At 32.4% G+C, this 52,405-nt stretch carries 44 protein-coding genes, 1 pseudogene and 1 other annotated feature (1 of these 46 running past the window's edge); of the genes and pseudogenes, 7 read left to right on the plus strand and 38 right to left on the minus strand.

The window, feature by feature from the left end:
• From B7R67_RS09050 to ilvE, 10 genes and pseudogenes are all read right to left on the minus strand, one after another.
• A protein-coding gene (locus B7R67_RS09050; protein ID WP_088069638.1) for a type 1 glutamine amidotransferase domain-containing protein crosses the window boundary here: on the minus strand, positions 1 to 453 show its 5' portion. Its footprint begins 213 nt before the window's first position; 453 of the gene's 666 nt are visible here — the first part of the coding sequence; it begins with the start codon at positions 451 to 453; its stop codon lies beyond the left edge, outside the window.
• A gap of 448 nt (positions 454 to 901) precedes the next feature.
• Positions 902 to 1,477, minus strand: coding sequence for a 3-isopropylmalate dehydratase small subunit (leuD, locus tag B7R67_RS09055; protein ID WP_088069640.1), 576 nt, complete (start codon positions 1,475 to 1,477; stop codon positions 902 to 904).
• The gene (gene leuC / locus B7R67_RS09060; RefSeq protein WP_088069642.1) at positions 1,455 to 2,849 is read right to left on the minus strand and encodes a 3-isopropylmalate dehydratase large subunit; all 1,395 of its coding nucleotides are present in this window, start codon (positions 2,847 to 2,849) and stop codon (positions 1,455 to 1,457) included. The genes leuD and leuC overlap by 23 nt, the downstream gene beginning before the upstream one ends.
• A complete protein-coding gene (gene leuB, locus B7R67_RS09065; RefSeq protein WP_088069644.1) occupies positions 2,846 to 3,913 on the minus strand; it encodes a 3-isopropylmalate dehydrogenase in 1,068 nt (355 codons plus the stop codon). Before leuB ends, leuC begins: the two co-directional genes overlap by 4 nt.
• A gap of 29 nt (positions 3,914 to 3,942) precedes the next feature.
• A pseudogene (locus tag B7R67_RS09070) lies at positions 3,943 to 5,076 on the minus strand (2-isopropylmalate synthase); the annotation flags it as partial.
• 5 nt (positions 5,077 to 5,081) lie between these two features.
• Positions 5,082 to 6,092, minus strand: coding sequence for a ketol-acid reductoisomerase (gene ilvC / locus B7R67_RS09075; protein WP_088069648.1), 1,011 nt, complete (start codon positions 6,090 to 6,092; stop codon positions 5,082 to 5,084).
• 45 nt (positions 6,093 to 6,137) lie between these two features.
• On the minus strand, positions 6,138 to 6,653 hold the full coding sequence (gene ilvN, locus B7R67_RS09080; protein ID WP_088069650.1) for an acetolactate synthase small subunit: 516 nt from the start codon (positions 6,651 to 6,653) through the stop codon (positions 6,138 to 6,140).
• A complete protein-coding gene (gene ilvB, locus B7R67_RS09085) occupies positions 6,653 to 8,356 on the minus strand; it encodes an acetolactate synthase large subunit (RefSeq protein ID WP_088069734.1) in 1,704 nt (567 codons plus the stop codon). The genes ilvN and ilvB overlap by 1 nt, the downstream gene beginning before the upstream one ends.
• A gap of 83 nt (positions 8,357 to 8,439) precedes the next feature.
• Positions 8,440 to 8,674 (minus strand) — a binding site (T-box leader).
• Positions 8,673 to 10,340: a dihydroxy-acid dehydratase gene (ilvD, locus tag B7R67_RS09090; protein WP_088069652.1), complete on the minus strand. Its 1,668-nt coding sequence runs from the start codon at positions 10,338 to 10,340 to the stop codon at positions 8,673 to 8,675. It overlaps the preceding feature by 2 nt.
• Positions 10,341 to 10,346: 6 nt before the next feature.
• Positions 10,347 to 11,237, minus strand: a complete 891-nt coding sequence (ilvE, locus tag B7R67_RS09095; protein ID WP_088069653.1) for a branched-chain-amino-acid transaminase — start codon at positions 11,235 to 11,237, stop codon at positions 10,347 to 10,349.
• Between the two features lie 261 nt (positions 11,238 to 11,498).
• On the opposite strand from ilvE, the gene B7R67_RS09100 reads away from it, so the two are divergent.
• The gene (locus tag B7R67_RS09100; protein ID WP_088069655.1) at positions 11,499 to 11,687 is read left to right on the plus strand and encodes a hypothetical protein; all 189 of its coding nucleotides are present in this window, start codon (positions 11,499 to 11,501) and stop codon (positions 11,685 to 11,687) included.
• 477 nt (positions 11,688 to 12,164) lie between these two features.
• Here B7R67_RS09100 and B7R67_RS09105 read toward each other — a convergent pair whose 3' ends face one another.
• Together B7R67_RS09105 and B7R67_RS09110 are read right to left on the minus strand one after the other, a co-directional pair.
• Positions 12,165 to 13,691, minus strand: a complete 1,527-nt coding sequence (locus B7R67_RS09105) for an ABC transporter permease/substrate-binding protein (RefSeq protein WP_088069657.1) — start codon at positions 13,689 to 13,691, stop codon at positions 12,165 to 12,167.
• A 1-nt stretch (position 13,692) separates the two neighbouring features.
• Complete coding sequence (locus tag B7R67_RS09110) at positions 13,693 to 14,445, minus strand: ABC transporter ATP-binding protein (protein WP_088069659.1); 753 nt, start codon at positions 14,443 to 14,445, stop codon at positions 13,693 to 13,695.
• A gap of 216 nt (positions 14,446 to 14,661) precedes the next feature.
• Here B7R67_RS09110 and brnQ point away from each other — a divergent pair, with 216 nt between their 5' ends.
• Positions 14,662 to 15,996, plus strand: coding sequence for a branched-chain amino acid transport system II carrier protein (gene brnQ / locus B7R67_RS09115; protein WP_088069661.1), 1,335 nt, complete (start codon positions 14,662 to 14,664; stop codon positions 15,994 to 15,996).
• A 114-nt stretch (positions 15,997 to 16,110) separates the two neighbouring features.
• Here the strand turns inward: brnQ and B7R67_RS09120 are convergent, their stop codons facing one another.
• The gene (locus tag B7R67_RS09120) at positions 16,111 to 17,283 is read right to left on the minus strand and encodes an alpha-hydroxy-acid oxidizing protein (protein ID WP_088069663.1); all 1,173 of its coding nucleotides are present in this window, start codon (positions 17,281 to 17,283) and stop codon (positions 16,111 to 16,113) included.
• A gap of 172 nt (positions 17,284 to 17,455) precedes the next feature.
• Between B7R67_RS09120 and B7R67_RS09125 the strand changes: the two genes are divergently transcribed.
• The gene (locus B7R67_RS09125; protein WP_088069665.1) at positions 17,456 to 17,932 is read left to right on the plus strand and encodes a nucleoside deaminase; all 477 of its coding nucleotides are present in this window, start codon (positions 17,456 to 17,458) and stop codon (positions 17,930 to 17,932) included.
• Between the two features lie 69 nt (positions 17,933 to 18,001).
• On the opposite strand, the gene B7R67_RS09130 is transcribed toward B7R67_RS09125, so the two are convergent.
• The 5 genes from B7R67_RS09130 to B7R67_RS09150 all read right to left on the minus strand — a co-directional run bounded on the left by B7R67_RS09130 (position 18,002) and on the right by B7R67_RS09150 (position 21,988).
• Positions 18,002 to 18,664, minus strand: a complete 663-nt coding sequence (locus tag B7R67_RS09130; RefSeq protein ID WP_158095057.1) for a flagellar brake protein — start codon at positions 18,662 to 18,664, stop codon at positions 18,002 to 18,004.
• 76 nt (positions 18,665 to 18,740) lie between these two features.
• On the minus strand, positions 18,741 to 19,193 hold the full coding sequence (locus B7R67_RS09135) for a YkvA family protein (protein ID WP_088069669.1): 453 nt from the start codon (positions 19,191 to 19,193) through the stop codon (positions 18,741 to 18,743).
• A gap of 150 nt (positions 19,194 to 19,343) precedes the next feature.
• Positions 19,344 to 20,966 carry an ABC-F family ATP-binding cassette domain-containing protein gene (locus B7R67_RS09140; RefSeq protein ID WP_088069671.1) on the minus strand — a complete coding sequence of 541 codons (1,623 nt, stop codon included), beginning with the start codon at positions 20,964 to 20,966 and terminating at the stop codon, positions 19,344 to 19,346.
• 109 nt (positions 20,967 to 21,075) lie between these two features.
• Positions 21,076 to 21,714 (minus strand): SdpI family protein, encoded by a 639-nt coding sequence (locus B7R67_RS09145; protein ID WP_088069673.1) that lies wholly within the window; start codon positions 21,712 to 21,714, stop codon positions 21,076 to 21,078.
• 16 nt (positions 21,715 to 21,730) lie between these two features.
• Entirely contained in the window at positions 21,731 to 21,988 is a 258-nt protein-coding gene (locus tag B7R67_RS09150; protein WP_088069674.1) for an autorepressor SdpR family transcription factor, read from the minus strand.
• A gap of 432 nt (positions 21,989 to 22,420) precedes the next feature.
• Between B7R67_RS09150 and B7R67_RS09160 the strand changes: the two genes are divergently transcribed.
• Together B7R67_RS09160 and B7R67_RS09165 are read left to right on the plus strand one after the other, a co-directional pair.
• Positions 22,421 to 23,605, plus strand: a complete 1,185-nt coding sequence (locus tag B7R67_RS09160) for an alanyl-tRNA editing protein (protein WP_088069679.1) — start codon at positions 22,421 to 22,423, stop codon at positions 23,603 to 23,605.
• 151 nt (positions 23,606 to 23,756) lie between these two features.
• Positions 23,757 to 24,977 carry an MFS transporter gene (locus B7R67_RS09165; RefSeq protein WP_088069681.1) on the plus strand — a complete coding sequence of 407 codons (1,221 nt, stop codon included), beginning with the start codon at positions 23,757 to 23,759 and terminating at the stop codon, positions 24,975 to 24,977.
• Between the two features lie 451 nt (positions 24,978 to 25,428).
• On the opposite strand, the gene B7R67_RS09170 is transcribed toward B7R67_RS09165, so the two are convergent.
• From B7R67_RS09170 to B7R67_RS09225, 12 genes are all read right to left on the minus strand, one after another.
• Positions 25,429 to 25,728 (minus strand): SMI1/KNR4 family protein, encoded by a 300-nt coding sequence (locus B7R67_RS09170; RefSeq protein WP_088069683.1) that lies wholly within the window; start codon positions 25,726 to 25,728, stop codon positions 25,429 to 25,431.
• A gap of 231 nt (positions 25,729 to 25,959) precedes the next feature.
• A complete protein-coding gene (locus B7R67_RS09175; RefSeq protein WP_088069685.1) occupies positions 25,960 to 26,220 on the minus strand; it encodes a DUF1294 domain-containing protein in 261 nt (86 codons plus the stop codon).
• 20 nt (positions 26,221 to 26,240) lie between these two features.
• Complete coding sequence (gene ybaK, locus B7R67_RS09180) at positions 26,241 to 26,717, minus strand: Cys-tRNA(Pro) deacylase (protein WP_088069687.1); 477 nt, start codon at positions 26,715 to 26,717, stop codon at positions 26,241 to 26,243.
• A gap of 32 nt (positions 26,718 to 26,749) precedes the next feature.
• Entirely contained in the window at positions 26,750 to 27,685 is a 936-nt protein-coding gene (gene rarD, locus B7R67_RS09185) for an EamA family transporter RarD (RefSeq protein WP_088069689.1), read from the minus strand.
• Positions 27,686 to 27,709: 24 nt separating this feature from the next.
• Entirely contained in the window at positions 27,710 to 29,149 is a 1,440-nt protein-coding gene (locus B7R67_RS09190) for an MDR family MFS transporter (RefSeq protein WP_088069691.1), read from the minus strand.
• Positions 29,150 to 29,285: 136 nt separating this feature from the next.
• Complete coding sequence (gene msrA, locus B7R67_RS09195; protein WP_088069736.1) at positions 29,286 to 29,804, minus strand: peptide-methionine (S)-S-oxide reductase MsrA; 519 nt, start codon at positions 29,802 to 29,804, stop codon at positions 29,286 to 29,288.
• A gap of 255 nt (positions 29,805 to 30,059) precedes the next feature.
• Complete coding sequence (locus B7R67_RS09200; protein WP_088069693.1) at positions 30,060 to 31,772, minus strand: FTR1 family iron permease; 1,713 nt, start codon at positions 31,770 to 31,772, stop codon at positions 30,060 to 30,062.
• A gap of 9 nt (positions 31,773 to 31,781) precedes the next feature.
• On the minus strand, positions 31,782 to 33,032 hold the full coding sequence (gene efeB / locus B7R67_RS09205; protein WP_088069695.1) for an iron uptake transporter deferrochelatase/peroxidase subunit: 1,251 nt from the start codon (positions 33,030 to 33,032) through the stop codon (positions 31,782 to 31,784).
• Between the two features lies 1 nt (position 33,033).
• On the minus strand, positions 33,034 to 33,882 hold the full coding sequence (gene efeO, locus B7R67_RS09210; protein ID WP_088069697.1) for an iron uptake system protein EfeO: 849 nt from the start codon (positions 33,880 to 33,882) through the stop codon (positions 33,034 to 33,036).
• A 583-nt stretch (positions 33,883 to 34,465) separates the two neighbouring features.
• Positions 34,466 to 35,776, minus strand: coding sequence for a D-arabinono-1,4-lactone oxidase (locus tag B7R67_RS09215; RefSeq protein WP_407920387.1), 1,311 nt, complete (start codon positions 35,774 to 35,776; stop codon positions 34,466 to 34,468).
• The gene (locus tag B7R67_RS09220) at positions 35,764 to 36,939 is read right to left on the minus strand and encodes an amino acid deaminase/aldolase (RefSeq protein ID WP_088069701.1); all 1,176 of its coding nucleotides are present in this window, start codon (positions 36,937 to 36,939) and stop codon (positions 35,764 to 35,766) included. Before B7R67_RS09220 ends, B7R67_RS09215 begins: the two co-directional genes overlap by 13 nt.
• A gap of 96 nt (positions 36,940 to 37,035) precedes the next feature.
• The gene (locus tag B7R67_RS09225; protein ID WP_088069703.1) at positions 37,036 to 39,309 is read right to left on the minus strand and encodes an AAA domain-containing protein; all 2,274 of its coding nucleotides are present in this window, start codon (positions 39,307 to 39,309) and stop codon (positions 37,036 to 37,038) included.
• Between the two features lie 185 nt (positions 39,310 to 39,494).
• On the opposite strand from B7R67_RS09225, the gene B7R67_RS09230 reads away from it, so the two are divergent.
• The gene (locus B7R67_RS09230) at positions 39,495 to 40,469 is read left to right on the plus strand and encodes an NAD(P)H-quinone oxidoreductase (protein ID WP_088069704.1); all 975 of its coding nucleotides are present in this window, start codon (positions 39,495 to 39,497) and stop codon (positions 40,467 to 40,469) included.
• A gap of 26 nt (positions 40,470 to 40,495) precedes the next feature.
• Positions 40,496 to 41,200 (plus strand): DUF554 domain-containing protein, encoded by a 705-nt coding sequence (locus B7R67_RS09235; protein WP_088069706.1) that lies wholly within the window; start codon positions 40,496 to 40,498, stop codon positions 41,198 to 41,200.
• Positions 41,201 to 41,293: 93 nt separating this feature from the next.
• Here the strand turns inward: B7R67_RS09235 and B7R67_RS09240 are convergent, their stop codons facing one another.
• The 8 genes from B7R67_RS09240 to liaF all read right to left on the minus strand — a co-directional run bounded on the left by B7R67_RS09240 (position 41,294) and on the right by liaF (position 51,608).
• On the minus strand, positions 41,294 to 42,010 hold the full coding sequence (locus tag B7R67_RS09240; RefSeq protein ID WP_208615639.1) for a YoaK family protein: 717 nt from the start codon (positions 42,008 to 42,010) through the stop codon (positions 41,294 to 41,296).
• Positions 42,011 to 42,194: 184 nt separating this feature from the next.
• Complete coding sequence (locus tag B7R67_RS09245; protein WP_158095058.1) at positions 42,195 to 42,698, minus strand: GNAT family N-acetyltransferase; 504 nt, start codon at positions 42,696 to 42,698, stop codon at positions 42,195 to 42,197.
• A 138-nt stretch (positions 42,699 to 42,836) separates the two neighbouring features.
• Positions 42,837 to 44,261, minus strand: coding sequence for an aldehyde dehydrogenase family protein (locus B7R67_RS09250; protein ID WP_088069712.1), 1,425 nt, complete (start codon positions 44,259 to 44,261; stop codon positions 42,837 to 42,839).
• Between the two features lies 1 nt (position 44,262).
• A complete protein-coding gene (gene gabT / locus B7R67_RS09255; RefSeq protein WP_088069714.1) occupies positions 44,263 to 45,627 on the minus strand; it encodes a 4-aminobutyrate--2-oxoglutarate transaminase in 1,365 nt (454 codons plus the stop codon).
• Positions 45,628 to 45,842: 215 nt separating this feature from the next.
• Positions 45,843 to 49,055: a DEAD/DEAH box helicase gene (locus tag B7R67_RS09260; protein WP_088069716.1), complete on the minus strand. Its 3,213-nt coding sequence runs from the start codon at positions 49,053 to 49,055 to the stop codon at positions 45,843 to 45,845.
• 152 nt (positions 49,056 to 49,207) lie between these two features.
• Positions 49,208 to 49,846 carry a response regulator transcription factor gene (locus B7R67_RS09265; RefSeq protein ID WP_088069718.1) on the minus strand — a complete coding sequence of 213 codons (639 nt, stop codon included), beginning with the start codon at positions 49,844 to 49,846 and terminating at the stop codon, positions 49,208 to 49,210.
• Positions 49,847 to 49,857: 11 nt separating this feature from the next.
• A complete protein-coding gene (locus tag B7R67_RS09270; RefSeq protein ID WP_088069720.1) occupies positions 49,858 to 50,874 on the minus strand; it encodes a sensor histidine kinase in 1,017 nt (338 codons plus the stop codon).
• The gene (gene liaF / locus B7R67_RS09275; RefSeq protein WP_088069722.1) at positions 50,871 to 51,608 is read right to left on the minus strand and encodes a cell wall-active antibiotics response protein LiaF; all 738 of its coding nucleotides are present in this window, start codon (positions 51,606 to 51,608) and stop codon (positions 50,871 to 50,873) included. Before liaF ends, B7R67_RS09270 begins: the two co-directional genes overlap by 4 nt.
• Between the last annotated feature and the right edge of the window lie 797 nt (positions 51,609 to 52,405).

Genomic DNA, 52,405 nt, shown 5'->3' on the forward strand with positions numbered 1-52,405 from the left:
CGTTTTCCCTTTTACAAGTGGAGTGCCATCAGTAAGTTTCACTCCAACTAGCCCCGCTGGACCATGACAGACCGCTGCTACCAGCTTACCTGCTTCATAGATGTCACGAATGATTTGCTGAAGCTTTTCATTATCTGGAAGGTCAAACATTGTACCGTGACCCCCTGGCAGGAACACTGCATCAAATTCTGATACATTTGTAATGTCATCCAGCTTAACTGTGTTCTCCAAATACTTAGCTGTATCCAAAATTTCCTGTTGCGTTTCCCCATCTACTAAACTGCGTTGATCGATGGGTGACTTCCCACCTTTTGGACTTGCTACTGTCACCTTATAGCCTTTTTTGGCAAACTCAACATAAGCTTCTCCGAACTCTGATAGCCAAAGGCCTGTTTCCAGATTCTCATCTATTTTCCCTGCAGTAGTAACAATCATTAATATATGTTTGCTCATTATAATTACCTCCTGATATTTTTACTTAAATGTGTGATGCATTTCTAATTTTAGAGGTTGATTATGCATAATACAAATTAGTTATTTTCGCATTTTGTATAAATATTTTTATAGTTATTTTTCCCTCCTCTATCTATGATTAACCTACCCTTTATTTCAATTTTCGATAAAAAAAGATGGAATACTTAGCCCAGTCTACTATCCTGATCATTCAAATATGTGTTTTGTAAAAAATCAACAATTAACATTAATTGAACCTATTTTTTAACAAACTCTGTTCTTTAATGAATAATTCTATTTCTATATTTTATGGGACTCACAGATAAGTCCTATTCATTTTCAAGAATATACGAATTTTTATAAATAAAGAAAATCAACAATTTACTCTAAAAAAACCTAACAATAAAAAAGCAAAACATTTTACAAGAAAAATGTTTTGCTCCTAAAGTTATCTATTCAATTTTTCATATTGTTCGATGTTGTTTTCATATTTCATTGTAATTGCGATGTCATCTAATCCATTTAATAGTTTTTCTTTCCATACTGGGTCAATTGAAAATTCGAAGTTGCCAAATGGTGTTTTTACTAATTGGTGCTCCAAATCAATTTCAATTTCCTGATTTCCTGTAAGGGAAGATAATTTTGAACGAGTTTCATCATTTAGTACGATTGGTAGCATACCGTTTTTTATACAATTGTTATAAAATATGTCCGCAAAACTACCTGCAATGATTACTGTGAAGCCGTAATCATTTAATGCCCAAGGAGCATGTTCCCTTGATGAACCGCAACCGAAATTTTTTCCACTTATTAAGATAGAAGCATTTTTTCGTGTATTATCGTTTAGTGCAAAGGATTGATTAGGTGTTCGATCGTCATGATATCGCCATTCATCAAATAGGAACTCTCCAAAGCCGGTACGCTCAATTCGTTTAAGGTATTGCTTAGGAATAATTTGGTCTGTGTCGATATTATCTAACATGATTGATACGGTTGTACCTTTATGCGTACGTAACGGTTTCATTTGCTTGCTCCTTTCGAATATCAATAAAATGACCATGAACTGCTGCTGCCGCTGCCATAACCGGACTCACTAGATGAGTTCTTGCTCCCTTACCTTGTCTTCCTTCAAAATTTCGATTTGAAGTAGAGGCACAGTGCTCGCCTGCTGGTACTTGATCGGGATTCATTGCTAGACACATAGAGCATCCAGCTTCTCTCCACTCAAATCCTGCTTCGATAAAAATCTCATGAAGTCCTTTTGCCATCGCTGCATTTCTGACCTTCTTTGAACCTGGAACTACTAGTGCTCTTACATTTTCTTTAACTTTTTTACCTTTAATATAATTTGCAGCTTCCTCTAAATCTGATAATCTCGAATTTGTACATGATCCAATAAATACATGCTGTACAGGTATTTCTTTCGGAGTAATTTCTGGTTTTAACCCCATATATTCATATGCACGTTCATCGTTCTCATCTTTAATTTTAGGAAGCTCTTCATCAATTCTAACACCCATACCTGGATTTGTTCCCCAAGTTACATATGGCGCAAGTGTTGTTACATCCACTTCGATATTTTTATCAAAAGTAGCTCCTTCGTCAGTTTTTAGTTTCTTCCATTCAACTAATTTTTGATCATATGAATCGATTGAATATTTTCTGCCTTTTAAATAGTCAAATGTCTTTTGATCAGGAGCGACTAACCCTGCTTTTGCTCCACCTTCAATCGCCATATTACATAATGTCATTCGTTCTTCCATGGTCATGTTTGTAATCGTTTCACCATAAAATTCAATGACGTGTCCAGTCCCCATTGAAACACCATAAGTTGCTAGTAAATGAAGAATAATATCTTTAGCATATACACCTTTTGGGAGTTTCCCTTCAAGTTTTATACCCATCGATTTAGGTTTTACTTGCCATAATGTTTGTGTTGCTAAAACATGCTCAACTTCACTTGTTCCAATTCCAAACGCTAATGCACCGAAAGCGCCATGCGTTGATGTATGACTATCTCCACAAACAATTGTTTTCCCTGGTTGTGTTAATCCAAGCTCCGGACCAATTACATGGACGATTCCTTGATCCTCATCAGTAATATCAGCTAATGTGATGTTGAATTCGTGGCAATTGTTTCGTAATGTATCCATTTGTTGCTTTGCAATAAAGTCAGTTATTACTAATTGGTTTTCTGTCGGAACATTATGATCCATCGTTGCAAAAGTTAAATCTGGTCTTCTCACTTTTCGTTTCGATAATCGAAGTCCTTCAAAAGCTTGAGGAGAAGTAACTTCATGCACTAAATGTAAATCAATGTATAAAAGCTGAGGTTTACCAACTTCGCCAGTTACAACATGTTTTTCCCAAAGTTTATCAAATAATGTTTGTTTCATCGATTAGCACCTCCAACTGCTTGAAATTTTAGTTGATTTACTACTTGTTCTGTAAATTGTGTTGTTGTGCTTTTGCCACCTAAATCACTTGTTAAATAGCCATTATGAAATGATTTAACGATCGCATTTTCGATTGCATTCGCTTCATCTACTAATTTAAAATTTCTTAGCATCATAGCAACTGATCTCAACATTGCAATTGGGTTTGCCTTGTTTTGTCCTGCAATATCTGGTGCAGAACCATGGATTGGCTCATATAATGAAGGGCCATTTCCAGATCGACTTGCAGAAGGTAGCATACCAAGTGACCCGGTAATCATTGATGCTTCATCACTTAAAATATCACCAAATAAATTTTCAGTAACAATAACATCAAAACGTCTTGGGTTTCTAATTAATTCCATCGCCGCCGCGTCCACAAGTAGATGCTCGACTTCAACTTCAGGGTAATTCACACTTAACTGATTGACAATCTTCCGCCAAAGTTTACTAGATTCTAATACATTTGCTTTATCTACAGAAGTCAATTTACCTTTTCTAGATTTTGCTAATTCAAATCCATAAGTTACAATTCGCTCTATTTCATCTCTAGTATATGAAAGTGTATCAGTTGCTTCATTTTCATTATGAAATCTTGGTTCGGAGAAATAAATTCCCCCAGTCAATTCCCTGACAACGACAAAGCTGACATTTCTTACTTGTTCGGCCTTTAGTGGCGAATAATTAACTAATTCATCATAAACATCGACTGGTCTAATGTTTGCATATAAATTAAGTGACTTTCTTAATCGTAATAAACCACTCTCTGGTCGTTCAGCACCTTGATCCCATTTTGGGCCACCAACAGCCGCTAATAAAACAGCATCTGCATTTAAGCAATTATTTAATGTGTCATCTGGTAGTGCATTTCCAGTTTCATCAATTGCATGGCCACCAAATAAATTAGTTGAAAAAGTAAAATCATGTTGATAGGTTTGTGCAATTTGTTTTAAAACTTGAACAGCTGAATTCATAATCTCTGGACCTATTCCGTCTCCTGGCAAACATGCAATGTTTAATTTCATCTTAGAACCTCCTTATTGCTCCATTTACTAATAATGTTTAATAGATCCTTGTCGGTAATATCTTTCTTAGAATCGGTCAATGCTTTAAATTGAACAAATGCTTCATTAATGATTTCAGTAGAAAAATTAAATCCTAATTCTCTTAGTCGATCTGTAAATGCATGACGTCCTGAGTGTTTTCCTAAAACTAATGAATTTGTAGATAACCCAACTAATGAAGGTGGAATAATCTCATAAGTAGTTGGTTCTTTCAAGACACCATCCTGGTGAATCCCTGATTCGTGTGCAAATGCATTTGAACCAACAATTGCTTTATTCTTCTGGACAACCATACCTGTAAGACGACTAACAAGTTCACTTGTTTTCGTAATTTCATTTAGTCTTAGATTCGTATTTTTACGATAAATATCTTCTCTAATATGTAATGCAACTGCTATTTCTTCTAATGCTGCATTCCCTGCTCTTTCACCTATTCCGTTCACGGTACATTCTACTTGATTTGCTCCAGCTTGTATTGCTGCCAATGAGTTAGCGACTGCCATGCCTAAATCATCATGACAATGACAAGAGAATATTGCTTTTTGATAAGAAGTTACATTTTCTTGTAAATACTTAAATAAATCATAGTATTCCGAAGGGCTTGTATATCCGACTGTATCTGGGATATTAATCACATCTGCCCCAGCTTTTATGGCTGTTTCTGCAAATTCAGCAAGGAATTTACGATCGCTCCGACATGCATCCTCAGCTGAAATTTGAACTTTTGGAAAAAATGATTTTGCTAATTGCACACAATGCTTAGCAGTTTCCAAAACTTCCGATCTAGTCATATTTAACTTATATTTCATGTGAATATCACTTGTAGCTAGGAAAATATGAAGTCTTGGTTCGGCAGCATTTTTTAATGCATCCCATGCTGCTTTGATATCTGAATCTTTTGCGCGAGAAAGGCTTGAGACGGAGACAGAACGAATCTGTCTCGCAATCTCTTGTACACCTAAAAAGTCGCCTTCCGATGATGCGGCAAAACCAGCTTCAATGATATCAACACCTAAAGCCTCTAGTTGTCTTGCAATTTCGAGCTTTTCAAATCGATTTAAATTAACCCCAGGAGATTGTTCGCCATCACGTAATGTTGTATCAAGAAACTGAATTTTACTCATGATATTTATTTCACCTCGACTTTTTCTTTTCTTTGGATAAATGGCATCATCGCACGAAGTTTTTCGCCAACCTCTTCTAATTGATGATGTTTTTCACTTTCATTAATTTCATTAAATACTGGACGACCATTTTTATTTTCATTAATCCATCCTTTAGCAAATGTACCATCTTGAATTTCAGCTAAAATTTCTTTCATTGCTGCTTTTGATTCATCAGCGACTACTCTTGGACCAGACACGAAATCTCCCCACTGTGCAGTATCTGAGATTGAATATCTCATGTAGCTCATTCCGCCTTCGTACATTAAATCAACAATCAGTTTTAGTTCATGTAAACATTCAAAGTAGGCAACTTCTGGTTGATAACCAGCATCCACTAAAGTTTCAAACCCTGATTTTACTAAAGATGTTACGCCGCCACATAATACAGCTTGCTCTCCGAATAGATCTGTTTCTGTTTCTTCTTTAAATGTTGTTTCAAGTACACCTGCTCTTGTAGACCCGATCCCATCTGCATAAGAAAGTGCAACATTTTTAGCCTCACCTGTTACATCTTGATAGACAGCAAATAATGCTGGTACTGCTGCGCCATCAACGAATGTACGACGAACTAGATGTCCTGGGCCTTTTGGAGCTACTAAAAATACATCCACATTTGAAGGAGGAACAATTTGATCAAAATGAACGTTAAAGCCATGAGCAAAAGCTAATGCATTTCCAGCTTCTAGGTATGGTGCAATTTCATTTTCATATACTTTTGGTTGATGCTCATCTGGTAATAAAATCATAACGACATCTGCTGCTTTACTTGCTTCAGCTACTGTTGTTACATATAATCCGTCATTAACAGCTGCATCCCAAGACTTTCCTGGTCGACAACCAACAACTACTTTATGACCGTTTTCATGTAAATTAAGTGCATGTGCATGTCCTTGAGAGCCGTAACCAATTACCGCGATTGTTTTCCCTACTAATACGTTTTCCTTTACATCTGTTCCATAATAAACTTTAGCCATTTTAAATTCCTCCAATAATGTAGTTTTATATTTTTAAACTTTTATTTAATAAGAGAGTAGCTTTTGAGCGTGCTCCTTATGTTTAGTGGATCTAGTAAATGCTGTAACACCAGTTCGAGCAATTTCTTTTAGTTCAAAAGGTCTTAATAATTCAATCAAAGCCTCGACTTTATCAGAAGTACCTGTTACTTGGACAACGATTTGATCTCGACTTACATCAATTACGGAAGCTCGAAATGGTTCAATTAAACTGTATATTTCATTTCGATTACTAGCATTTGTACTTACTTTTATTAAAGCTAGTTCCCTAGCAATAACTGATTCTTCAGTTATATCAGCTACTTTAATGATGTCGATTTGTTTGTGAAGCTGTTTAATTAATTGTTCTACTTGTTGTAAATCTTCTACATGTACGACAAACGTAATTCTTGAAATATGATCTTGTTCGGTATGACCTACAGAAATACTCTCAATGTTAAACCGTCTTCTAGAAATTACCCCTGTAATTCGGTTTAGTACTCCGCTATTATTTAACACTGTCGAAGTAATAACTCGTTTCATTATTTCACCCCTTCCATTTCATGAATTCCTTTTCCTGGTGGAATCATAGGAGTAACAATCTCACCTTGATGGATTCGACAATCAATTAAGACTGGGCCATCAAATTCAATCGCTTCTCTTAATTGGTTTTCTACTAAATCTGGATTTGATATTGTAATTCCTTTAATGCCATACGCTTCTGCAAGTTTTGTAAAACTAGGTTGGCAGTCTAATAGAGAACTAGAGAATCGTTCATTATAAAAAGCTGATTGCCACTGTCTTACCATCCCAAGTGCTGCATTATTTAAAATTAATATTTTAACTGGTAAGTTATGTTCTTTGATCATGCTCAATTCTTGTAATGTCATTTGGAATCCAGCATCTCCAACGATTGCAACAACTAGTTCTTCAGGTTGGGCAAATTGTGCTCCAATTGCTGCTGGTAACCCAAATCCCATCGTGCCTAGTCCACCGGATGTAATCCATTTATGCGGTCTTTCTAGTTGGTAATATTGTGCGGCCCACATCTGATGTTGACCTACATCAGTAGATATAGTCGCTTTTCCCTCTGTTATCGAATGAAGAATTGATAATACCTCTTGAGGTTTTATTACTGAGTTACTCGATTCAAAATGCAATGGAAATTCTTCTTTACGACATTTCAATAGATTTAACCAGTCACTATGATTTTGACTAACTTCCTTTTGTTTTAATAAAGCTTTTAATACTTCCTTAGCACAACCAACGATTGGAATATTTGTCGGAATAACTTTGTTGATTTCTGCAGGATCAATGTCGATATGAGCTACTACAGCGTGTTTAGCAAAATGATCTAGGTTACCTGTTAAACGATCATCAAATCTTGCTCCAATATTAATTAGTAGATCACATTCGTACATTGCCATATTTGCTGTATAAGTGCCATGCATGCCGCCCATTCCAAGGAATAGATCCTCACTAGCTGGAAAACCGCCTAAACCTAACAAAGTATGAACGACTGGAAGGTTATATTTTTTTATAAATTCAGTAAATTCCTTAGCTGCATCAGCATGTAAAACGCCTGCTCCTGCTAAAACGACTGGTTTCTCAGAAATTTGAATTGCATGCATGAGTTTGGTAATTTGATTGTAATTAGGTTCATAAGTTGGCTGATAGCCTGGCAAATGAACTTCGACGTTTTCCTTTTTATTACCTTTTTCAACCATCATGTTTTTCGGTAAATCAATTACGACAGGTCCTGGACGCCCGGTAGAAGCAATATGAAATGCTTCCTTTATAATTTGAGGGACATCTTCAACATTCCGAACTTGGTAATTATGTTTTGTGACAGGCATTGTAATACCGATCACATCTGCCTCCTGAAAGGCGTCTGTTCCAATTACATTTGTCGCTACCTGACCTGTAAATACAACTAAAGGTATTGAATCCATCATTGCATCAGCTAAACCGGTTACTACATTAGTTGCCCCAGGTCCACTAGTAGCAATTACGACTCCAGGTCTTCCAGTCACTCTTGCATATCCTTCTGCTGCATGAATGGCGCCTTGCTCATGTCTAGCTAAAATGTGAGGAATATCAGCATCATAGAGCGCATCATATAATGGTAATACCGCCCCTCCAGGATACCCAAAAATCATTTCAACATTTTCTTCTTTCAAGGCTTCAATTAACAAATTTGCTCCTGACATTTGTTTTGATAGAGTTCTCATTGAATGATGACTCATTTTCATTTTCCCCTCCAATTTTGGATCAGCTAACCCATTTATTCGCAATAAAAAAAGTCATGACTCCACACTTCAGCAGATGCTGAAGGGGCGAAAGACTTTTCGCGGTACCACCCTTCTTCTTAGGTAAAAACCTAACTTTGGGATTTTGGATAACCAAAATCTGGCTATAACGTAGCCAACGTTCAGACCTACAACATAATTATGTTCAGCCGACACTCAAGAGTGAGTTTCATTAATCAAGGTCATCGGTTCACACCATCCACCGACTCTCTGAAGATCCTTTTCATAACTACTTTTCTCTATCATTGCTTTTTCATATTTTTAAAATTCCACCTGTATTAGCGGAAGTAACTAACTTTGCATATCTTGCTAAATAACCTGTTTTTACTTTTGGTTCTGGTAATTCAAATGATTTTTTACGAGATTCGAATACTTCACTTGAAATAGATAATGTAATACTTCTTGATAAAAGATCGATGATGATTTCATCACCATTTTCTATATATGCGATTGGACCACCTTCAGCTGCTTCTGGAGAAATATGACCTATTGCAATTCCTCTTGTAGCACCTGAAAAACGGCCATCTGTAATTAAAGCGACTTTAGTCCCTAATCCTCTTCCAACGATTGAGGATGTAGGTGCAAGCATTTCAGGCATTCCAGGTCCACCTTTTGGTCCTTCATAGCGGATAACAACAACATGGCCTTCTTTTACTAAACCTTGGTCAATCGCTTCAACTGCTTCATCATGTGAATCAAAACAAATCGCTTCACCTATAAATGTTTGAATCGAAGGATCAACACCACCAACTTTAATGACTCCTCCATCTGGAGCAAGATTTCCGTGTAAAATCGATAATCCACCAGTTTGGCTATAAGGGTTATCTTTCTTACGAATGACTTCACTATTACTGATTGTGGCTTCTTGCACATTCTCAAATAATGTTTTACCTGTAATTGTTATACGATCACTATTTATTGCTCCAGGGATTGTAGTTAATTCCTTAATAATTGCAGGAACCCCACCAGCTAAATGAACATCGTGCATTGAATAATGAGAAGCCGGGCTAATTTTTGATAAATATGGAACCCTTCTTGCCACTTCGTTAATGTCTTTTAAGTCATATTCAATTCCAGCCTCATTCGCGATTGCCATTAAATGCAATACGGTATTTGTAGAACCACCCATTGCCATATCTAATGCAAATGCATCATCAATTGCCTCTTTTGTAATAATATCTCTTGGTTTTATATCATTTTTAATGCAATCCATTAAATGGAATGCTGCATCTTTAATTAAATTATGACGATCCTTACTTGTTGCAAGAATTGTTCCGTTATATGGAAGTGCAACTCCTAGCATTTCCATAATGCAATTCATTGAATTTGCTGTAAACATACCTGAACATGATCCACATGTTGGACATGCTGATTTTTCAATATCTAGTAATTCTTCTACACTCATTTTTCCTGATTTGAAAGCTCCAACACCTTCAAAAACTGAAGCAAGTGATAATGCCTTACCATCTTTAGAAAGTCCTCCAGCCATTGGTCCACCTGATACAAATACTGCTGGTACATTTGTACGAACAGCTGCCATTAACATTCCAGGTGTAATTTTATCGCAGTTCGGCATATAGAATACTCCATCAAACCAATGTGCATTGATAACAGTTTCAGCAGCATCCGCAATAATTTCACGACTAGGAAGTGAATATCTCATTCCAATATGTCCCATTGCAATTCCATCATCTACGCCGATCGTATTAAACTCAAATGGTACTCCACCAGCATCTCGAATTGCTTGTTTTACAACATCAGCCATTTCCCTTAAATGAATATGGCCAGGAACGATATCAATATATGAATTACAGATTGCAATAAATGGTTTATTAAAATCTTCTTCTTTTACCCCAGCTGCTAACAATAAGCTTCGATGAGGGGCTCGATCAATCCCTTTTTTAATCATGTCACTTCGCACAATATATCACCCTTGTTTTACGTAAATTTTTTCTCCATCTTCTACAACTAATTGACGAAATGCGCTTAATAAGCGTTGCGTATGAGGTCCTGGCTTCCCATCACCAATTACTCGGCCATCTACTTTTGAAACACCAATTACTTCAGCTGCTGTTCCAGTTAAGAAAACCTCATCTGCAATATATACATCATGTCTTGTAAATAATTTTTCTTGAACTTCGAATCCTAATGATTCACCTAATTCCATAATGGCATTTCTAGTAATACCTTCTAAGGCACCTGCTGAGCTAGGTGGCGTAATTAATTTATTTCCTTTTACTAAGAAAACATTATCGCCTGAACCCTCAGCTACAAAGCCTTGATCATTTAGCATAAGTGCTTCTTGAACACCTGCTAATTTAGCTTCAATTTTTACTAATATATTATTTAAGTAGTTTAATGATTTAATTTGTGGATTTAATACATCACTACGATTTCTTCTAGTAGCTACTGTAACAATTTCCATTCCATTATCATAAAGTTCCTGAGGGAAAAGTGATAACTGTTCAGCAATGACTACTACATTTGCTCTTTTACATGATGCTGGGTCTAAACCAAGATTTCCTTCGCCTCTTGAAACGACGAGTCGGATATAACCACTATGTAAATTATTTCGATTAACTGTATCAACTGTAATCTGCGTCAATTCTTCTAAAGTATATGGAATAGTAAGTAGAATTGATTTCGCTGATTCATATAATCGAATTAAATGTTCTTTTAAGCGGAATACATTGCCATCATATACGCGAATCCCTTCAAATACTCCATCTCCATATAGATATCCATGATCATATACAGATACTTTAGCATCTTGCTTTTGAACGAATTCACCATTTAAAAAAATCTGTTGGGCTGTCACGGCTAATCCTCCTCGAGAGTTAAAATATTTGTACTTACTTTATTCCAATCTACGTAATTAATCAATAAGTTTTTTGAAAATTTTAAATTCATAATTTATTCAAAATTAGTATAAATATTGATATATCAACAATGAAAACCTTTACATTTTTCCAAAATATTTTTTCGACAAAATTTTACACTTGAAACTTTGTTTTTAATGGATTATCATAGGGTTACTTTATACAGAATTTTCTGTAAATTAAATCGGAGGCGAGAAAAAATGGCTACTTTACAAATCAATGGGACTGTTAATGAAATCAATGAAGTATTAAAGGTAATGAGTAATCATTTTGACATTCAGATCAAAGATGAAAAATATGCAATGGATTATTCAGTGGATTTCGCAAGTGAAGAATGGGAAAATGATTCTTTTGTGAGTGAGATGCTAACTGGAGCATATAATGATTAAATAGCATATTGTTATTGTATAATAATATTAATCTAATAAATGTCTTTTGTGGACTACATTATATTACCTAAAATGTTATTTTACTTTCATCATTACTATCATACAAAATGAAGGGATGTTCTAATCGAACATCCCTTTTCTCTGTTAAAAAATAAACTTGTCAAATAATGACCAAATTTTCGCAAAGGAAGTTGAGTGATGTTCATTTCCACTACAGGATACTCGCTTTCCATGGGGCGAAACCTGAGCCTCCTCGGCAAGCCTGCGGGGTCTCAGCCTTTCCGCATTTCCCATAGGAGTCGAGCATCCTTTCGTTCCAATCAACTTATTCTTCAAAAAAAGTATTCATTAAAAAACAATTGAAATTTCTTTTACTTAGAACAAATTATTATTCAGATTGAAAGACAAATTCATAAAAACATCGTCTTTTAAGATTTAATTCAATTAGCCTAAAAAGTAATAATCAACAAGTTTCAGTTATTTTAATAAGCCTTCTTTTTTCAAAAATTCTTTTGCTACACTTTCTGCAGATTTCCCATCTACATTCACCTTAAAATTCATTTCTCTCATTTCTTCATCGGATATTTTGCCTTCTAATTTGTTTAATACTTTTTCAATTTTTGGATACTTTTCAAGTGTATCTTTTCTCAAAAGTGGTGCACATTGATATGGTGGAAATAATTCTTTATCGTCCTTTAGCACTTTCATATCATAACTTTGAAGTTCACTATCTGTAGAGTATGCGTCGATAATTGTGATGTCCCCTGTTTGAATGGCTTGATATCTTAACTTAGGCTCCATCGTTTTTAAATTTTGAAAATGTAAACCATATAATTTTTGCAGTCCTAAATATCCATCCTCACGATCTGTAAATTCTAATGTGAATCCAGCTTTTAGTTGATTTTCAAATTTAGCTGCATCTGAAATTGATTCAATCCCAAATTGTTTAGCGGTTTTTAAAGGCACAGCTAATGCGTAAGTGTCATTAAATTTCATTGGTTCCAAATAACTTAAATGATATTTTTTTGCTAAACCTTTTTTAGCTTGTTCATATACCTCATTTGCATTATTACTTATTGCTTTTTCTTTTAAAAAGGTCGATACAGCAGTACCTGTGTATTCTGGATAAATATCAATATCACCTTTTTTTAATGCATTAAATACAAATGTTGTTTTACCAAAGTTCGGCTTAACCTCAACTTTTAAATTTGTATCGTTTTCAATCATTAATTTATACATATTCATAATAATTTCTGGTTCCGCTCCTAATTTTCCAGCTATTACAATATCTGTTTTATTCCAGGATTTAATTGTTAATGGAGAAAATAATAAAACTAATATGATAAAACAAGATGTAATAATTCTTAATGAGAAGCTTTTAAAACTAGACCTTTCGATTATTCTTAATATAAAATCAAAAAGTATTGCTAATAATGCAGATGGAATAGCTCCTAAAATAATAAGATTCATATCGTTTCGATCGATTCCAAGTAAGATTAAGCTACCTAAGCCTCCAGCACCAATAAGAGCTGCAATTGTTGCTGTTCCTACAATGATTACCATTGATGTACGAATACCTGCCATTATAACGGGCAATGCCAATGGTAATTCGACCTTAAAAAGTCTTTGTACATTATTCATACCTAACCCGGTTGCAGCTTCAAGTAAAATTGGATCAATTTCCTTTAATCCCGTATATGTATTACGTAGAATTGGTAATAATGCATATACACTTAATGCAATAACAGCTGGTACTTTTCCAATTCCTACTAATGGAATCAAAATACCTAGTAGTGCTAATGATGGAATGGTTTGAATAATCGCTGTTGTACCAATGACATATTCCGATAAAACTCTTTTTCTTGTTAAATAAATCCCAGTAGGAACTGCTAAAAAAATCGCTATGATTAATGCAAAAACTGAAATTTGTATATGTTCTAATAATGCAGTAAGCAATTGTTCCTTTCTATTGACAAGCGTAGTTGTAAAGGATGAGAAAATCATTTCAGATTCCCTCCTTGACTACGTTTTTTTCACGATAATTTTGAAGAAATTGTTCTACAAATTGATTGATTGGATTATTTAAAAGTTCATTTTTAGTACCTATCTGTACTAGTTCCCCTTCATGCATAATACCAATTCGATCCCCTAAAAAAAATGCTTCGTCTAAATCATGTGTAACAAGAAGTATTGTTTTATTGATTTTATTTTTTAATACTTTCAGATCTTTTTGTAATTCTATTCTTGTTACTGGATCTAATGCACTAAAAGGTTCATCCATTAAGATTAAGTTAGGCTCTCCTGCTAAAGCACGTGCGACACCTACTCGTTGTTGTTGTCCACCAGATAATTCTGAAATCGATCTTTTACTAAATTCCAATGGATTTAATTTTACTAATTCTAACAGCTCTGCAACTCGTGCTTTGATTTGAGTTTTATTCCATTTTTTTAATTCAGGAACAATCGAAATATTTTCCTCAACATTTAAATGTGGAAATAAAGCAATTTGTTGAATTACATATCCGATTTCTCTTCTGAATTTGTGCTGATCATAATTTTTAATATTTTTATCATCATACAAAATAACTCCATCTGTTGCTTGGATTAATCGATTTAATAATTTAATCGTCGTCGTTTTCCCACAGCCACTTGGTCCAATCAATACGAAACATTCATTTTTTTGAATTGAAAATGATAAATCTTGAACAGCATATTTCCCATTCTTATATTTAAATGATACATCTTGGAATTGAATCATTTTTGTCCTCCCATTTAAAAATATCTATAAATATATATAGTTAGAGGACAAGTTTTGTTATGCTTTATGCCTAAAATAATTAGGACATTCGAATAATCTTTAATCATTTTTCGAAACTTATTCGAACTTTTTAAGTTTTTGTAGTAAATAGATTTATTTTTTGTTAGAATGAAAAAATCATTTTTAAATTTGCAACTTATGCTTGAGGTGAATTATTTGAATACTTTAACAAAAAAAGAAATTATGTTTATTGGTTTTATGCTTTTTTCAATGTTATTTGGAGCAGGAAACCTAATTTTCCCAGCGTTTTTAGGACAAGCTGCTGGTGAAAACGTTTGGCAAGCAATTATCGGCTTTATTATTTCAGATGCTGGTCTTGCAATTTTAGCTTTTATCGCAATTGCAAAATCCGGTTCATTTGATACGTTGGTAAGAAGAGTTCACCCAATTTTTGCGCTATTATTTCCAATGGCAATTTATTTATCAATTGGACCAGGCCTAGCGATTCCACGTGCTGGTAGTCTAGCGTTTGAAATGGGTGTTAAACCATTTTTATCAGAATCATTAGCATCATCACCAATTGGGCTAATTCTATACACAATTGTATTTTTCAGTATCGTCTATTGGTTTGCTAAGTCACCTTCTAAATTAGTTGACAGATTTGGAAAAATTTTAACTCCAGCATTACTTATTTTAATCTTAATCGTTTTTATTAAAGCTTTATTTACAGATTTATCAAGTTTTAAAGCTGCTTCTTTAACTTACAAATCTAATCCAATTTCACAAGGATTTTTAGATGGTTATCAAACTATGGATGCAATTTGCGCCTTAATTTATGGGATAGTGTTCATTAATATTTTCCAACGATTAAACGTAACAAATCAGAAATTACAAATTAAATACTTAGTAATCTTTGGAATTATTTGTGGCTTATTACTTTCAATGACCTATTTAATAATTGGTTATTTAGGTGCATCGGCATCAATTACCGGTCAAGTTGAAAATGGCGCGATCGTATTAACAACAGTTTTACAGCAATTATTTGGTAATGGTGGAACAATCGTTTTAGGACTTATCTTTACATTAGCTTGTTTAAGTGTTTGCATTGGATTAATTACTTCATGCTCACAGTACTTTAACAGCATTTCCCCAAAATTATCATACAAAAAATGGGCAATTTTACTTTGTATCATCAGCGGTTTCGTTGCTAATTTAGGTCTATCTCAAATTTTAAAAGTATCTGTTCCAATTTTAGGACTTTTATATCCTATGGCAATTGCTTTAATTGCACTCGGACTTTTACACGATAAACTACCGTATAATAACAAACCGGTCTATCTCGTTACAATTATATTTGTAGGGCTTTTTAGTTTAATTGAAATAATCAATTCAACTTTTTTAAATAATAGCCTAAATCATTTATTATCATTTGTGCCAATGCAAACGAAAGGTTTTGGTTGGTTAATCCCTGGTATAATAGGTTTTGTGGTCGGATCTTGTATTGAAAAAATATTCGTAAAACAACATTCTGAAGTTCAAAAAGCTGCTTAAATCATTTAGATTACAGTATGTAAAAAAGCATGTAGATGTGAAGTTAATAAATCTCTTATCATCGTCAAAACAAAAACCTAATTAACATCATGTTAATTAGGTTTTTAATTGTGTTTATCGGTATGTTCGATCGATTTCTTTCACTAACAATGTAGGATTCAATTCACTTATTGATTTTTGTCCGGAAAGTGCCATTGTAAGATCAAAATCCGCAAGTATATTTCTCATTACTTGTAGAACTCCGTTTTTTCCTGCAAGTGCTAATCCGTACATGTAAGGTCTTCCAATTAAAACCGCATCAGCACCAATTGCTAATGCTTTATATACATCTGATCCTCTTCTAATCCCACTATCCATTAAGATCGGAAACTTACCTTTGAATTCACTACAAATACATTCTAATGCATCAAGCGTACTAATTGTTCCATCTACCTGTCTGCCACCATGATTGGAAACAATTATTCCATCCATACCATATTCGAGGGCAAGTTTAGCATCTTCCTTATGTAAAATTCCTTTTAGTAAAATTGGCAATTTCGTTTGTTGTCGTAAATACACTAAATCGTCCCATGTTAGTGAAGGATTCCCAAAAAGTTTTGTCCATAATAGAATAGCAGATTGCGGATCATCTTCAGGAGTTTTATTTAATCTTGAACGAAAAACCGGATCCTCTATATAGTTACCAATACCTTGTCCTTGTAGAAATGGTAGATAGGCGTTTTCGATATCTTTTTCTCTCCACCCCATAATTGAAGTATCGAGTGTAATAACGATCGCTTCATATCCATTTGCTTCTGCCCGCTTCATCATACTTGCAGCAATTTCCATATCACTGCTGCAATACAATTGATACCATTTCGGATTATCACCAATTACATTTGAAACTTTCTCTAAGGAGTATGTTGATGCTGTACTAGTAATATACGGTATTTTTAACTCTGCTGCAGCTTTAGCAGCTTCAAGCTCACCTTCTGGATGTGCAATTGACTGTACCCCGATTGGCGCAAATAGGATTGGTGAGTGATATGTTTTTCCGAATAAATTAACACTCATACCGCGTTCAGATACATTTCTCAGCATCCTAGGAACAATTTTCCATTTATCAAATGCTAATCTATTTTCATTCATCGAGCGCTCGCTACCCGCCCCACCTGCTATATAATAAAATGGACCTTCATCCAATTTTTCTTTGGCTAACATTTCTAATTCCTCGTATCGAACAGGAATTGCACTTTTTTTTCCACTTCCATATACTTGCAATTGAACATTATTTCCGAAATTATTCATTCGAAACACATCCTTAAAAATTTATGTAACCGTTTACTAATTCGAATGAACACATGTTTTATCCTTTAAATTCGTAATGAAAACATTCGACATTTCCTGCAAATCTTTTAGACATATTTTTCCTAATGTGTACATAAATTGTTTTATCTTTTAATTGAACGGTGGTGTTAACTTGAAACACACTGATTATATAAAACTAAGTGTAAGACTAGCTTATGAAAATTTACTAAATAAAAATGGCGGTCCATTTGGAGCAATAATTGTTCAAAATGGGAAAGTAATAGGCGCAGGAGTAAATGGTGTCACAACATTAAATGATCCAACTGCTCATGCAGAAGTACAAGCGATACGAAATGCGTGCCAAAATATAGGAAGCTTTTCACTAAAAGATGCCGTTTTATATACTAGCTGTGAGCCATGTCCAATGTGTTTAAGCGCAGCATATTGGTCAAGAATCTCAAACATTTACTATTTTTTTACAAAGGATGATGCAGCAAAGATTGGATTTGATGATGCACACATCTATAAAGAACTTTCGATTCCTTACGAAGACCGAACCATTCCTAGTAAACAAATAATGATTAATGTCAAAGATGATGAAAATCCTTTCATCGTTTGGACGAAAGATGATACGCATATAAATTATTAAAATAAGGTCAAATCTTTTTACAGGGCCAAAATAAAAAAGGTTGCCCTTTGTTACATGGCAACCTTTTTGTTATTTTCCATAGTTTAACGATTGTATATGAGCACGTTGTTGATCTAACGTGTACTTAATAATTTTTTGTCTAGATTGACTAGTTAAATCAGTAAACATTAATGAAATTAATTTTTTATCATCTATTTCAGACTCTTGAATTCTTACAATTTTTGATTCAGCATTGACTTCCTCTATTGATGTTCCAAATTTTAAAGTAATTTTTAACTGAACAATCTGATCAACTTTTACAGAGATCTTGTTGCTTACATTAATTGCGACTCCTCCAGCACTAATATCCTGTGTTAACGTTTCAAAAGGAGTAAATTCATCCTCCATAGGCATTACCTTAATTTCTGTAGAAGACGCAATTCGGAAAAATTTTCTACGTTGTTCAATCACTAATTGTGATTCATCAGGTTTTTCAAATACTAATACTCGTATATTACTTTTTTGTGAACTGATATAGTTTAGATGGCAAGTATATAGAGTTGATTTTTTTGAAAGAAAATAGACCTTATATTTCGTTTCCCTAATAAAAACTGCGTTTCTTCCTGTATTTTCATTAATAGGAATATCTAAATGAATAGAATGGTCAAGCAGATCAACCAATCTTGATTTGTAATAATTTACTTGATCATCTACAATTTCTTCGATATAGACTGTATCTCCAATTGATAACACACTGTACTTCCTTCCCATGCTTTAATATTCGTTGTATCAAAAGTACCACACATCTTTTATCGACATTCTCATTCAATTATTTATCTTTTAAATCAATTTCTTCTGTGGAAGTTTCAATTTCATCAATAATGATTTGTGCATTATTCTTTTCTTTCCATAATTTATATTTCTCTATATCTTTATTTAATTGTTTAAATGTATAAGCCAGAATTGTTGCATCATCTAAAAAACCTAGACCGATAATAAAATCTGGTATTGCATCAATCGGACTTACAAAATAAATTAAAGCACCAATCACTGTCAAAATTGATTTTGTTGAAATATCTCTATAACTTCCATTTACATATGCTTTAAATAAATCAATAAATAAATTAACTTTTTCCCAAGCTTCACCTAGTACTCCCTTTTTCTTTGGAGCTAAGAGCGCTTCTTTTTTCAATAATTGAGTAGATTTTTCTTTATTACCTAAATAGGACGAAGCTTTCTTTAAATATTTCTGAAAAAATGAGTTTTTATTTAAATCTGACATAAAATCGCCTCCATTTGTTATTAGTTTATCAAATCTGAATTCAAGTTAAAAGTACGAAGAAAAACCACTAATCTAAATGACTAGTGGTTTAAATTTAATAAAAGGAATATGTCTAAGGAATATATTCCTTAGCCCTCTATTCATAAAAGATTACATTTTATATAAAGCTTCAACTTGCTTTTGTAACTCACTATTCTCTAAAAACTCATCGTAAGTACATTCTTTATCAACTAAACCGTTTGGTGTAACTTCAATGATACGGTTCGCAATTGTTTGAATGAACTGATGGTCATGAGATGTGAATAAAGCCGTGCCTTTAAATGCAATGATACCATTATTTAATGCTGTAATTGACTCTAAGTCTAAGTGGTTAGTAGGATCATCTAATACTAATACGTTTGCACCGCTTAGCATCATTTTTGATAACATACAACGAACTTTTTCTCCCCCAGAAAGAACAGAAGCTTTTTTCATTACTTCTTCTCCAGAGAATAACATACGGCCTAAAAATCCACGTAGGAAACTTTCAGACTCATCTTGAGGAGAAAACTGACGTAACCATTCAATTAAGTTCATATCGCTTTTTTCAAAGAACTCAGAGTTGTCTTTTGGGAAAAATGCTTGAGATGTTGTAACACCCCATTTAAATGAACCTGAATCTGGTTCCATTTCACCCATTAAAATTTTAAATAATGCTGTAATTGCAACGTCATTTTTACCAACAAATGCAATTTTATCACCTTTATTTACTGTAAAACGTACATTATCTAATACTTTTTCACCATCAATAGTTTTTGAGATGCCTTCAACTGTTAATAAATCATTTCCAACTTCTCTCTCAGGCGTAAATCCAACGAATGGATAACGGCGAGATGATGGTCTAATATCATCAAGTGTAATTTTATCTAAAAGTTTTTTACGTGAAGTAGCTTGTTTTGCTTTTGAAGCATTTGAGCTAAATCGTGCAATAAACCCTTGCAATTCTTTAATTTTTTCTTCTTTTTTCTTATTTGCATCAGACATTAACTTTTGAGCTAATTGACTTGATTCATACCAGAAATCATAGTTACCAACATAAAGTTGAATTTTACCGAAATCTAAATCAGCCATATGTGTACATACTTGATTTAAGAAGTGACGGTCATGCGATACAACGATAACAGTGTTCTCAAAGTTAATTAAGAAGTTTTCTAACCATTGAACAGCTTTAATATCTAAGTTATTCGTAGGCTCATCTAGTAAAAGAATATCAGGTTGACCAAATAAAGCTTGTGCTAGTAATACTTTTACCTTCTCACCAGCTTGTAACTCAGCCATTTTTTTATAATGTAAATCCTCTGTAATTCCAAGACCTTTTAATAAAATTGCTGCTTCTGATTCTGCTTCCCAACCATTTAATTCAGCAAACTCACCTTCAAGTTCAGCAGCTTTCATACCGTCTTCTTCAGTGAAATCTTCTTTCATGTAGATCGCATCTTTTTCTTTCATTACTTCGAAAAGACGAGTATGACCCATGATAACAGTTTGAAGTACTTCAAACTCTTCATATTCAAATTGGTTTTGTTTTAAAACTGTTAAACGCTCACCTGGAGTTATACTAACATCACCAGTAGAAGGCTCAATCTCACCAGATAAAATTTTTAAAAAGGTAGATTTACCTGCACCATTAGCACCAATTAAACCGTAACAGTTACCTGGTGTAAACTTTATATTAACATCATCAAATAATTTTCTGTCCGCAAAACGCAAACTTACATTGCTTACTGTAATCATTTTATTCCTCCAACTCTTTTGCTCTACTCCTTACAATACCATATTTTTTAAGGAATTTAAAATCTTTCTATCATAAAATCAATAACTTTGAGTAATTTGAAATGATTATTTAGATTTTCATTTCCTTTTTAAAAATAAAATACGAGTAAATGATAGGGAATCCTACTAACAAAATGATTAAAGGAATGAATACGTAAGTTTTATAAGCAATCGGAATAAAGTATAAAAATAGAAAACAGAGCCCAATCAACATAAATAGTCTTCCACTAACACGATGTGTTTTTCTCCAAACTGATTCACTACTTAATGTCCAAGGCGTACGCACACCAATAAAATAATTTGATCGAACGTGAGGCAGATAATTGCCAAGTAGGATAAATAATAGCCCAATAAAGATAAAAACAAGTGATCCAATTTGAATGTTATAACCTAGACCATAATATAAAACACTTAAATTAATTAAAAAGAATAGAAAAAGCATTCCAGTCGTCATCAAATAAAAGCTTCTTTGAAAATATTTATAATTCTCTTTTCTAGGATCAATTTTAGGTGTAATGAAAGGCAACAAATAAACGAATAGCATGATGACATGTAATTCGATAAAAGTTTGTAATTTCGAATCGTAATTATTTACATGTCCTGAAATATCCCAATGAACTGGTAGTTTAGCTGGCAGATCTTGATAATTTATACTCCATAAAACGATTGAAATAATAAATAATAAAACCGCTATAAGATGCTTTTTCATCTTAATTCCCCTCTCCTTACTTTTCTTTAAAACTATAGGCCCAACTAATTATTTCTTGGAAAACAGTCATATTTAAAGAATAAATAATAAATTGACCTTTCTTTTCATCCAGGATGAGCTGTGCTGCCTTTAAGATTTTAAGATGTTGTGAAATGCTGGGTTTTGACATATCGAATTGTTCAGAAATTTCTCCTGCAGTTAAATCTTGTTCTTTTAATAAATCTAAAATTTTCCTCCGAGTTGGATCAGATAATGCTTTAAATAATTCATTCACATTTTACACCTCTGTAAAAAATTAAGTATTTAAGTAATTAACTAAATACTAAATTCCATTGTTTAAATTGTCAAATAGATAAAAACTAAACTATTCAGTTAAATAAGAAAGTTGATTTCCATTTCAGGATGCTCGCTTTTTTAAGAGCAGGAACAAGGAAAAGCAGGGAATAAGGAAAAGATAGTAAAGAATTTAGCGTATTTTAGATTTTCTCCTAATAATTCCCACCCATAATTATTTCCTGCCTTTTCCTGCTCTACCCTACCCTTAATGTTTCCCAGCCTTCCCTGCTTTCCTGCCTTTCCTGCCTTATATCTTTCCGTTTTCATTTAGATTCTATATAATTTAAGAAAATGATTGTTAAGTTATACTGTCGTTTAAAGCCATTATATTTAACAAACTCAATTAAATAAAAAATATAGAGGTATACAGATGAAAAATAAACTTTATTTTGAGGACCCTTCTTTAAAAAATTGGACAACTAGTGTTATTGATATAAGTGAAGTTGATGGAGTTTATCATGTTAAATTGGAGGATTCGGCCTTTTATCCTGAAGGTGGTGGTCAACCGTCTGATTTTGGTACAATTGATGGAATTAAAATTATTGATTTAATTGAAGATCATGATGAAGTTATTCATGTCTTAAAGGAAAAACCAACAAATACGCAAGTAAATTGTGAAATAGATTGGGAACGAAGAATTGATCATATGCAGCACCATAGTGGTCAACATTTACTTTCAGCAACGATTATTGAATTATTTGATATCCCTACAGTTAGTTTCCATTTAGGAAAAGAGACAGTTACGATAGATATAGATACACCCTCTCTTTCGAATGAACAGTTAATTCATATTGAACGATCGGTTTATGAAAAGATTCTTGCTAATATTGAAGTTAAAACCTATTTTGTAAATAAAGCTGAATTACATGCACTTCAGCTTCGTAAATTACCTAAAGTTGAAGATAATATAAGAATTGTTGACATTTTACATACAGATGTATCTGCATGTTGTGGTACACACGTAAAGCAAACTGGTGAAATTGGCTTAATAAAATTAATAAAAACAGAAAAAGTTAGACAAACTACACGTCTTCATTTTAAATGTGGCTATAGAGCATTAGAAGAAATTCAGAAGACTAGTAAAACAGTAACAAGTATTAATCAATTATTTAACTCACATACTGAAATGTTAATAGATAAAGTCGAGCAATCTATTAATGAATTAAAAGAAGCGCAAAAAGAAATCGAGAAAATGAAAGAAACGATTTTTGACTCAATTTCTAACGAGTTACTATTAAATGCATCGAATGATCTTATTATTAAATCCTTTAAAGAAGAATCAGTAAAAGACTTACAATTACTCGCAAAGTCCATTCAGGCTAAAAAGCCATCATTACTTGCTTTTTCAACTGAAAAAGAGAATAAATTGTTATTAATAAATCAACTTAAAAATGATGTACACTGTGGTGAACTGATTAAGAATTTACTAAAACAGGTCGAAGGAAAAGGAGGTGGCGGTGCTCAGCAAGCACAGGCTACATTTGAAACTTCAACCCAATTAAATGAAGCAGTAAATTCGTTAAAAAGTATGTTTCATTCTCAGGTAAATGCTTAATTCATCTTAATATCAAATTATTCTAACTTAAGTAGGAGCATTCGCTTCTACTTTTTTATTTTATCCATCGATTTTACATAGTCTTTTTTTTCTATTGATGAGATAATAGATTTTGTCGAATTATATTATGGGGAGATGGGGAGAAATTTTTATGTTGAAAAACCGAAACGTGTGGATCGTTTTAATCGGTGAATTTGGAGCTGGTATAGGTCTCTGGTTCGGAATAATTGGAAATTTAGAATTTATGCAAAAACATGTTCCTTCTGATTTCTTTAAATCGTTAATTCTTTTTTTCGGTTTATTAGCAGGAGTTATTGTTGGTCCATTGGCTGGGCGTTTGATTGATCAATATTCAAAGAAAAAGATTTTATTAATTAGTGGTTTAGGTCGTACTTTAAGTGTAATCCTTATGTTTTTTGCAATCCAATATGAAAGTATACCGTTCATGGTCTTATTTTTAATTATGTTGCAAATTTCTGCTGCTTTTTACTTTCCAGCCCTTCAATCTGTGATCCCCATGATTGTGAAAAACGAACAGTTATTGACATTAAATGGGATTCATATGAATATTTCTACCATTTCAAGAATAGCTGGTACATCAATAGGTGGAATTTTAGTTGTATCAACTAGTCTAACAAACGTATATGGAATGAGCATGCTAGCATATGCATTTTTATTAATTATGACATTCTTTTTACGAATTGAAGAATCAACGATAAAAACAATTAAAGTAGAAAAAACAAAAAAATCTAAATCTAATAAAGGTTTTGGGGAAATATTCTCTCTTATAAGAAAAAATCCAACAATCTTAAATTTATTTATCTTAAATCTAATCCCAGTACTATTTCTTGGTGGATTTAATTTAATAGTAATCGAAATTAGTGAAATTCAACATGATCCTTCTATTAAAGGACTTATTTATACATTTGAAGGAATCTCATTCATGATAGGGGCATTCGTTATTAAACGTTTAACGATAAAGTTTACTAATACGCAATTATTATACTGTTCGACATTTTTAGTAGCTTTTGCTCAGCTTTCACTATTTTTTGCAAATCATCATTGGACGACACTGATCTCATTTGCCATTTTCGGATTTGCAGTTGGTTGCTTCTTCCCTGTATGTTCTACTGTTTTCCAAACGTCAATTGACAAAGCTTATCATGGTCGACTTTTCTCATTTAGAAGTATGTACGACAGAGTAACTTTTCAAATCGTGCTATTAGGGACAGGATTATTTTTAGATACAATAGGTTTACGCTATATGGTTTTAATTTTTGGTACAATTTCACTCTTAATTCTTGCTAGATTATTGTATATGGACAAAAAATCTAATGCCAAATTAGAGAATAAACAAAATTTATCAATTTAAAATAAAAAGTATGAATTCAAATCGAATTCATACTTTTTAATGTGTTCAAATAGTTAACGGTCAATATGAAAAAAGGTCATTATTGAACATTATTGATTTAAATTTTGTATTTTTGATGTTCTATTAATGAATATAAATATTAATATGTATTGAGCGATATTTGTAACTCCTTCAAACTCATACTAGTTTTTAGAAAAATGAATTGAAATCTTATAAAACGATTTTTTTGAATTTGTCTTTATTAAAGAATATTTTAAATCGTTTTTTAATAATTACTTTTATTTAAAGTATAAGTTGATTGGAACGAAAGGATGATCGACTCCTATGGGAAATGCGGAAAGGCTAAAGACCCCGCAGGCTTGCCGAGGAGGCTCAGGTTTCGCCCCATGGAAAGCGAGCATACTGTAGTGGAAATGAACATCACTCAACTTACTTTACGAAAATTTGCTAATCAATACCCATATGTAGCTAAAAACTCATTCACACTTGGAAAAAGCGTTACAACTTCCCACTTTCGTTCAAATTCATAGGCAGTACAAACTTCTCCTGATTCCTCGTTAATAAAAATGACATCATCCGTTTCATCGTCGAAACCAATGATTAACCAATTGTCATTCCATTGTATTTTTTTACTTAAGTCTTTTTTAGCTTCGTTTAAATCTTCTTCTTTAATAAAATAAATTGTCATATTTTCATTTGAAACTTCATCGATCCCTAAACCTTTAATTCTTGAATACCATTCATTTACCATATATTAGTTCCCCACTTCCAATAAGAAAGCCTGTATCACCAAAGTGATAACAGGCTAACTGATTTACTTTTGTGCTTTTTTTGATTCAGATAAATTTGATTTATCTTCATAATTCGGTTGTCTTTTACCTGAATTATTTGATTTTCCGCCATTACCTCGTCCCATTCTTTTCGCCTCCTTCAATTGTCATAAAAATATTTTATACAATTAAAGAAAGTCTATCCTTCCTATTTATAAGAAGAAAAAATAGAACACAAATTGGATAAATAAGATAATCCAATAACCGAAAACAAATTTTGGATGCTTTGTTTTATGTCTAAAATAATACATTCCCAAAATAGAACCAATCGAACCTCCGATTATAGCCAACAAAAATAAAATGCGTTCTGGAATTCTCCACGCTTTTCTTTTTGCCTTAGATTTATCGACACCCATTATTACAAATGAGAAAATGTTTACAATTACTAAATATAAAATAAAATACCCTGCCATTTGATCCCTCATACACTCGGTTATTTTGAAATTTTTGCTATTTTACTACGAGTTGTTTGTATTAAATCATTTACATTCAATTGAATTTGTATACCTATTTTGCCTCCACTAACAATAATCTCTTCTATATTATTAACAGATTCCTCAATAAAAGTAGGATATTGCTTCTTCATTCCAATCGGTGAACAACCACCTCGAACATAACCAGTATTAGCTAAAAGATCCTTTACTGGTAGTAAATCTACTTTCTTTTCTCCAGCTGCCTTTGCCGCTAATTTTAAATCCAGTTCTTTTTCAACTGGTATGACAAATACATAAACCGCTTTAGATTGACTGATCGACACAAGTGTTTTATAAACGAATTGTGGATCTTTATTAATTTTGTTTGCTACAGAAACACCATCAATCTTACCATCATTTGAATCATAATTTAAAGTTGTATAACTAATTTTTTTTGAATCTAAAATTCTCATTGCATTCGTTTTACTTACAGCCATTGTTACTCCTTCCAAAGCTACAGATTATATTATTAAGCAGATATTGATTGCTTTTTATTTCGCTTTTTAAGTTTTTGTTCAATTGATTTCATAAACGGTGTAGCTGACAAAGCAAATACAATACAAGCTACCCAAATAAATGAAAATGATACAAAATCCTTCTTTGTAAAACTTTCATCGTATAATAAAACCCCTATCATTAAACTAATCGTGGGTGATATGAACTGTAAAAATCCAACATAAGTATACGGAATTAATTGTGCTGCTTTTCCAAAAAATAACAATGGAATGATCGTTACTAAACCTGCACCTACAATTAACATCTGCTCAATCGGAGCACTTTGTATAAGTCCCGCTTGGCCTTTATATGATAGAAAACCAAAATATAACAAAGCAACAGGGAAAATTAATAATGTTTCAATTGTAAGGCTTAAAAAAGCATCGATTTTAAGAATCTTCTTCAATAATCCATAAAAAGCAAATGTTAACGATAAAAGGATTGCGATAATTGGTAATGTACCTGACATGATTGTTAAATACCCTACTCCGATTGCAGCTAAACAAACTGATACAATTTGCCAAATCGATAATGTTTCTTTTAATACTAAAACACCTAAAATAATACTAACTAAAGGATTAATATAATAGCCTAAACTCGCATCAAGAATATGATTTGAATTGACAGCCCAAATATAAATTAACCAATTGGAACTAATTAATAGTGAAATCACAATCATTGAAACTAAAACCTTCTTATTACTTACAATTTGATTCCAAGTCACTTTAAATTGCTTTAATTTTTTTGTAAGAAGAATGAAAAGTAGTAAAGTTACAAAAGACCAGATAATACGATGTGTTAATATTTCAAAAGGTGAAATATCTTGAATTAGTTTCCAATAGATCGGTAATACTCCCCATACCACGTATGCTAGAACACCGTACATAACCCCTTTAAGTGTGTTGTTCATTCTCTCCCAGCTCTCTATATTAATTTAATGTGCTATTTCTACCTTTTTTTCTTCAGATTGTTCGGACGGCAAAAATAATACGAAAATAAACGTAATGATACTAAAGACTGCCATAAATAAAGTAATGATTTCAAAACCAGCTGTTACTGCCTTTACATTAGACATGTGATTCATTTGATTTTGAGCGTTAAGAACTAATTTATGGCCATTCAATACTTCAGATGCCTTAATTGTAAAGATCGTTCCTAACACCGCTACCGAAATTGTCTGAGAAAAAGTATTTAAAAAAGAATTTGCAGCAATAGCTATACCCCTTTGATTCATTTCTACTGCTGAAGAAATTAAAATCATATAAATCGGAAACGATAATCCAAAGCCAAGTCCTAAAAATGCATTAAATGGATATATTAATATTTTCGAACCGTGGAAAAAATTCATTCCTAATGCTCCGATTATACATAAAAAAGTACCGATCATGATTATACTTTTTGCTTTCATTTTCTTTATAAATCGACCAGATAAAAATGAGCCTAATGTCCAAGCGAATGAAAGTGGAATTAACATTAATCCTGACTCTGTCGCACTTAGTCCAAACACACTTTGATTATAAACTGGTAAATAGACTTCGATGGAAATTAGAAGTGCATGTGCAATAAACATTGCTGCATATGTTACGACTAAATTACGAATTTTGAACAGAGAAAGTGGTAATAATGGTTCCTTTGCTCTTGTTTCAAAATAAAGAAATAATCCAAATAAAATGATAGCAAATGCAAATAAAAATAATAAGTTTGGAGAAGTCCAGTTATGTTGCTCTCCCCCTACAACTAAAGCATATAAAGCTGACAAAGTACTTAAGATAAATAGAATGGATCCTAAATAATCAATCGAAATTGTATTTTTACGTTCAATTTTTTGGTGATAATATTTCCAAAATAGAACTGTAGAGATAATCCCGAATGGAAAATTAATAAAAAAGATATAACGCCAAGAAATGAAGTCTACAAAAAATCCTCCAACTAGTGGTCCAATCACACTTGAAACTGCCCATACAGCACTAATATACCCTTGTACTTTAGCCCTTTCTTGGTATGGATATAAATCACTTATAACTGTCATCGTTAAAGGTAATGCAGCTCCTGCACCAAGACCTTGAATTGTACGAAATAAAATTAATTGTCCCATATTTTGCGAAAAACCACATAATACTGAACCTAATATAAATAAAATGATGCCAAACATTAATAGATTTTTGCGACCATATAAGTCAGATAGTTTCCCATAGATCGGTGTTGTAACCGTCATCGCCAACATATAAGCTGCAAAAATCCAACTCATTAACTTAACACCTGATAATTCTGTCGTAATGGTTGGGCTAGCCGTCGTAATAATTGTCCCTTCAATTGCAGACAATGTAACAGCTACCAACAAACCAATCGTCACCAACCTCCGATTTGTTTCCATATTATACCTCCGTTCTAAAGCAAGAGTAAGGATAGACAGTTTATGGTCGTATTCATATCTCTGATGCCTTTGCTGCCCTTCACTTCTTCTGTTTAAAAATAATAGAAGCTCTTATGGAGCTTCTATTCTATCTCGCCTACTTCTTCCAATTCTCTTCTATAAATTCGTCTCTTCCAGACATAGCTCGATCTTCTTTATAGTGTTTTGGATTTTTTTTATGATAGTCTTGGTGATATTCTTCAGCCTCATAAAATGTAGATGCTTGGATAATTTCGGTTACAATTGGTTTCTTGAAAATCTTGCTTTCCATTAACTTTTGTTTTGATTCTATTGCTTCATTAAGCTGGGATTCATTATGAACAAAGATTGCAGCTCGGTATTGTGAACCTCTATCTTGAAATTGTCCATCTGGATCTGTTGGGTCGATTTGAGGCCAAAATAATTCTAATAATTTTTTGTATGAGAATAATTCATCATCAAACGTGATTTGAACAACTTCATAATGACCTGTAGTTCCCTTTTTAACTTCTTCATATGTAGGATTTTCTAACTCCCCACCCATATAACCTGAAACGATACCATGTATACCAGGTAAATCCTCAAACGGTGTTACCATACACCAAAAACAACCGCCTGCAAACGTAGCTTTTTGAATCATATTAAATCCTCCTTACATTGCCTAGTTTACATAATGTTATTATGTAAAACCCTCATAATTCTTTAACCTTATCTTATCTCTTTTAAAAGAATTTTTAAATATTTTAGCTCAAAATTTTCCATTATTTTAACTACCCTAAAATTGGCAACTATATCCTATTTCTACACCTCTTCCAATTAATACTTTCTAATATAAAAAAACAGACACTAATTGTCGATACAAATGACAATTATGTCTGTAATTTCAACCATTTTAAGCTGCAACTGATTTATTATGGTTAATAATTCTCGTTCCAACAAATAACCAAATTACAAATAGTAATAAAATGATTTGTGGAATGATACTCTCTAGGGATGGATAGATTCCTAATTTAGGGACTGTTGGAAAAATCGTACTCATATGATCAGGCAAATAGCCGATTCCTTGTAATGCATGAATACTTTGACCAATGAATTTAAACGTTAAGTAATAAATACATAAACTTGCAATTGTGAAAAATGGTTTTAAAGGAATGATTTTACTACCTTTTAGGATAAAGATTCCAATTATTACAAGCAAAATGATTCCACCTGCAAATCCAGTAACCAATTCTTTCGTTGTTATTGAAGAACTCATACCAATATAAAAAACAACTGTTTCGGCACCTTCTCTAAAAACTGCAAAAAATGAAAGTAAACTTAATGAAAGGATTCCTCCACCTGCAATCGCTGCTTTCGCTTTATCTTTCATCTTATTTCCATATTCTTGTTGACGAGATTGTTTATGCAACCATAAGCCAACAGTTAACATAAAAATAACAGCTATCAGACCCGAGACTCCTTCAATTAATTGATTACTAATGCCAGCTGAGATTTTTGATAATAAGAACTGGAATAATAAACCTGCTACTAAACTAGCTAGTATACCACAGGCACCACCAACGAAAATCCACTTACGCGCTGATTCTTGCTGGCCTTTTGACACTAATGCTAGTAAAGCAGAAATAATAATTAAAGCCTCTAACCCTTCACGAAATACAATTGTCCCTGCATCAAACATCGTATAAGATGTTTTTTTCGTAGCTAAGTTTAAATTATTCTGGATTTGTTTTAAAGTTTTTAGAGTTGTCACTGATTTAGGCTTTTCAGTTAATTGTGTTAATGCAATCGATGTATCATTTTCAATCTTTTTATATAGTTCCATTGAATTTGATTGAACCATTACCTCTACATAAGGCCAATCTTGAATAAATTCATTAAATGTAATTTGTGCTTTCTCTGAATCATTTGATTTTACAAAATTAATTGTTTGATTGACTAGATTAATTGCTTTTTCAATGCTTACCTCTTTCGTTGATTCACTACTTGGATTATTCAAAACAACAATTAATTTACTAAAAGAATCATTTACTTTTGTAATGGAAGGTTTTTCAGTAAACAAAGTTGATCTAGAAGTAATCATATTCGCTTCGATTGAGCCATAAAATCCGCTGTTAGCTCTTCTAATATCATTTTCTACTTTAGACCACTCAGCTTCAAAAAGCTTATACTCTGATTTTGCTTCGGCCCATTTTGATTCATTTGAGAAAGATTTAACATTATTTAAATGAGAGACTAGTTTAGTCAGATTAATCTGTGAAAGATCTTTTTTAATATTTGTATTCTCAATCCACTTTTCAGTTTCAAAAGCAATCGAACGGATATCAGTTTTTACTGTTATAAGATTATTTTGATCAAAATCCTTTATGTCTTGATCGACAAGTTTATTTAATTTTGACGTTTTATTCTCATTTTTAATTAAATCTTTTATCGCGATTAAATCTGTTTTCACTTTATCTTTTTCACCATTTTTAACTTCTGTTAATGAGTTGCCAATATGTGAAAGTACTTGTTCTTGTACATCAGTTTCAGCGAATGTTTTATGGAACGGACTAACGATTAAACTAAAAAATAGTAAGCTTACTATTAAAAGACTAATTTTTTTCATACAATTCACCTAGAGTAATCCTTCACCAATATAGCTTCCGTTCTTAACTCCAGGGAAGCATGCAAAAACGGCACTACCATTATGTTCAATATATTCGTTCAATAAATCCATTTTTGCTAATTTATCTTGCATTGGAATAAATTGTTTTTCTATGTCTCTTTGGAAACTAACAAATAGTAAGCCTGCATCTAGTTTTCCCGTTCTGATATCAAGTCCGTCCGTATATGAATAAGATCTTCTTAAAATTTTTATTTTTCCTTTTCCTCTTGCTAAAGCAACATGTGAATCTGCAGGAATCAATAATTTCCCGTTATCATCTGTTTTCTTTATATCTACTTTTGCAAATTCATCCATTTCACCTATTGGTGCACCAGTTGCTCTGTGACGTCCAAATGTTTGTTCTTGATCTAGCAAAGAACTGCGATCCCATTCCTCAACACGAATTCGAATACGTCTTGCAACTAGATAAGAACCGCCTGATAGCCAAGCGGGACCATCACCATTTTGTACCCAAATATGTTTATTCATTTCTTTTTCATCTTTTGTATCTGGATTTCCAGTTCCGTCTTTGAATCCCATTAAGTTCCTTGGTGTACTACCTGATGGATCTGCACTTGAAGAACGTTGGAATCCATGTTGCATCCACTTTAAACTAACAGTTCCACGGCCAATACGAATCAAGTTTCTTAAGCCATGAAAGGAAACTTGTTGATCGTTTGCACAAACTTGAATCACGATGTCCCCACCGTTCCATTCATCGCTTAAATTATCACCAGAGAAATGGGGTAAATCTTTTAATTGAGATGGTTTAATCGATTGAATCGATAATTTATCAAAAAAAGTTGGACCAACTCCGAATGTAAATGTCAGTTTCATTGCTTGAAGCCCGATTGCTTCTCCTGTATCAATTGGTGGAGAAGAAGGAAAATCTGAATCCCCTAATGATTTTCCTTCGCTCAATAAAGCTGCCGCCTCAGTCCATTTTTTAAATAAATTTTTGACATCTGCTTTTAATGAAGTTTCTAGGTTAAATGACGCCAAATACATGAAATCTTGAGCAGGAGTTAGTATACCTTGTTGATGTTTCCCATAAAATGGAAGTATTTCGCTAGCATCAGCCCTTGAAGGTGAAAAGAAATTGGATACTTTTTCACTTGCAGCTTCAATACCTGTTGCTCCGATAAGAAGTCCTGCTCCACCTACTCCAATTAATTTAAGTGCATCTCTCCTAGAAACTTTATTTGTTTCTAATTTACTCATATTATTTAACTCCTAATGCTGATCCAACTTGAGAAATCGGCTCTGCTAATGCATCTACTTGTTGTGCTAATTTTTTTACTTCATCTTCTTTTAGCTGTTTGTAATCAACGTATTGATCACCTTTTTTATAAGTATTTAAAGATGTCATTAATTCATTGAATCGTTTTTGAATTGTTGAAGCTAAATCAGCATCTTTTTCTTTTAATTTATCATTTAATAATTGAATAATTTTATCTGAACCTTCCACGTTTGCAGCAAAATCGGCTAAATCAGTATGAGAATATCGCTCTTCTTCACCAGTAACTTTTGAAGATGAAACTTCATTTAATAGTTCCACAGGACCCGTTACAAATAATACTGGATCAATTTCGGCTGTCTCTACTTTTGCTCTTAAATAGTTAGCATCCTTCATTAGTTGATCTGTATATTTTTCAAGACCTTTTGTTGTATTTTGAACCCAAAGTACTTGTTCAATTTTATGGAAACCAGTCCATTCATTAGCTGGTACATCGCCTTCACGCGCATCAATTTTTGGATCTAAGTCACCAAAGGATTCTGCAACTGGCTCGATTCTTTCGTAATATGAACGACTAATTGGATATAAGCGTTTTGCTTCATCTATATTACCTGCGTTAATTGCATCAACGAATTTTTGAGTGCTTGATACGAATTCTTCAGTTTGTGATACTACAAAATCTCTATAACTATTAATCTCAGCATCTAAGTTTATTTTTGCTTCAACTTTTGTTTCTTTTTTTACATTGCTAGCTTCTTCGGCTTTTTGTCCGCAACCAGTCATCATTAAGCTTGTTGCAATTGAGAGTGCAATGATTGATGTTTGTTTCTTCATGAAAATACCCCCGCAAATCGTTAATTGAATCTATGTAGTTGATATTGATAACTATTATCATTATCAATGATAATATAATTGATAATTATTTTCAATAAGAAATTTAATAAAGACGTGATTTAAAAAATCTTTTAATATCATTTTGTTGTATGGAACCATGATATTCGTTGATTTCCACTACAGGATTCTCGCTTTCCATGGGGCGTGAGCTGAGCCTCCTCGGCAAGCCTGCGGGGTCTCAGCCTTCCCGCATTTCCCATAGGAGTCGAGCTTCCTTTCGTTCCAATCTTAATCTTCTTAAAAAAGTAGGTTCTTTAAAATTATATAGAATAACTTTACAATTTCATTTATTTTTCAGTTGGCAAGTTTTATTGAAGTATACACAGGTAAAGATTTTAAATTTATTACATAGAATTTGAAAATAAGATATTCACTACTAATTTGTACTATAAAATTATTGAAACAAAAAAGACGTAATTTCATATTTGAAATCACGTCTTTTCAAAATTGCTAATGATTATTCAAACTAGTAATTTCTTTATATAAAGGTATTATCAATAATAACCAACACTTTAATAATTTATTATTCAATTTCAAATAATTTAGTAAGGTAAGCGTTTACAAAGATGTTGTTTTTGTCTATTTCTTTTCTCATGTTTAGGAAATTTGGTAGGAGTGGATATAAATTTAGTAGTTTTTCTCTGTTCATTGTGTGCATTTTACCCCAATGTGGTCTACCGTTATAGCTTTGTAGGATTTCTTCTATTCTTTTAAAATATTCGTGATGAGGCATTCCTTTGTACATGTGTATTGCGATATAGGCTGAATCCCTCATGGAGGCAGGACTTATTAGAAAATTGTCTTTTTTTACAAATCGACATTCTATGGGGAAGTGAACGTTAAATTGTTTTTGGATTATTTCTTCTTGAATTTCCGAAGTAGCATCTTTCATATGTTCAGCTGGTATGCTGTATTCCATTTCATTGAATTTTACAGTTCTAATCGTAGCGAATAATTCATGGCTTGGTCCGATCATACTTGAACTTGGCACACTACTTGCACTAATTTTGCTAATTTGATGACTACTTTTTGGAAAGTTTCTACTAAACTCACTTAATAACCAAAATGCTTTATTTTCAATGGTCGCAACTTTCCATTTCTCATATTTATATGAATGCTTTTTTGATCTAGTTTGGTTCATCATTTTAATTTGAACATTTTCTGAATATGGAAATAAGTAAAACTCAAAATGTTCATACTCATTTTTGTATTTTTCAAGATTACTAGACAATTCCCTAAAATTTACTTTTTTACTTTCGTAACGGTATGTTGTGGCAGGTTTTATCCTAATTTTTAGTTTTACAACAATCCCCATTAAGCCTAGTGATACACCTATTGCTCTATAAAAATCTGTGTTTTTTGTTTTTGAACATTCTAGTACATCGCCTGTTGGTAAAACAATCGTCATCATTTCAATTTGCGTTGCCAAAATTCCATGTGAAATTCCTGTGCCGTGAGTACCGGTTAAAAAAGCTCCTGCAACTGATTGAACATTAATATCTCCTAAATTTTCTTGTGAATATCCAGCTTCATATAATTCATGTCCTAATTGCTCTAATTTAGTGCCAGCCCAAATCTCGGCAATCTGAGCTTCTTTATCAATTGAAATAATCCCATTTAAACGATCTAATGAAATTAAGTAATCGTTTGTCGCAATTAAAGGAGTGAAAGAGTGACTAGACCCTACTACTCTTATTTTCTTTTTTTCACTATTCGCTTTTTTAACAATCGTTACGATTTCATCAATTGTTGAAGGATACATTACTTCTTTAGGATTAAATTTTACACTTCCAGACCAATTTTTCCATAGCATACTACTTTTCATAGGAAGCACCCCCTATCACCCCTATATGTTGAAAACTGGTCAATAATTTTATTTTGACTAACTACAAATAAATGAGAAAATCGTTCGGCAATCTCCCCAGCTTTACTAGGCCTAAAAAGGATGGCATCACCAATCTCCAATTTTTCATTACCCGAGTAGAATACAGGAGTTTGTACCTCGCCAGCCCCTTCTAATGGGAGTAATTTACAATTTTTTGGAGAATACGGAGTTGGTAATTTTTCTTTGCCAACAGCACCCGACGCGATAAACCCTCCACTTGTACAAGTAAATAGTTTATCCGCTGGTTTACGGATAATTGGTAATGCAAATCCAATCGCTGGTTTATATTGAAAATTTCTATATTCATCAAATAACGTTGGTGCATAAAAGCCTGAACCGACTGTCACTTCAGTCACGACCTTTTCTTTTGAAGTCGATTCAAGACTTCCAGTTCCCCCACCATTTACAAACTCAAGATGATATCCATCTTTTTCAATGTATTTAACAATCTCTTTCCGTTTATTAGCTATTTCATTTAAAGATTTCTTTTTTAAGTATTGAATAACTTTATTTTTCAAAAATCGATTTTTTGCATCATCGCCTACTCCGGCAATTTGTGCCTCATATCCCATAATTCCTTCAAGTCTTACATTTAACGACTGTAAGATTTGCGTTAGCAAAGGTACTAAATCCTTCGTTTCTTTTATAGGTGAACGTCTCACGCCAAAATGGAATCCATAAAATGAAGTACTCATATCAATATCGATACATAATGGAAAAACTACATCATTTTTTGCTGCAATCTTTTCAATTAAATTGATTTGCTCCTTTTCATCAACCATACAAATGATCTTTTTACCTTTTTTTATTTGCGAAGCAATTTTAGTTAAACCTTCTAAATCAACAGTTGGATACCCTAATAGTAAATTATCAAAACCAACTTCAGCTAAAAAATCAGCTTCATGAGGGTTGTAACACATTAGACCTTCAAAACATTTATTTCGTTCTAATATGAATTTTAAAACTTGTACACAACGAATTGATTTTGTAGCAATTCTTATTTTCTTCCCATTTGCATGTTTTGCAATATGATCCACATTTTGTACAAAAGCATCCCAATCTAAAAAAGCACATGGCATAGACAATTTAGAAAATACCGATCGATCGACCATTTATTCACCTATCCCGTAGCATTTTATTATTACTTTATGCAATACATAATTTAATAAGAATAAAAAAAATTACATAGAATATGCTCCATGTAATTTTTAAAAATCGATAAAACCTTTTAAGGTATTTATTGTTATTGGACAATTCAATCTAGCTGAAATAATCGATTGATTTAAGCCTACACTCGACAACGGGATACCATACCACATAATTTCATTATCAATCATAATAAATGGTTGGACTTGATCTTTTTTTATAAATTTTCTATTTTTTTGACTTTTATATGAAGATTCACTGATAAAAACAATTGGTGTTTCGATTTCATTTATTATTTTTCGAATTTCTAAAGACATTTCAGATAAATTTGGCATTGAAACGATTATTTTTTGTTGTGCATTTCTTAAATCCTCAAATAATTCATTTTTAAGTTCACTTGAGTAACTTGAAAAAAGTCTTAACCTCTTTGAAATGCTTTTAGAAAAAACTTTTTCAAATTCATCTCTACTTACTTTATGCTCATTCATTGTTTGAAACTGAATTAATTTGTTGATTGTTTTATTCGAGTTTGTTTTATTTTTTATAAATGGAATATCTGCAATATGAATAAACTTTCCTTTTGCTCTCGTTAAAGCGACATTTATTAATCTTTCACTGTTTTGATCCGTCAGCAATAACCCTGGTGAATATTGCGGTTTTGTATCTACTGAATCAAATATGATGACATCGCATTCTGCACCTTGAAAACGGTGAACTGTTGCAATTTGAATAGGAATATCTTTATATTTCGTTTTACCAATTATTTCTTTATGGAGTAAAGAGATCAATTTTGCTTGGGCTCTGTACGGTGTGACAATACCGATTGATTTGATCCCATCTACAATACTTGTCAGCAAGCATTGAATTGCAATGATGGCAGACCCTAAATTGTATCTTGAATTCGAATTCGAATCCTTTAAGGCAAACGTATTTAAAAATTGTGAGTTGATTACACTGTTTGCTTTCATACGAAACGGTCTATGTTTCGAAATTTCCTGTCTTTTTTTAACAGTCGGATGATCATACACTAATGAATGATAGATTTCTTTATTCGTGAAAGCAGAAATTGATGGATGCATTCGCCTTTGATTATTAAGTAAAACTAAATTTGAAATTGGTTCACCTTGATCAATTTTTTGTACAATCCCAATATGATGAAATAAATCTTCTTGAAGCCATTTTTTAACGAATTCATTATGAAAACAAGTAGCAATCGGCGGTAATTGTTTAAAATCGCCACATACAACAATTCGTTTACCTAATGTTGATGCAAACGCTATTTGCGGTGTATATGCCATACTAACTTCATCAACAATAACTAAATCAAATTCTCGTAAATAAATTAATGGATCAATTGAACATTTTGATAAAGTTGTTCCAATCACTTTTGCTTGATCAATCAATTCTTTTTCTTTTTCACGAATTTCACTTCGTATTTTATTTAATTTATTTTGTATTTTACTTAAATCATCTAGTTCTCTCTTTGTTGCTGCACCTCTTCTTGCTTTCCTTAACATCGAATGCTTTCGTTCATCTAAATTTTCAATTTCATATTGATTTGTTCGATCAGTAACTTCAACCAACTTTGATGAAAGAACGTCTTCATGTTGTAGTAATTCTTCGTCTTTTGTATATCCGTAACGTACAATTTCTCCACTTTTCCATTTATTTTTTTGTTCCAATTCATTGATGACATTTTTCATTAATACATCAACCGCTGCATTAGAATGTGCAATAATCAAAACAGATTTATTTTTTTCATAATGTTTTAATATAATATTTGTTAAATTATAGGATTTTCCAGTACCCGGTGGTCCCCAGATATAAGTTGTAGCATTATAAAACGACCGATAAATTAACTCTTTCTGTAACGAATTACTCTGTTTGATTTTTTCTAAATGTTTTGTGCTTGAATCTGCATTCATTAACCTCATTATTTTGGCTTGTTTACTACGGTAATCCTTTATTTCCTCTAATCGATCAATTAATTGATCCAAAAGCTCCCATGGTTCATTAAAAAGTTCGGCAAATGGTATATTCGTTTTAAATACTTCATTTATTTTAATTTCTACTTGAGTACCTTTTAATGACAATAACTCTCCCTGGTATTCTTGATGATCAATTTTTATTCGTACAGGTGTACCTTCAGGGACAAATATTTCTGAATAAATCGTAAATAGTACAACAGTACTTTGTCCAACTTGATATAATGGCGTTCCCTTTATGAGCGTGAAACTTCTACCACCATGAAATTTAAGATAATTGCGTTCTGCTTCAATTGCAGCTTGCCATTCTGTAATTAATTTATTTACATCACTTAGTGTTTTTAGCATCATTTAATTCACCTAAAAGTCTATTCATTCTCGTAATTTCCTAATCATACACTAGTTCGTGTCTTTTATTAAATTATTTATCTTCTTTTTGGTTCCAACATGCTTCTCATCTTCAGTTTTTAAAATATTCATTCTATTATTTATGTAGTATCATTAGTATATTCTCAAATAAAGGTAGGTTTTTAACTATGAAGGCTGTTCAAGTTGATGAATCAAATCAATTATTTATCGATCATTATCCTATGCCAGAAATTGGTGAAAATGATTTACTCGTAAAAGTACACGCAACAGCAATTAATAGAGCAGATTTACTTCAAAAAAATGGTAAATATCCTGTTCCAAAAGGCGCTTCTCCGATTTTAGGATTAGAAATGGCTGGAGTAGTTGAACAAATCGGTTCTAACGTTACAAATTGGAAAATTGGTGATCGAGTTTGCGGTTTACTTCCTGGAGGAGGTTATGCACAATACGTATCAATTCCTTCTGAATTAGCAATTTCGATCCCTACTCATTTATCATTTGAAGAAGCAGCGGCAATCCCTGAAGTATTTTTAACTGCTTATTTGAATTTATTTGAATTAGGAAGATTGAAAGAAAATGAAACGGTTTTAATTCATGCAGGTGCAAGTGGAGTTGGAACTGCTGCAATTCAGCTTGTAAGAGAATTTGGAGCAAAATCGATTATCACTGCTGGAAATGAAATAAAGCTCAATGCTTGCAAAAATCTCGGTGCAAATCATGTGATCAATTATAAAGACCAAAAATTTGAAGCTGAAATCGAAAAGCTAACTGACCATGAAGGTGTAGATGTTATTTTAGATTTTGTAGGGGCATCTTATTTCCACCAAAATCTACAATCTTTAAAAACAAATGGTAGATTAATTCTAATCGGTACGATGGGTGGCGTTAAGGTTAACGATGTAAATTTGTTACCCCTTTTAATGAAAAGAATTTCGATAATTGGTAGTACGTTACGTTCACAAACACTTCATCAAAAAATTCATTTAACGAATCAATTTACGAAACATGTTCTACCACTTTTCATTTCTAATAAAATCAGCCCTGTAATTGATTCAATATGGAGCTGGCAAGATGTCAACGAAGCCTATTCTCGTATGGAAAATAATTTAAATATAGGAAAAATTGTATTAAAAATAGATTAAATAAAGAGAAATTAAAGGGGATTATCATGGTATTACTCGGATCAATTGTGAATGCAATAGCGATAATTATCGGCTCATTACTCGGTTTATTTATTAAAAGAATACCAGAAAGAATGAAAAACTTAGTAACTCAGTCAATTTCACTAGTTATCATTGTCATTGGCTTTACTTTAGCGATGAAAACACATCAAATTCTGATAGTGGTATTCAGCCTAGCATTAGGTGCAGTCGTTGGGGAATGGCTTGATATCGAAAAAAAATTAGATAAATTAGGTATGTTTATCGAGAGTAAGTTTCATTCAAAAAATGAAGGATCAATCTCTAAAGGCTTTGTCACTTCGACCCTTTTATTTTGTGTCGGTGCAATGGCAATCCTTGGTGCACTAGATAGTGGACTTCGTAATAATCATGAAATTTTATATACAAAATCGATGATGGATGGATTTCTTTCAATCATTTTAACTTCAACATTGGGAATTGGCGTAATATTTTCTGCAGTACCTGTATTAATTTATCAAGGATTCATAGCAATTTTCGCTTCATTTTTACCAAATCTTGTTACGCTTCATTTACAAAATGAAATAATTGCTGAAATCTCAGGCACAGGTGGAATTTTATTAATTGCTCTTGGATTAAATACTTTAGGCGTAGTAAAAATCAAAATCGGAAATATGTTACCTTCCATATTATTCGCACTTATTTTTGTTTGTATTATTCAATTTTTTAAATAATTCCTTACATAGACATTAAGGGCAGGAAAAGGCAGGATAGAATAGGACAAGCAGGAAGTTCTTTGAATTCTGTCTTTCCTAATTTCTGTTCCTTTACTTTCCTCTTTCCTGCCTTCCCCTGATCTTACTTTTAAAATACCCTTTATCTTTATGGTATAGGATAATTGCAATGATTAATACCCCTGCAGCTATCCATATTGATCGAACTCCAAACGTTTTGGTTGAGATACTTCCCAATAATGCACCAAGTGAAAAAGATAAAATAATGACTAAAAACTCTTTTAATTTTGTTCTAGCTTCTTTGTTGTGGTTTATAAAAGCTGAGTATGCTGCCTGGGATGCTATTCTTAAATTGCCTGTTGTCATGGTTGAATTGTAAGTCCATTTATCCAAATGAGTAAAGGTAGAAATTTGCATCGATGACACGAATGAAATACACACGGTCACGACTATATTTGGTACACTAGTCGGCAAAATACCAACAATCATTAACACAACGAATTCTAATATAAGGATGGATCGTCGATAACTGTATAATACCTCTCTTAATCGTGGATGTTTTACAGACTCTGCTACCAGCACCCCCATGATAAAAGCTAAAATCGGTAAAATATAGATGATTGAATTTCTCCAGTCACCATTAGAAAGATTAATTGCAAGTAGCACGACATTTCCTGTTTGTGCATTCGCAAATACCCCATCCCTACTTATAAAAGTATAACCATCTAAAAATCCACCTACTAGTGCTAATAATATTCCTAAGTATACAGAATTCGATGATAATGAAGGAATTATGTGTTTAGATTTCAATCGATTATCTCCTACTAAAAAGTATAATTTTATTATGTATCGATAGTAGGACTATATTCGGAAAACAACCATTGAAAAATTTATTGTTCCTAAAGATGAACTTTTAAGCAAATAAAAAAACGATTCAAACAGATTAAATTTGATCGTTTTTTAATGAATAAACAAATATCGTAAGTTAGATTTCCTATTTAATTATTTTAACCATGTGATCTTCATCGTAAAATTCTCCATTTACAAATAGCGCTCTTTTTTCTTTTCCGAAACTTTCAAATCCTGAAGATTCATAAAGTTTTTTTGCTGAAAGATTGGATGAAATAACAGCTAATTCAATTTGTAAAATATCTTCAATACATATAGCTTTTTGAATCGCATAATTTAAAATATCTTTTCCAAGTCCTTTACGTCGATAACTTGGGTCAATATACATCCCCCATATTATTCCCTTATGCTTCATTTTTTCAGATTTTTTTTGGTAAAAACCTACAACACCTACAAGCGTATTTTTATCGAATGCACCGATTACAAAATTATCAGATGAACTAGGAAAATTATTTTTGTGCTGTTCTAAAGTTTTTCTCTCATATTCTTCTAAACTTTCTCCAAATGCTTCTGGTGATTGTTTTAACCCTTCACTTCTTAATCGAATAAATTCTGGTAAATCTTCAATTGTTAAATTTCTAATTTCCATTTCTATTCTCCTTTCATAATGCAAGATAAGTCTTTTCTTCTGGGTCATGGTATACAAACTAATATAACATATAATTCTGAAATTTATGAACAAAAAAAGACATAACTTATAATCAAGTTAAGTCTTTAGTTCAATTCTCTATAGTTTAATCGAGATAAGTTTCATTTCTGTCATTTCTTGAATTGCATATTTAATTCCTTCTCTACCATACCCACTTTCTTTTACTCCACCGTATGGCATTAGATCTACTCTAAAGGTTGGCACATCATTAACAAGCACACCACCGACATGTAACTTTTTAGTAGCATATAATGCTCTTTGTAAATGATCTGTGAAGATACCAGCTTGCAATCCAAATCTACTATTATTTACTTCATTAATGGCATCATCAAATTCATTAAACGAATTTATGACAACAACTGGTCCAAATATTTCCTTACATGAAACCTCACTATTATTCTTAACATTTGATAAGATGGTTGGTTGATAGATTCGTTCTTTTAGAATATTACCACCCGTAACAACTTCCGCACCTTCTTCAATTGATTTTTTTACCCAGTCATCTATTCTTTCGATATCTCTTTTGGAGATAAGAGCACTAATATCTGTTTGCAAATCCATTGGTGAACCGATCTTTAATAATTCTGTAGCATTTTTCATCTTCATCAAAAACTCATGATAGATTGATTGATGAACATAAATTCGCTGTAATGAAATACAAACTTGACCATTATAGACAAATGCTCCCCATACACATCGATTAATTAATTCATCAGTCAGCTTAACATCTTCATCTATAATTAGCGCCGAATTTGAGCCTAGTTCTAATGTTACTTTTTTTAATCCAGATTTGCTTTTTAGAGAGATCCCTACTTCTGGACTACCTGTAAATGTAATTGCTTTGACATCTGGATGTTTTACTAACGCCTCACCAATTTCAGAGCCCTTACCTGTAACTAAATTAAATGCACCCTTTGGTAAATCCGTTTTATCAATCATTTCTGCTAGCGCAAATGCAGAAAGTGGCGTTTGACTTGCTGGTTTTAAAATGATTGTATTTCCTGCAGCAATAGCTGGACCTACTTTGTGTGCAACAAGATTAAATGGAAAATTAAACGGGGTAATTGCACCGACTATACCAACCGGTTCTCTTACAGTATATGTGATTCTTCCTTCCCCACCAGGAACCGCATCAAGTGGTAATGTTTCACCATACATTCTTTTCGCTTCTTCTGCTGCGATTTTATACGTTGCAATCGTTCGATCGATTTCTCCAAACGCTGCTTTTAATGGTTTTGATGCTTCTAAAGCTAAAATCTCGGCTAACTGAGTTCGATTTTCTTTAAATTGTTCAACTAACTGCTCTAATATTACACTTCTTTCATGTGAGCTTAATTTCTCCATTTCGAAACTAGCATTTTTAGCGGCATGTATAGCTTCCTCTAAATTTGACATTGTCGCAAGTGGTATTTCAGCTAATTTTTCATCTGAATGAGGAGCAAGTAATTCTTCATATTTCGATCCTTCTATCCATTTCCCACTTATATAAAATTTTTTTCTCATATTATTTCACCTCAGTTACAAGCTGTCCGACAACTTGCTGTATTGAATATTTTATTATATCTAAACCTTCATCTAATTCTTCGTCTGAAATGATTAAAGGCGTTAAAAAGCGAAGTACATTACTATGAACACCTGCACTAAGGATAATGACGCCATTTTCACAACATTTCTTTGTTAATGCACCAACAAATTCCTTTGCTGGCTGAGAAGTTGTCGGATCATTGAACTCAATTCCAACCATTGCTCCAAGTCCTCTAATGTCTGTGATAATAGGATAATCTTTTTTCAAATTGTTGAAAAATAATTTGATTTTCTCTCCAATTCCCCTTGCTTTAATCCATAATTTTTCACTTTGAATTTTATCAATCACTTCAAGTGCAGCTACACAGCCCAAAGGACTTCCTCCATATGTTCCACCTAGTTCTCCAGGTGACGCAGCATCCATAATATTAGTCCTACCTGTTACGGCACTTATTGGGACACCAGCTGCCAATGATTTTGACATTGTTATTAAATCTGGTTCGATTTCAAAATAAGTTGATGCAAATAATTCTCCAGTTCGACCAAATCCTGTTTGTATTTCATCGGCTATAAATAAGATGCCGTATGATTTACATAAATTAAAAATTTCCTTTACAAATTTCTTTGGTGGTACGATAAATCCACCTTCCCCTTGAACTGGCTCCATAATAACTGCAGCAATTTCTTCGGGCGATACTTCAGTCAATAGAAAATCTTTAAACTGTGAAATACAAAAATTAATATATTCGTCCTCTGTTAACTCCGCTGGACGATTAGATAAATAAGGGAATTGCCCTTTATATGTAGCAGGAGCAAATGGTCCCATCTTATATTTATACGGTTTCACTTTACTTGTTAACGACATTCCTAATAATGTTCGCCCATGAAAACCTCTTGTAAATGATACGATTCCTGCACGACCAGTATACTTTCTTGCAATTTTCACTGCATTTTCGACTGCCTCAGCACCACTATTTAATAGAATCGTTTTTTTCGGAAAATCCCCTGGTGTTATTTCTACAAGTTTTTTAGCTAAATCAATATATGGCTTATACATAACGACATGGAAACAAGAATGAATTAATTGGTCTGCTTGAGACTTAATCGCTTGTACAACATGATCTGGCGTATGCCCTACATTTAAAGAACCAATAGCTCCTGCAAAGTCTAAGTATTTATTACCATCCACATCTTCTACGATTGATCCATTTGCTTTCTCTACAAAAACTGGCGTATTGTTCCCAACCCCATTTGGAACATATTGATTTCGTAAATCGGTCAGTTTTTTTCCTATTGGACCTGGCACTCCCGCTGAGACATTCACAAATTTACGGTTAATGTTCACTTTTAGCTCTCCCTTCAATTATTTTCACTATATTAGGTTCATAAAATGATAATCTTCATTACTAATATACTCTGTTTTAATCATTTCAGAATGAAATAAAATTCGAAAGAAAAAGCCACTCTATGAGTGGCCTATTTGGATAATGATATAGATTGTGATGATATGCATACTGTTGATCTCAATGAAGAAGATGAGCCTTTACTTGAAGTCAAAGTTTAAATCATTAAAATTTCTCGAATGTCATCTTCTGTTAAACTAATAGATTTTTTACCATCGTGTTCAATAACTTCCTGAATTAACGAGCTTTTCTTTTCTTGAAGCTCGTTCATTTTTTCTTCTATTGTACCTCTTGCAATTAGTTTAATAACTTTTACATCATTTATTTGACCAAATCGATAAGCTCGGTCAGCAGCTTGTTTTTCAACAGCAGGATTCCACCAATTATCATAAAGAATAACGGTATCCGCTCCTGTCAAATTAAGACCTACTCCGCCTGCTTTCAATGAAATAAGGAAAAAGTCACGTTCCCCTGAATTAAATTGATTACAAATAGAAACGCGTTCTTCTGAAGCAGTTTGACCATCTAAATAGAAAAATTTCAAACCTCTGATTGCTAGTTCTCTACCAATTAACTCAAGCATTTTAGTAAATTGAGAGAAGATTAACACCCTTCTACCCGATTGTTTCGATTCTTCAATAATGTGAAAAAGTTGTTCAAATTTCGCTGAACTCCCTTTATAACCATCAATAAATAAAGAAGGATGACAACAGATTTGTCTTAATCTTGTTAACCCAGCTAAAATTTTTATGTGATTTTTACCTAGCGTAAATTTATTATTTGTTAGATGCTTGAAAGTGTCATGACGTAATTTAGCTAAATACGCTGCATATAATTTTTTTTGCTCTGGATGTAACTCTACTGATTCCATCGATTCTAGTTTTTCTGGAAGTTCCTTGAGTACCTCTTCTTTTAATCTTCTTAATAAAAAAGGACGTACCCTTCTAGCTATTGTTTTCCTAGTCAGATGATTGAATTCCTTTAAACTTTTGAACAACTCAGGAAAAATAACATAAAATATTGACCAAAGTTCTTCAAGGGAATTTTCGATTGGTGTACCAGTTAATGCGAAACGCTGATCCGCATTGATTTTTTTAACGGACTTTGCTGTTTGAGTAAAAGGATTTTTGAAACTTTGAGCTTCATCAAAAAACACTGTATGAAACTTCTGTTTTTCATACCATTTTATATCATTTCTTAACAATGAATAAGAAGTAATTAAAACATCTAAACTTCTATCATTTTGAATTTTCATTCTCTCAGTTTTATTTCCATCAACAACAACGGCTTGAATATTCGGTGTAAATTTCACAAATTCGTTTAACCAGTTATATGTTAATGATGATGGACAAACGATTAGTATAGGATTTTGTTTCTGTCGAATTTCGTTTAGTACTGATTGAATATAAGTTATACTTTGAAGCGTTTTACCTAATCCCATATCATCTGCTAAGATTCCACCAAATCCAAAACTAGCTAGTGTTTTCATCCACTTGTATCCATTTATTTGGTAGTCTCTTAATATCGGTTGTAATTTACTAGGAACTTCCGTTTCTAATTGTTCAGGATGTCTTATACGATCCATGAATTGATGGAAACTTTCTTCATATTGTATTACGTTATTTTCTTCACTTGAATCCAATAAATGTAAACTATTAATGATTGGTAAGTTTAATACTTGCTCGTAATCAATTTCTTGTTCTGGTACTGCATTTAAAAATCGCTTAATCTCCTGTAATTCTTTTGTTTCAAGTGAAAACAACGTGCCATCACGTAAACGGTAATATTTACGTTTTTCTTTTAATGCTGATAGAACCTCTTTTATTTGATTTTCAGGAATATCTAACTCAAATTTAAATTCTAGCCAATTTGTCCGTTCATGATTCATTTTAACCCGTATTTTTGGTTTTTTACTTTCTCTTAAAATTCTATTTCTAACAGCAGTTGTAGCATGAATTTGCATTAGTTTTTCAAGTTTTGGAACGATATGTCTTAAAAACTCATATTCGAGCTCTTCATTGTGTAAAAAATATCCTCCATCTGTTTTCGAAAAACATCCCTCTTCCATCAGTTCAAGAATTCGTAACTCCTTCTCTTCATCTCTGATCAAGGTTGAATCTAGATTAGTGTCATTATGATCAAGTGGATTAATTACGATATGATCATATTGAAAATCAATTCCTGCAAGTAACCTATTTTTTACGCGATCTAAATAAAGCTTTGCAACTAGTGGAGTCTTTGAAAATTGGTTTAATAGTCGATCCTGTATTTGTACTTTACCAAGTTTTCGTAATCCCGGGATTACACGATTCACGAATTGATCAATCTGGTCTTTCGAAATCGTAATTTTCTCATCACTAGAACTTTCTACTATTTGCTTTAATTCAGCAAGTCGATTTATTTCCTCTGTATTTAAATTATAGAATTTACCTTTTACAATAACAGTTGAGTATTCTTGCAATAAAGTTAAACTCTTAATTCCTTTTACGGATAAATAAAATTGATTGTTGATACTATCGAGTGAAAAATGTAGTGGTAAAAGCGTATTAACAGTCGAAATACCACTGTACATCATCCCATTTTCTTTTATTTTTACGTGTTCGACCTTTATTAATAAATCTCGAATTTGGTCCCAATAAGATGGTGGTAAGAATATATTTTCTTCTGAAATGACTGTTTTCGATTTTAAGTTTAATGAATCCATAATCATTTTTTCATCATCTTGTACTTTTATTAAGTATTGTAAAATAGCGTCAGCCTCATTTGGTATACAATGTACAATTGGGTCAAATACAAATTGATTTGAAATTTCAAATGGCTTATTTTCTTTTAAATGACTCAGTAAATCTCGTAAGTTTTTTACTCTATTTTTATTGACTTGGATTGATATTCCAAGCAAATGAAATCCATTTTTAACTTCAAATGCCTCACAAATAAACTCAATATCGATCATTTCTCTGTATTCAAAATGCTTTAGTTTTCCACTAGTTGGGATGGATCTCTCATTAAAAAGATTTAAAATGCTAGTTGTCAATTCTGAGTTTTGATTATCCTTTAAATTATTCTGTTCTAAAGGAATTGAACTCTTTTGTTGAAGTTCAAAAATTGAGATTAAGACAGCTGCTATATGTTGACAATCTGTTTGTATAGACGCAAGTGAAGGACAGCTACATTTTGAAATAAAATTACTATTTTCATCCTTTACTACTGTTACAGTAAAATTTTCACTACCTAAAACTTTAGCGGTACAAGAATTAAATTTATAACTTTCGATTACTACTTTATTTGTGCGATAAAAAGAGTCACCTCTTTTGAAGGAGACTGTACCGCAACGATCTTTAATTATTTTATGACTTAGTTTTATATCCAAAATGTCTGCTCCTTCCTTGAATTTTTAAAAATCAATATATCTATCTTACCATTAAATCGCTTTATATCTAAAAATTTGCTCAAAAAAAAGAAGTCTATTAATGACTTCTTTTTAGACAAAGTCCTATAAATTCAGGGACTTTTTTAATTTCCTTATTTTTGCTCAACTATCCCATGTCTAAAAGCATAGATCACGGCTTGAGTTCGGTCTACTACTTCCAATTTTGTTAAGATGTTACTTACATGAGTTTTCACAGTTTTTAACGATACAAATAATGCGTCTGCGATTTCTTGATTTGATTTTCCTTCTGTCATTAAATGAAGAACTTCTTGTTCTCTGGCTGTTAAATCATCATGTAATTCTCGCTGTGTAGACTTTCTCATTCTACTCATCATTTTTCCTGTTACAACTGGTTCTAAAACCGATCCGCCAGTGTTTGTCGTACGAATAGCGTTTGCTATATCACTTGCTCTAGATGTTTTTAGCATATAGCTAATTGCTCCTGCATCAATGGCTGGGTAAACATTCTCATCATCTATGAAACTTGTAACGATAATTATTTTTGCTTCTGGCCATTTCGCAATTATTTGTTTTGTCGCTTCAATTCCGTCCATACCTTCCATAACTAAATCCATTAAAATGATATCAGGGCGTTTTTCTAATACAAGCTCAACGCCTTCTTTCCCGTTACTCGCTTGACCAACAACTTCTATATCCGATTGAGTACTTAAATATGTAGAAACACCCATTCGTACCATTTCGTGGTCATCAACTAATACTACTTTAATCATTTATTACACCTCTATTCAATTAATGGTACTTTTACTTCAATTTGAGTTCCTCTATTCGGTATACTTACGATTTTTGCAGTTCCTCCTATTTCTGAAGAACGCTCACTAATTGACTGAAGTCCATATGAACCAGTTTTTCGGTTCTCAGTATTAAAACCAATCCCATCGTCAATCATGCGAACTAATACAAAATTTTCAAATTTCCTAATTCGAATTTCAAACGTTTTAGCATTTGCATGTCTTAATGTATTTGATAAAGCTTCTTGAATAATCCTAAATAAATGATCCTCGACACCTTTAGATAGTGAAATATCATCTATTTTCCATTTTAAATGTAAAGCTTGACGATTCGTTAATTCAGTTAAAAGCTTCTCTACGCCCTCTTTTAAACTTTTACCTTCTAATTGAACTGGTCTTAAATGTAATAAAAGGGCTCGCATTTCTGATTGTGCATTGATAGCCATTTTTTCGATATAGAGCAATTGTTCTTTAAAAGAAGATTCACCAAGCTCATTGATAGCAGAGATCATCATCGAAATTGCAAAAAGCTGTTGGCTAACAGAGTCATGAAGTTCTCTAGCAAGCCTATGGCGCTCTTTCGTAACAACATCTTCCATCGTTTGTGATTCGATTAGTTTCTTTTCATCAACTAATTTTTGAACAGTCTTTCGTGAATCTTCAATCTGTTTAGATATTTTACGCAGATTTAATTCAATTTCATTATCGATATTGCGTATTGAGTGATCTGATTCTTTATGGTATGCTCCGTTTTCAGCCTTTGTAAGCCCATTTAAAAGTGCTTTTTCATTGTGACGAATCGTGCTTAAAACGGCGGTACTAAATACAATTGAAATCATTAAAATTGCTACAAAAATAATTAAAATTAAAGAGAAATTTCCAATTTTATAAATCAATAATTTATCTAGAAAAGTGTGGTCAATGAAATAATATACGATTCCACAAATCAAAATACTAGATGTAAACGATGCAAGACAAATTGATAAAAAGATACCCTTATCTATTTTCATTTGTTTGTCACCTCAATGTTTCCGATTGCTAAAGAAGTAACAATTTTTAATTTTCTAGAAGCTTCTTTATAATCATTTGAAGTGAATTTACAATTTTTGTTAAAACCATTTAATTCATTCTTTAAAATATTTATTTTTCCGAATAAAGTTGCATGTTGAATTGAAACTTCTAAATCATATGGTACATACAACGTAATATTACCTATTATTCCATTAAGTGCCAGAACTGTTTCTCCTTCGGGTATAAATGATTCTGATAGATCGATAATTACATCACCAATTCCAAAGTAATAATCTACATCATCTAATTCAAACGAATCATTTTTCAAACGGATATTTGAAAAAAATCTGTTTGAAATAAGAGGACTTGTTTCAAATATTCCTGTATTCGTATTCTCGACAAGTTTCGGTACAATCACTCTTTCATTAAATTTTGAATTAACAAAAATCAAATAACCAACGTAAATGATAATAAATGATAGTACACCTAAAATGGATTTAAGTTGGAATACATTTGAAATGAATAAGATTATACCTCCAAAAAATGCGATATTTGCTGAAGTAGAAGGGTATACTTTTCGTTTTTTAGCTCCATATTGAAATAAATAAATACCAGCTCCTGCAGCTATAATTGCAAATGGATTTAAAAATAAATCAAATACTAACCCTATACCAGCAATAATAAATAATAATCCGATTAATTCATTGCTAGACAGCCGTCTAAAACGCTTCATATAGCTCTCCTCTATTCACTAAACTAACTTGTTAATAGCAATCGAAGCTTTTGTTATTAACGATTCTAATATGTAGTTTATCTATTTTCTGCTGATTTTGAAACAAACTTAAGTATTGTCTTTTCTCGGTCTTAAGACTGAGATTTTTGATTTAATCTTGAAACTTGGTTTATTTATGTAAAAATAAGATTTTTTTAAAATGACAATCGTAACTACCATTGTTACTCAAATAAAAAGAAGAGTATAAATACTCTTCTCACGCTGTTGAAAAATAATCTTGTCAAATAATTGCTAGAATTTCGTAAAGGAAGTTGAGCGATGTTCATTTCCACTACAGGATGCTCGCTTTCCATGGGGCGAAACCTGAGCCTCCTCGGCAAGCCTGCGGGGTCTCAGCCTTTCCGCATTTCCCATAGGAGTCGAGCATCCTTTCGTTCCAATCAACTTATTCTTCAAAAAAAGTATTCATTAAAAAACAATTGAAATTTCTTTTACTTAGAACAAATTATTATTCAGATTGAAAGACAAATTCATAAAAACATCGTCTTTTAAGATTTGAATTCATTTTTAAGATTATTTTTCAACAGAAAAAGCACTTCGAAAGTGCTTTTTTTACTTTGAACTACCCCAATCACTATAATAGATAAAATTGAATTTCTAATAAAAATGAATAGTCAGTCTTTTATATGTACCAATTTTCTGAACTTTATATTATAATTTAATAGGTTAGTGTTTTTAAATCGTTAATAATGGAGGGATTTCAATGTCTCAGTTTGAACAATTATTAGAAAAATATG

Origin of the sequence: Gottfriedia luciferensis (assembly GCF_002156865.1) — a bacterium.
In the GTDB taxonomy this organism is placed as follows: domain Bacteria; phylum Bacillota; class Bacilli; order Bacillales; family Bacillaceae_G; genus Gottfriedia; species Gottfriedia luciferensis.

What these genes read in the sequence shown, in the direction of transcription:
- ybaK (WP_088069687.1), bottom strand. Translation starts at nt 26,717, where the DNA reads ATGGCTGTAAGTAAAACGAATGCAATGAGAATTTTAGATTCAAAAAAA.
- B7R67_RS09265 (WP_088069718.1), bottom strand. Translation starts at nt 49,846, where the DNA reads ATGATTAAAGTAGTATTAGTTGATGACCACGAAATGGTACGAATGGGT.
- B7R67_RS09225 (WP_088069703.1), bottom strand. Translation starts at nt 39,309, where the DNA reads ATGATGCTAAAAACACTAAGTGATGTAAATAAATTAATTACAGAATGG.
- B7R67_RS09245 (WP_158095058.1), bottom strand. Translation starts at nt 42,698, where the DNA reads ATGGAAATTAGAAATTTAACAATTGAAGATTTACCAGAATTTATTCGA.
- liaF (WP_088069722.1), bottom strand. Translation starts at nt 51,608, where the DNA reads ATGAAGCGTTTTAGACGGCTGTCTAGCAATGAATTAATCGGATTATTA.
- B7R67_RS09190 (WP_088069691.1), bottom strand. Translation starts at nt 29,149, where the DNA reads ATGGAAACAAATCGGAGGTTGGTGACGATTGGTTTGTTGGTAGCTGTT.
- B7R67_RS09140 (WP_088069671.1), bottom strand. Translation starts at nt 20,966, where the DNA reads ATGATTACAGTAAGCAATGTAAGTTTGCGTTTTGCGGACAGAAAATTA.
- B7R67_RS09110 (WP_088069659.1), bottom strand. Translation starts at nt 14,445, where the DNA reads ATGATTCAATTCCAAGATGTATCATTTAAATATAAGAATGGGAAATAT.
- B7R67_RS09100 (WP_088069655.1), top strand. Translation starts at nt 11,499, where the DNA reads ATGGCTACTTTACAAATCAATGGGACTGTTAATGAAATCAATGAAGTA.
- B7R67_RS09135 (WP_088069669.1), bottom strand. Translation starts at nt 19,193, where the DNA reads ATGTCAGATTTAAATAAAAACTCATTTTTTCAGAAATATTTAAAGAAA.
- leuC (WP_088069642.1), bottom strand. Translation starts at nt 2,849, where the DNA reads ATGAAACAAACATTATTTGATAAACTTTGGGAAAAACATGTTGTAACT.
- B7R67_RS09220 (WP_088069701.1), bottom strand. Translation starts at nt 36,939, where the DNA reads ATGGTCGATCGATCGGTATTTTCTAAATTGTCTATGCCATGTGCTTTT.
- B7R67_RS09145 (WP_088069673.1), bottom strand. Translation starts at nt 21,714, where the DNA reads ATGAAAAAGCATCTTATAGCGGTTTTATTATTTATTATTTCAATCGTT.
- B7R67_RS09230 (WP_088069704.1), top strand. Translation starts at nt 39,495, where the DNA reads ATGAAGGCTGTTCAAGTTGATGAATCAAATCAATTATTTATCGATCAT.
- ilvC (WP_088069648.1), bottom strand. Translation starts at nt 6,092, where the DNA reads ATGGCTAAAGTTTATTATGGAACAGATGTAAAGGAAAACGTATTAGTA.
- efeO (WP_088069697.1), bottom strand. Translation starts at nt 33,882, where the DNA reads ATGAAGAAACAAACATCAATCATTGCACTCTCAATTGCAACAAGCTTA.
- B7R67_RS09200 (WP_088069693.1), bottom strand. Translation starts at nt 31,772, where the DNA reads ATGAAAAAAATTAGTCTTTTAATAGTAAGCTTACTATTTTTTAGTTTA.
- B7R67_RS09120 (WP_088069663.1), bottom strand. Translation starts at nt 17,283, where the DNA reads ATGAATAATTTCGGAAATAATGTTCAATTGCAAGTATATGGAAGTGGA.
- B7R67_RS09250 (WP_088069712.1), bottom strand. Translation starts at nt 44,261, where the DNA reads ATGAGAAAAAAATTTTATATAAGTGGGAAATGGATAGAAGGATCGAAA.
- ilvB (WP_088069734.1), bottom strand. Translation starts at nt 8,356, where the DNA reads ATGAGTCATCATTCAATGAGAACTCTATCAAAACAAATGTCAGGAGCA.
- B7R67_RS09170 (WP_088069683.1), bottom strand. Translation starts at nt 25,728, where the DNA reads ATGGTAAATGAATGGTATTCAAGAATTAAAGGTTTAGGGATCGATGAA.
- efeB (WP_088069695.1), bottom strand. Translation starts at nt 33,032, where the DNA reads ATGAGTAAATTAGAAACAAATAAAGTTTCTAGGAGAGATGCACTTAAA.
- B7R67_RS09165 (WP_088069681.1), top strand. Translation starts at nt 23,757, where the DNA reads ATGTTGAAAAACCGAAACGTGTGGATCGTTTTAATCGGTGAATTTGGA.
- B7R67_RS09175 (WP_088069685.1), bottom strand. Translation starts at nt 26,220, where the DNA reads ATGGCAGGGTATTTTATTTTATATTTAGTAATTGTAAACATTTTCTCA.
- leuD (WP_088069640.1), bottom strand. Translation starts at nt 1,477, where the DNA reads ATGAAACCGTTACGTACGCATAAAGGTACAACCGTATCAATCATGTTA.
- ilvN (WP_088069650.1), bottom strand. Translation starts at nt 6,653, where the DNA reads ATGAAACGAGTTATTACTTCGACAGTGTTAAATAATAGCGGAGTACTA.
- B7R67_RS09160 (WP_088069679.1), top strand. Translation starts at nt 22,421, where the DNA reads ATGAAAAATAAACTTTATTTTGAGGACCCTTCTTTAAAAAATTGGACA.
- leuB (WP_088069644.1), bottom strand. Translation starts at nt 3,913, where the DNA reads ATGAAATTAAACATTGCATGTTTGCCAGGAGACGGAATAGGTCCAGAG.
- rarD (WP_088069689.1), bottom strand. Translation starts at nt 27,685, where the DNA reads ATGAACAACACACTTAAAGGGGTTATGTACGGTGTTCTAGCATACGTG.
- B7R67_RS09270 (WP_088069720.1), bottom strand. Translation starts at nt 50,874, where the DNA reads ATGAAAATAGATAAGGGTATCTTTTTATCAATTTGTCTTGCATCGTTT.
- B7R67_RS09105 (WP_088069657.1), bottom strand. Translation starts at nt 13,691, where the DNA reads ATGATTTTCTCATCCTTTACAACTACGCTTGTCAATAGAAAGGAACAA.
- B7R67_RS09235 (WP_088069706.1), top strand. Translation starts at nt 40,496, where the DNA reads ATGGTATTACTCGGATCAATTGTGAATGCAATAGCGATAATTATCGGC.